The following is a 57,671-nucleotide window of genomic DNA, read 5'->3' as shown; positions in this document are numbered from 1 at the left end:
TCATCCAAGACGTACATCACGCCGACAAGCCCCGCGCCAATTTGGCTGGCAAGACGAATTCGTTGTGCTTCACCGCCAGATAAAGTATCTGCACTACGAGATAGGCTCAGGTAGTTTAAGCCAACATTGATTAAGAAACTTAAACGTTCATTGATCTCTTTTAAGATCTTTTCTGCAATTTGTGCGCGTTGCCCCGTTAAAGCTAACTCATCAAAGAATTGGTGCGCGCCACTAATGCTCATTTCACAGATTTGTGGCAAGTTGGTCTCACCAATAAACACATGACGTGCTTCTTGGCGTAAGCGTGAACCATGACAGCTTGAACATGGTTTAGTCGAAACAAACTTTGATAACTCTTCACGTACCGAGTTTGATTCGGTTTCACGGTAACGACGTTCCATATTGTTGAGGATCCCCTCAAATGGATGGCGTCTTACGGTAATGTCACCACGATCGTTAATATATTTAAACTCGATCTCAGTATTGCCAGAACCGTTTAAAATGACTTCTTTGACTTTTTTCGATAGCGCATCAAAGGGCGCTTCAACATCAAATTTATAATGCTCAGAAAGTGATTTAAGCATTTGGAAATAGTAAAAATTACGTTTATCCCAACCGCGGATAGCACCACCAGATAAACTTAACTCGCCATTTTGAATCACCCGTTCGGGATCGAAGTATTGCTGAACACCAAGCCCATCACAAGTGCCACACGCACCGGCTGGGTTGTTAAACGAGAACAGGCGTGGTTCAAGCTCTTGCATACTATAACCACAGTGTGGACAGGCAAAATTGGCAGAAAATACCTGCTCTTCACCTTCTTCACCGGACATCGGTGCTATAACTACATTACCGCCTGATAGCTCTAAGGCGGTTTCAAACGATTCGGCTAAGCGGATCTGTAGATCGTCACGCACTTTAAAGCGATCAACGACCACTTCGATAGTGTGCTTTTTGTGAAGTTCTAACGTTGGTGGATCGGAAAGATCGCATACTTCACCATCAATACGGGCACGGATATAACCTTGAGCGGCTAAGTTCGCTAGCGTCTTAACGTGCTCACCTTTCCTCTCTTTAATAATAGGTGCCAGTAGCATTAGTTTACTGCCTTCAGGCATAGCTAAGACTTGATCGACCATCTGACTAACAGTTTGCGCCGCTAGGGTGATGTCGTGGGTTGGACAGCGAGGCTCACCTACACGGGCATAGAGTAAACGTAGATAATCATAAATCTCGGTAATAGTACCAACGGTTGAGCGTGGGTTGTGCGAGGTGGATTTCTGCTCGATGGAAATAGCAGGCGAAAGCCCTTCAATATGATCGACATCAGGCTTTTCCATTAAGGATAAAAACTGACGCGCGTAGGCAGAAAGAGATTCAACATAACGACGTTGGCCTTCCGCATATAAGGTATCAAAAGCCAGAGAGGATTTCCCCGAACCTGATAACCCTGTGATAACGATGAGCTTATCGCGGGGGATCGTTAGATTAATATTTTTAAGGTTATGGGTGCGAGCACCCCTGACTTCGATGTTATCCATATCAGTGATGATTCTTTTATTTTATTTAACGACTAGTATTTCACAGCGGATCATAATGAGCAAAAAATACTGAGTAAAAACACAGTAAAATGGATAAAAAATCCCGCGGTTAAGCGGGATTGTGTGTTTATTTCTTGCCAGTTTGCTGTTTGGCTAGCTCTTTATGTTTACCTTTTTTGTAAACATGTTCAAAACAATAGTTAGTTGCATCGATATAGCCTTCAACGCTACCACAGTCAAAACGTTTACCTTTAAACTTATATGCTAATACGCAGCCTGTTTGTGCTTGTTGCATTAGTGCATCGGTAATTTGGATTTCGCCGCCTTTACCTGGTTCGGTTTGTTCAATAATATCAAAAATATCAGGCGTAAGGATGTAGCGACCAATAATCGCTAAGTTACTTGGCGCAGTACCGGGCTCTGGTTTTTCCACCATGTTATCAACACGGAATAGGTCATCGCGTAACATTTGGCCTGAAATCACGCCGTACTTGTGTGTATCTTCTTCTGGCACTTCTTCAACCGCGACAATGGAGCAGCGGAACTGCTTATAAAGCTCAGCCATTTGCGCAAGCACACCTTGTTGCTCTTCATCGGTTACACAAAGATCATCGGCAAGTACTACAGCAAAAGGTTCGTTACCCACAAGCTCACGGCCTGTTAGGATTGCATGACCCAAGCCTTTCATTTCACGTTGACGGATGTAAGTGAAGTACGCTGAATCAATAATGTCGCGAATATCAACCAAGAGCTCTTCTTTGTTAGTACCACTGATTTGATGCTCTAACTCATAGTTCTTATCGAAGTGATCCATCAAGGTGTTTTTACCACGACCTGTCACAATACAAATACGGTTCATGCCAGCTTGGATTGCTTCATCTACGCCATATTCAATCAATGGTTTATTAACCACGGGCATCATTTCTTTTGGCATTGATTTGGTTGCGGGTAAAAAGCGCGTACCGTAGCCAGCGGCAGGAAAGAGACATTTTTTTATCATGGTACATCCTAGTATTCATATAGAGTTATCACATTTTATACTGCTTTATTATTAAAGACTTAATGCATATATCAGCAAATAGAGTACCTTTCTTTTTTAATGCGAAAGGCTTCATTATTTGCGACTTTAAAGCTTGTTATTTCAGATCGTAGATACGAACATAATCGATTAAAAATTTCTGTGGGAAAATAGAGTCATCAATCCCTTGCTGTCCTTCCCAGCCACCACCGATAGCGAGGTTTAAAATCAGGTACATGGGTTTATCAAACGGCCAATCTTCACCGTTACGCTGCTGGGTATAATAGAGCTTACCGTCGTATTAAAGCGAGCTTCATTACTATCCCATTTTGTTGCGTAAGTGTGGAAACCACTTTCTATCTTATCGTCTTCTTTGATTCGTACAATTATTGTTTATCTCGATATAGCATAGCGAGTTAATGTGTCAGAGTGTCAGAAAGTTGACCGGTTTGCATTGGTACAACATTTGTGATTGTTGAGGTAAAGATATTTAGCTGATATCCGCTGAAATTGTGATTGCTGTTTTTATTGCATTGTACTTGGGCTATGTAAAAATTCTACTGGCGTGATAAACTGCGCGATTAAGTATAAACTTTCAATAAGCGGCTATTATAAACCAATAGTACGCTATCAGATTTGGAGTGAACTATGGCCAGTCGTGGCGTAAATAAGGTTATCTTAGTCGGTAACTTAGGAAATGATCCTGAAGTTCGTTACATGCCAAATGGCGGTGCAGTAGCAAATATCACTATTGCGACATCAGAATCATGGCGTGATAAAAATACTGGCGAGCAGCGTGAAAAAACCGAATGGCACCGCGTTGCTTTATACGGTAAGTTAGCAGAAGTTGCTGGTGAATACTTACGTAAAGGTTCACAGGTATACATTGAAGGTCAATTACAGACGCGTAAATGGCAGAACCAGCAAGGTCAAGATCAGTACACAACAGAAGTGGTTGTTCAAGGCTTTAACGGTACTATGCAAATGCTTGGTGGTCGTCAAAACCAAGGCGGTCAAGCGCAAATGGGTGGCCAACAGCAAAACAATAACTGGGGTCAGCCTCAGCAGCCAGCCTCAGCACCTGCTCCTCAGCAGAACTATGCGCCACAGCAGCAATCATCAGCGCCACAGCAGCAGGCTCCTCAACAGCCTCAGCAGCAGTACAATGAACCACCAATGGATTTTGATGACGATATCCCGTTCTAAATCCTGTATAAAATAATGATTGAATATCAAGAAGCAGCGTTAAACGCTGCTTTTTTTATGTCTTGATTATGATAAGTCAGGTGCTTTGTTTAATAAAATCAATAAAACATTTCGTTTTAGTGTGTTGATAGTTCAACTTTAGGTAGTAGGCAAATGTCGTCTGTTGGGGCAATTGTAAGTGTGTTAAGACTGGGATCAGCAAACCATGGGCTAACTCTCGTTGTACGTTTTGTGGTGATATTAATATTAGCCCCATATGCTCGACGGCACTTGCGATTAAAATTTCTGGATTTGAGGTAGTGAAGTTACCTTGTAAGCGGAGTGTTAAGCCACTATCGAAGACATATTCATGGGCGTGATTTTGCTGATTTAATAGTAAGCAATTATGTTGTGTCAGTTGTTCCGGTGACTCAATAGGATCATATTGTTCTAAATATGTCGGAGAGGCGTAAAATCTCGCATTATCTGAAAATAGGGGGGTGGCGATATAACTGGCAGAGTTAAAATTATCGATTTCACTACAAATAATAATGTCGAGATTTAAATCTGGTAACTGTCCTGACGTGATGGTGTGAAGCGTAATATTGATATTGGGGTAGCGCTGACAAAATGTTGCAATAACATTAATCAAAAAATGGCTTCCCGTGCTTGATGGTGCGCCAACATGTAATGTGCCGCTCATCTCTTCATTTGTTGCCGTCGTTTCGGTGATTAGCTGTTGCCAATGTTTTAATAAAGTTTGACTTCGCTGAAAAAAAACATCTCCCGCATCTGTGAGTGATAAATGGCGTGTTGTGCGTTTTAATAAAGGGACGCCAAGCTGTTGTTCAAGCCAAGACAAGCGTTTTGATAAGGCTGAGTTTGATATATCAAGATGTTTCGCAGCTTGAGAAAGCGATCCTTGATGGATGACAGCGACAAAGCTTTTAGTACAGGTGATCCAGTCCATGGTGATAACCTTTCCTTGTTCCTTTCACGCATAATATGAGATTGATTGTTTCATTACGCGATACATTGTGTTTTGCTCAATGTAACGTATCTCATTAAATCAAAATAGCGGATGCTGGAATGATATAGTTGATATATTAACCTTAAAATGAAAACGCTTCATTATGTTGCTCTACTATATAAGTTGTAGCTGATGATAGTAAGTTGATTTGAATAATAGTGTGTAGAGTTAGGATGTTATGAGAAAAGCCTCAGGGATGAAGTTAACTAATCGGTTAGTTGCTTTTGTTACAATGATTGTTATTTGTGCCATCTTCGTTATTTTTATCGGCGGTGCATTGAGTTTTCGTAAGCTTGGTCAGGATTACTTAACCCATTATTTAAACGGTGTTGTTGAAGTCATTGATCAAGAGCTTGCTGATCCTCAAGGTCGCGCATCATTATCTCGTTGGCTACCTAGGCTATTAAAATCAAGTAATGTCACCGCGTTAACGGTAACGAGTCCACATGGCGTGGTGTATGCCTATAAAAGTATGGAGTCGATTACTGATCCTAATATTCTGTATGACAGTGAATATCAGCTTCAATTAAACCCTCAGTACAAAGTGACAATTGAATCTATTCCACCTTATGCGGAATTTACTTATTCGCTAGGCGCGATGTCATTTATCAGTTTAGCTCTCGGCATTGTTATTTTTGGTTTAGTGCAAGGTGTTCGTTGGTTAAAACTTCAATTACGGGGATCTGAATTATTAGAGACGCGAGGAAGAATGATTTTAGCCGGTAAGGTTGATGATTATGCGGTGGGTGATGATCATGAATGGCCCGGTACGGCAAGTTTAGCGATGGATCAATTAATCAAAGAACTGAAAGATGCTCGGCAAGAGCGTAGCCGCTTTGATACTTTTATTCGTACCCATACCTTCCTTGATCAACTCACAGGTGCTGCTAATCGCATCTTATTTGATAGTCGCTTAAAGTCCATGCTACAAGAGCCTGATAATCAAGGCTCAGTGATCTTGGTACGTTTAGCTGATTGGGATGAAGTGGTCGCTGAAGAAGGGAGAGTAATTGCTGATGAGTTTATCCAAGATGTCAGTATTATCCTTTCTAATTTTATTCAGCGTTTCCCAGACACTATGTTATCGCGTTACTACGATGCTGAATTCGCAATTTTGATCCCACAACAATCAGCAAAAGAAATTAAACTCTTTATTAATCAACTGTTAAATGCGCTCGAACGTTTGTCTCCGCCATTATCGACGGAGCGAGACAATTGGTGTCATATTGGCGTTACGCACTTCCAAGGTGGAGAGCGTCGAGGCCGTATTATGGATGAAGCTGACATCGCACTACGTAGTTCGCAATTACAAGGTTCAAACAGTTGGAATCGTTTTACTAAAGAAAGCCATTATGAAGATGATCGAGGCAGTGTGCGTTGGCGAACGCTGTTTGATCGAATTTTGACGCATGGCGGCCCTTTGCTATATCAGCAGCCTATTCTTGATGCCGCTGATAATATTGTTATCAGTCGTGAAATACTTGCACGAATTAAAGATGAGCATGGGGAGCTGCTCAAAGCGTCACACTTTATGCCTGTCGTTAATCAAGTTGGATTTAATCAGCGCTTTGATCGTGCTGTCATTAATCAGATATTAGCGTTATTAAAAAGAGAATTAACCCCAGATGTTTATTCAATAAATATCAGTGCTTATTCATTATTAGATAAACTTTTTACGAAATGGTTGCTCAATGAGTTATTACAAATGCCACGACCATTAATGAACCATATGATATTTGAAGTATCTGAAAGCCAATTAGTTAAACACCTTGATGCCTTACGTCCGGTATTAAAAAAATTAGTGGGGCTTGGATGCAAGTTAACGGTTGATCAAGCTGGACGTACTATTGTGAGTACGCACTATATCAAAGAGGTGAAAGTTAATTACCTTAAATTACACCGAGGACTTGTGAGAGATATTAATAAGCGACAAGAAAATCAGCTTTTTGTAAGAAGTATGCTAGGCGCTTGTGATGACTCAAATGTTCAAATTATTGCTGTGGGCGTTGAAACCGATAAAGAATGGGAAATATTAAAACAATTGGGTGTTTCTGCGGGGCAAGGTCGTCTATTCGCGAAAGAAGATGTGATTTTATAAAAATGCAACTACCTGTTTTATTTTAACAAATTTAATGTTTTTGTAAACTGCATTAATTAAGTGATGTTTATCAATAATTTTATCGTATATCCTTGGGAAGGTAATTAACTGCTGCTAACCTTATCAATAAAGAGCATCATACAGGATGTATAGCCTTTTTCTGGTCGATTATGAAATACGTATTCTCTAAGCTTTTTCAGCGAGCGAGTTTTCAACCCTCTGCTGCTTTGGTTTTCTATACCGACACGGTTGTCCTTGTCCAAGCGAAAACTGAACATTTTATTGTTGAGCGTATGGGCGTCTCTAATGTTTCAGATTGGAGTAATGCTGCACGCAACTTGATTACACATTACCAATTGTCAGGTACCGATTTAAAGTTAGTGCTAGGACATGGTTTATATCAAAGCTTAGTGATTGATAAACCAGAAGTGAGTATTGATGAACTGTCAACCGCACTGCCTTTTTTAGTCAAAGATTTAGTCAATGAGTCACCGTCTGAATTAGTCGCTGATGGTTTTCCTGCGACAGCGAAAGATCGTTTACAGGTTTTTGTCGCATCAAAACAGCTGATCACTCAGGTTGTCTTAGCGTGCCATGACTGTGGTTGCCGTGTTTCTGACATCACAACCGAAGACATTGCATGGAGCCGCTTTTCTGATCCTAATCGTAGCCAACTTATTCTCCATGCTGATGTTGATGGTAATCTACAATTAACCGCATTTAATGAGCAAATGCTGTGTTTTCAACGTCAATTACGTGGTTTTACTTTACCGTTGTTTGATCGCCAAGCGCTTGATGGCGGTAGTTTTCAGCTGGACAATTTAGCACTTGAATTACAGCGTTCATTAGATTTTATTAGCGCTCAATTACGTAATAATCCAATTAGTCAGTTAATCATCAGTTGTGATAACGAAGATAATCAAGCGCTAGCTGAAGAATTAAATAAACGTTTAAATATTAATGTAGAGGCGATACAAGAGGTTGATCCTTTACTTGATACTAATGCTGCGCGTTTAGGTTGGGCGGCATTACAGCGACCTAAAAACGCGATAATCAATTTATATTCTGACAATTTACTGCCAACTAAGCAGTGGATGATTTAACCAATATCGTTGCAAGTTGGATGGCACTTATTGCCATTTTCGCGATGTGGGCGGGTTGGAATACATGGCAGAACACGGCCGAACAAAAAACATTAGCGACAGAATCATCGCTATTAAGTGCTGAACAACAAAAACTTGATAATACCCGAGTACAAGTTGCCGCATTGCTGTCAGATCCCTTAAAGGAGAATCAAGCCCATAAACTTGAAAAAGAAATCGCGGCAAAGCGTGCCACGCTAAAAGTCATTGAAGAGCATGATGATAGCTTAAAGGTTGGTTATGCTGGATTGTTACAGCAATTAGCTGATGCAGCGAGTGGCGATATCTCTGTTCAACAGATTTATGTCTCAGGTACATCGATGGATTTAAGTGGATTAGCACGTAACCCTGATGCTGTTCCTCGCTGGGTAGGGGCATTTAAAACTTATCCATCATTAGCTGAACGTCGTTTCCAAATGATGACATTGGGTCGTAATGATAAAAATGTCGTGACCTTTCAGTTACAAGCTGAGCGTAAAAGCATTAAGGGGATCGAACAATGATCAAGTGGGATGAGCTAAGCCAGCGGTTTGCTGCTTTGTCGGTTCGTGAACAATGGTTAATTGCGATCACAGGTTGGTTTGGCATCTTGTTTATTGGCTATATGCTAATTATTGAGCCTCAAATGGTGACATCACAAACTGTTAAAACGGCATTGATAGATACCCAAAACGACATGATCACCGCACAGAATCAATTGATTGTCGCTAATAGAAAATTACAGCAAGATCCGGATAAAGTGATTAACCAAAAATTGGCACAATATCGGCAAGAAGATAAAGCCTTACAACAAGTACTAGAAGCAAAAATTGGTAGTTTGATCACGCCAGTTCAAATGGCAGGCTTGCTAGAGCAAGTTCTACGTCATAGCTCGGCATTAAAATTAGAGTCAATGACATCATTACCGTCATCTCAATTAGTGAGTGGTGATCAACAGGGGTACTTTGTTCACCCCATTCGCTTAACGTTCAAAGGGCGTTACTTTGATGTGATTAATTACTTAAATAAATTAGAAGCGTTACCGGTTAAATATTACTGGCGAAGCCTGAGTTATCAGGTTGATGAGTATCCATGGGCAAAGGTGGAACTTGAAGTGTATACCTTAGGTGAAAGTAAGGACTTTATTGGTGGATAACAAAATGACATGGATGGTCGCTTTACTTTTAAGTTTATGCGCTTTCGGTGCTTATGCGGCTCAAGATCCTACTGCACCACTAGGTTGGGTGGCGAGTAAAGCGCAAACGAGCCAAACAAAAGCACGATTGCCACAGTTACAAAGTATTATTTGTGATGGTAAGCAGTGCTCGGTGATTTTAAGTGGTCAAGTGGTCAGTCTTGGCGAACGCGTCAATGGTTACACTTTGACAAATGTTTCTGAAAGTAGTGTTACTTTAAGCCGTAGTGGCAAAAAGTGGCATTTGGCGTTATTTGCTGAAAATATACGAACGAATTAAGGTTAAATATTATGCGTCGAATTCTTCTAGGGATCACCATTGCATCCTTAGCGGGCTGTTCAACTAATATGGGACATCAAAACCCTGTTGAAGTGAAGAAGGCCTTAAATGAAGCAGCCAATGAAGCGAGTAGCCGTCCTTTAATGGAGCTACCTTCTGCGGTCAATGCTGATCTTATGCCGTCACTTGATAGCAATATTAACCCTGCTAATTCTTCGTTAGAAAAGCGTTTTCGTGTTAACGCTAAAAATGTTGAAGCAAATGCATTCTTTACCAGTTTAGTAAAAGGCACACCATTTAATATCGTTATTCATCCCGGTGTTACTGGGCGTATTACGATGAAATTAAATGATGTCACACTCGATGAAGTGCTAAATGTCGTGTCTGATATTTACGGTTATAGTACGACCCGTAAAGGGAATATTATTCAGGTTTTCCCAGCAACGTTACGGACTGAAGTGATCCCCGTTGATTATTTACAATTACAACGTAAAGGTAAGTCATTAACCTCTATTACCTCGGGTTCTATTAGTGATGGCGATAATAATTCGTCATCAGGTGATGATGACAATAGCAGTAGCTCATCATCAAGTGGCGGTAATACCACAACGGGCGGCACGACGATTGAAACGACCTCTGACAGTGATTTTTGGACACAGTTAGAGAAAGTCGTTAGTGGCATGATTGGCTCCGGTGATGGCAGAAATGTAATGGTTTCCCCGCAAGCGGGTCTCATTTCCGTACGCGCCTTCCCTAATGAATTACGTGAAGTTAAAGAGTTCTTGGGCATGTCTCAACGTCGTCTAAAGCGCCAAGTAGTGCTTGAGGCGAAAATCATGGAAGTCACGCTTGATGATAGTTACCAACAAGGGATCAACTGGAGCTACCTAACCAAAAGTGGTAACGGTATCACAACGGGGACGGCTTCGATTGTGGAGGCACTACCGGGTGGAAATGCCATTTCAGAACTCTTAGGCGGTCAAACCAATATAACGCTCTCTGATGGTAACTTTAAAGCGGTGATGAGTTTCTTATCAACTCAAGGTGACTTGAATGTGCTATCTAGCCCACGAGTGACAGCTGCAAATAACCAAAAAGCGGTTATTAAAGTGGGTGGCGATGAATACTTTGTGACAGACGTCTCAAGCAGTAACGTCTCAGGTGACAATAATAATGTTTCGCCAGATGTATCATTAACTCCTTTTTTCTCTGGTATTTCGTTGGATGTGACGCCACAAATTGACGATCAAGGCGGCGTTTTATTACATGTTCACCCAGCGGTTATTGATGTGCAGAATGAACAGAAAACGATTGAAGTTGGTACCGAAAAACCGATGGTATTACCGTTGGCAAAAAGTACTATTCGCGAATCTGATTCAATCATCCATGCCCGAACCGGTGATGTTGTGGTGATTGGCGGTTTAATGAAATCAAGCATTAATGATCAAGTCTCGAAAGTTCCGCTTCTTGGTGATATCCCTTGGGTTGGTAATTTATTCCGTCATATCAATAAGGTGAAAAAGAAAACTGAATTGGTGATCTTACTTAAACCGACCGTTGTGACTGACAATACTTGGAAACAAGAAATTGAACGCTCTCGATCACTAATTAATGAATGGTTCCCTGAAGAAGGGTAATTCATGTATCTCGAACACTTTGGTTTTAGTCAGCAGCCTTTTTCTTTAACACCTAATACTTCTCTTTTCCATGCGCTGCCATCACATATTGAAGCGATTCAAACGGTGTTGGCAGCACTACAAATGGGCGAAGGGATCACACAGGTATCAGGAGAGGTCGGAACGGGTAAAACCTTAGTGTGTCGTATGTTGATGACCCAATTGCCAGCTCATTTTGATCTTGCTTACCTACCCACGCCAGCCTGTAGTGGAATAGAATTAAAGCGTTCATTGGCAAAAGAATTAAGCCTGCTACCCAATAGTGACCATACATTACTGACTGAGCAAATTCAGGATGAACTAATCTCTCGCCGGTTGAATGGTCAATCGGTGGTGGTATTACTCGATGAAGCACAAGCGTTGTCGGATGATGCGCTCGAAGCGATTCGTTTATTAGGCAATTTAGAAACTGAACAAGAAAAACTGTTACATATCGTTTTACTCGGACAGCCAGAGCTTGATCAACGATTAGCCCAGCATCAATTACGTCAATTACGTCAACGGATCACATTTCGTGCTGTTTTACGACCATTAACCTTGGCTGAAACCGTGGCGTATATACAACACCGACTGTATCAAGCCGGCTATAACGATATGGTGTTTAACTTGTCGATATGCCGCGCAATTTGGTATGCCAGTGGTGGCACGCCACGATTGATCAATCAACTATGCCATAAGTCCTTACTTGCCACTTTTTGTGAGCAACAATATATCGTTAGTAAAAAAGAAGTCCTCATGGCTATTCGGGATACCCTTGGCGCTAAACAGCCTAAGTGGTCATTTCCTATATTGTGGGGATGGAGTCATACATGAGTGAATTAAATCGCCGACTTAATGAGTTGAGCCAAGTAAAACTCTCTTCTGCATCGCAGCTGGGCTCTCCATTACGTGCAGCAGAAATAGCACCTATACCAACATCAGTATGGCCTAAATGGTTAACCGTTGGGTGCTGCACCATGGCATTTGTCGGTATGGCGTGGTGGTTAAATCAACCTGATAGTGTTGTTACACCGGCCATGGCACAAACAGAAATAGCCGCAGAGCCAATTGTTGATCAACCTGAAACGACGAAAGAGATTACGTCAGTTAAACCGTTATCAACCATTGCAATGAAAACACCTGTAACATCAGATGAAAATAAAACGGCAGTTGTGATAGAGCAACCACATTCAAAGAGTATTGATAAATCAGCGATAGCTGAGCTTGCGAATATGCCTGTCGCTCAAGAATCACTTGAAAGTGAAGATGAACAAAAAGAGTTACAAAGCTCTTATGATCAAGGCTATGAAAGCGGTTATGAAAAAGCATTGGCTGCGGTTGAGCAAGAACATAAAGCGCAGCCAAAGCCGCCTGCGCCTAAACCCGTTAAAAGTGAATTATCGATTCAAACGGTTTCCTTAACGCCAAAAGAATTGGCGCAAGTTGAATACTTAAATGCAGAAAAAGCCTTAGAGCAGCAAAACAGTAAACAAGCGGTTGTTAATTTAGAGTCGGCTTTAAAATATCGTCCGGATTGGATCATAGCAAGGCAACGTTTGGCGGCATTGTACTATGGACGAGGCAATGTAAGAGAAGCGATTGCGACGCTTGAAAAAGGGCTAGCAAAGCAATCGAATCAACCCCAGTTACGTTTAACACTCGCAAAATTATTGGTCAATGAAAGCCAAAATCAAGCGGCCTTAGCTGTGTTAAATGATAAAAGTGGCAGCATGGATTCGCAGTATTTAGCCATGCGTGGTGCATTAGCACAAAGGTTAAATAACAATGTTGTAGCTCTTCAATGTTATCAACAATTAGTGCGCTTAGCGTCATTTGATGGTCGCTGGTGGATGGGATTGGCGATTGCTCAAGACCGAAGTGGTAAGGCAGAAAAAGCCCGTGAGTCTTATCAAAAAGCGTTGCAGCTAGGTAATATTTCAGCATCATCACAACAATTTATTCAGCAGCGTTTAGTTGCATTAAAATCGCATAGGAGTTAGCCGATGCAAATTCGATTACGTAAACGCTTAGGCGACCTTCTGGTTGATGAAAATATCATTACTCAGCAACAACTAGAACAAGCACTGACAAAACAGCAATCAACGGGACGTAAGCTCGGTGACACCTTAATTAATTTAGGATTTCTTACTGAACAGCAAATGCTTCAGTTTTTGGCGCGTCAGCTTGATGTGCCGCTTGTTGATTTAACACGAGTGCAAGTTGATAGTGAACATGTTGGTTTACTTTCAGAAGTAAATGCGCGTCGCTTGCGTGCGTTAGTTTTAGGTCAGCACGGTGATACGGTTCGTGTTGCGATGAGCGATCCTGCTGACTTAGCAGCGCAAGAGGCGGTGTTTGATCAGCTCAGCCAATACCGTGTTGAACTAGTGATTGCGCCAGAGCGTCAATTGTTGGCTGCTTTTGATCGTTACTATCGCCGTACTCAAGAAATTGCGTCATTTGCTGAGCAATTAAAAGCAGAACACCAAGATCACCACACATTCACATTCGGTATGGAAGAGGCCGACAATGAAGAAGTGACTGTTGTAAAACTGATCAACTCATTGTTTGAAGATGCAGTGCAAGTGGGCGCTTCAGATATTCACATTGAGCCAGATGCCGATGTATTGCGTATCCGCCAACGTATTGATGGTGTACTGCATGAAAATCTGATTGATGAAAGCAGTATTTCTTCTGCGCTAGTATTGCGTTTAAAGCTTATGAGTGGCCTCGATATTTCTGAAAAGCGTCTGCCTCAAGATGGACGCTTTAACATGATGGTACGAAACCGCTCGGTTGATGTGCGTATTTCTACCATGCCAATTCAACATGGTGAATCGGTGGTAATGCGTTTACTTGATCAGTCAGCCGGTATTTTAAGCCTTGATGAAATCGGTATGCCGGATGATATCGTGCAGCGTTTTCGTCGTCAGTTAAAACGTCCGCATGGCATGATTTTGGTAACAGGGCCAACAGGTTCAGGTAAAACTACGACGCTATATGGCGCATTAAGTGAGTTAAATAAGCCGGGTAAAAACTCATTACAGCAGAAGATCCGGTGGAATATCGATTGCCGCGTGTTAACCAAGTTCAGGTAAACAGTAAGATAGGGCTTAATTTCTCATCTATTCTACGTACTTTTTTACGTCAGGATCCCGATGTCATCTTAATTGGTGAGATGCGTGATCAGGAAACAGTCGAAATTGGCTTGCGCTCGGCATTAACGGGTCATCTAGTTTTATCGACACTTCATACTAACGATGCGGTAGACAGTGCACTGCGTATGATAGATATGGAAGCGCCAGGTTACTTGGTGGCAAGTGCCGTTCGTGCAGTATTAGCACAGCGATTGGTACGCCGTATTTGTAGTGATTGTGGTCAAGATGCGGCTTTAGAGCCGGGACAAAAAGCGTGGCTAGAAACCCGTTTCCCATTCTACAACAATCATGTATTCCGTCGTGGACGAGGGTGTCATAGCTGTAACTTTACCGGTTATAAAGGCCGTATTGGTGTATTTGAATTACTTGAGATGCGCCAAGATATAATGGATGCGTTACGTCAAAATAATGCGGTACTATTTACCCAACTTGCGAGAAAGAGTGAAGGCTATAAACCGCTGGTGGAATCTGCAATGGATCTTGCTTTAGCGGGTAAGACCAGTATTGATGAGGTACTGCTTCTTGGTGAAGGTGAAGTACTGGATGTTCTTAACTAGTAGTAGAGACGAAGATGGCAGTATTTAGCTACCGAGGACGCGGTGAGAAAGGCCAATTAAAACAGGGAACGATTGAAGCATCAAACTCTGATGCTGCTGCCGATCTCTTGATACGTCAAGGTGTGATCCCTCTTGAGATCCGAGAAACGCACGGCAAAGCAAAAGGTCAAGCGTTTGATTTAAGTGCTTTTTTTCAAGCGCAATTACCGCTAGAAGTTCTCGTAATCTTTTGTCGACAGCTATACAGTTTAACCAAAGCGGGTGTCCCACTATTACGGGCTTTTAAAGGTTTATCGCAAAGTGCGAGTCACCCTTTATTAAAAACAACCCTAGAAGCGTTAACCCTTGATTTAACAAATGGTCGCGCGTTGTCAGTGGCGATGCAGCAACATCCTCGGGTTTTTTCTCGGTTATTTATCTCGTTGATCCATGTCGGTGAAAATACGGGTCGTCTTGATCAGGTATTGTTACAGCTTGCGAACTACTACGAACAAGAGGTAAATACCCGTCGCCAAATTAAGTCGGCGATGCGTTATCCCACATTTGTATTAACGGCCATCGTGATTGCAATGGGGATATTAAATACCAAAGTTATTCCACAATTTGCGTCGATGTTCTCGCGCTTTGGCGTTGAACTGCCATGGCCAACCCGAGTGTTAATTGGAACATCAAACTTTTTTGTTCATTACTGGCCGATGATGATTGGCGTATCCGTCGCTATTTGGTTAGGTATACGATTTTGGCGTAATACGCCAAAAGGGGCGGAAAAGTGGGATAACTGGCGTTTACGTATGCCTATTACGGGAAGCATTGTCAATCGTGCTCAAATGGCACGTTTTGCTCGTACGTTTTCTTTAATGATCCGCGCTGGTGTACCTTTAAATCAGGCGATTCAAATGGCTGCGGAATCGTTAGGTAACCGCTTTTTAGAAAATCGCTTGATAGAAATGAAGCAAGGGATCGAAGGTGGTAGCAGTATTTCAAGTACGGCAACCAAGTCAGGGGTGTTTACGCCACTCGTTTTACAAATGATTGCCGTGGGCGAAGAAACAGGTCAAGTCGATGAATTACTCTTAGAAGTCGCTGACTTTTATGATCGTGAAGTGGAATACGATTTAAAAACATTAACGGCTCGAATAGAACCCATCATGCTGGTTGTTGTGGCTGGCATGGTGTTGTTATTAGCCTTAGGTATCTTTTTACCTATGTGGGGAATGCTCGATGTCGCTAAGGGATCGTGAGTTACAGCACAAAAAAAGGTTACAAAATATTTCATGGCTAATAATTACATTTATATTAATAAGTGTTTTGTTATATGAATGGCAGCAAGTACAAAAAGATGCCAAGTTTCTTCAGTTTGATTTAACTCGTAATAATTTGTATCAAGGTGCTATAAACCTGCGTCATAACTGGGAATTAAATAATAAACCTCATTACGACAAGGTTGGTGATATTGCATTTAAATATACCCAATTAGGATGGCCTATTGTATTGAAACAGGGGGAATTGGACTGCCCTAAAATATGGTCTTTATTATCAAATGAAATAGGAAAGCCTGAATATAACTCACTTAGTTATAGAAAAGCTGATGATTCAAGTAGTTATAATACATGTTTATATGACATAGGCATTAAGAAAAAATTGGCAATATCTTATATTAATGACAAAATACATATTACCAGCAATTTATCGCTATAGTGTCGGGGCTCTTACTGTAAGGATAGGGAAATGAAAAAAAACGCCGGCTTTTCGCTTATCGAATTAGTCGTTGTGATTATTGTGCTCGGGATCTTAGCGGCAACCGCTTTACCTCGGTTTATGAATATCACCGATCAGGCTAAGCAATCTGCAATAGAAGGAATGACGGGTGGTTTTGCAACCGCTGTGATTTCAGCAAGAGCACAATGGGAAGCGTATGGTCGCCCTGTCGATAGCGGAAATAATAATACTGTTGATTACGACGGTACTGAATTTAAATTAACCCAAGAAGATACCACGTTGAATATACGTCCTGGTTATCCGTTTGCGTTAAATACCAGTGTAACAACTGATGTGGTCGATATTACTGCCGCCGACTGTTTAGATTTGTTGCAAGAATTGATGCAGAACCCACCGTTAGCAACGACATCCCGTGATGCTCTTGCGAGTGGCAAAGATTTATATTTCGTCACGGTTGAAGGCACTAGTGCCGCTAAACAGTGTCGTTATTACCAGCTAGCATCAGCTAGCAAAAATAGCTCTGGCGAAGTGAAACCATTAGCTGGGCATTCTTTTACTTACCAGCCGGCAGTGGGTCGTGTTGAAGTAGATTTGAAATAAAGAGAGAAATGTATATGAAACGTCAAGGTGGCTTTACGCTAATCGAATTAGTCGTTGTTATCGTGATTTTAGGTATTCTTGCGGTAACGGCTGCACCTAAGTTCATGAATCTTCAGAATGATGCACGTAAAGCATCACTAGAAGGTTTAAAAGGTTCTATCCAAGGCGCTGCAGGTATCGTGTACGGTAAAGCTGCTATTAATGGTTTAGAAGCAAGTGATGCGGCTGACGCAGAGGTTTCTGGTATTCCTATTAAGTTTGGCTATCCTCAAGCGACTTCAGCTGCTCTTGGTGCGGCAGTAAATGGTCTAAGCACTGATTGGACATGTGGTACACCAAGTGGTGACTCAATTAAGTGTACATTCAAAGGTAAAGATTCATATTTGACGAGTGCTGATGCTTGTTACGTTGAATACACACAAGCTAAAAGTGTATCTGAAGCAGCAACAACAGTTGTAGTTGCTGACGGTAACTCTTGTAAGTAATACCGCAAATAGCGCTCGGATGAGCGCTATTTAATTAAGCTTCATTTGTGATGGGGCTTAATTAAATAAAACCACAAGGATGTACGTTTATGATTAAGCAAAAAGGCTTTACCTTAATTGAGTTGGTCGTTGTTATTGTTATCTTAGGTATTCTTGCAGTAACGGCTGCACCAAAGTTTTTGAACCTTCAGAATGATGCCCGTAATGCTTCTTTGCAAGGATTGAAAGGTGCAATTCAAGGTGCGGCTAGCATTGTTTATGGTAAAGCTGCGATTGATGGTGTAGAAAGCGCAGATTCTGATGCAGGTAAAAAAGTTGAGGGCATTGATGTTGTTTATGGTTATCCAAAAGCGACATCTGCTGCGCTTGCTCTTGCTGTTAATGGCCTTTCTGAAGACTGGACTTGTCAGAATGGTACTGATTTAGTTAAGTGTACTTTCAAAGGTAAAACGGCATTTTTTGAGTCTGGTGATTCTTGTTATGTTCAGTATGAACAAGCAAAAAGTTCAGCTGCTGCTATCACAAAAGTTATCGCTACTGGCGCTTCATGTAAGTAATTTTCACAAGGAAGTAAAAATGAATAAACAAAAAGGTTTTACCTTAATTGAATTAGTTATTGTTATCGTCATTCTTGGCATTCTAGCAGTAACAGCCGCCCCTAAATTTTTAAACCTACAAGGTGACGCACGTAAAGCATCATTGCAAGGTCTTAAAGGTGCTATTGATGGCGCTGCGGGTATTACTTATGGTCGAGCAGCGGTTGATGGTGTTGAATCAGTATCGAGTTCTACAACGACTGAGGGGACTGTACCAGTAGCATTTGGTTTCCCTAAAGCAACATCGGCTGCACTGGGCAAAGTTGTAACAGGCTTAAATGAAGATTGGAAAGTTGTCTCATCAGTAGATGATACTTCTATTACCTACTCTTACGAAAGTAATAGTAAAACTGATGTGTGTATTGTTACTTACACCCAAGCAACTAGCGTTTCTTCTCCAGCAACAACGGTAGTCACGTTAGGTGATGATTGTGCAGGTGAATAGTTAGGCTGTAATAAACATTTAAAGGCGCAGTCACCCGGCTGCGCCTTTTTTGTTTTAATCTGATAAATTACATAACAATAAAATAGGTCATGTTTAGGTGGTAATGTGAAGCAGCAACAAGGTTTTACTCTCGTTGAACTCATTATGGTGATCGTAATTATTGGGATCATCAGTGCCACTGCTGCTGCACGCTTTTCAGGGCGTAGCGAGTTTGATGCACAACTTACCCGCGATCAGGCAATTTCTGTTATTCGCCAAATTCAAATATCTTCGATGCAAGGGCAACGCACTCCCTTGAATATTTCTTCGCCATGTTTAGGCGTTTGCGATGCCGCTAATTCAGAAAAGGATGGTAGTTTGCGTCAATCACAAACCAATACCGAATTTTCATTAGCTGATGGTGGGAATACACGTGCTAATTTGTACTTTAATTTACTTGGGCAGCCAGTCAATACAACATCGACGTTAGTGTGTGCTAACGGTTGTACTATTACGATTACGGCAAAAAATAAACAAACTGCCAGTATTTGTATTAATAGCCAAGGTTATGTGTATAAAAAGAAAGATGATAAGGTGTGTGGTAAGTGAACACTTACATAAAACAACGCGGTTTTACCCTTATTGAAGGGATCATCACTATTGTATTACTCGCTATTGCGATGATTACTTTAGTGAGTTTTCTTTTTCCTCAAGTTGAGCGCTCTGCGGTTCCTCAATATCAAGCGCGTTCAGCGGCAATGGCTGATGCGATTTTTAATGAGATTTTAGCGCGTCAGTTCGACCAAAACTCTGACCCTAATGGTGACAGTGTTTATCGCTGTGATGAAGATATTACTCAAGTAAAAATTGATCCATGTACCTTGGCAACACGGTTAGGGCCAGATGACCCTTTAGAAGCTACGAATCCTGCAATGGCTAATGACGTCGATGATTTTATTGGCTGTTGGGGAGATACAACGCAGTGCTCTAACCCTTATACATATAATGGCAATAATTATGTTAAACCCAGTTTAACTTCTCGCCGTGGCGAATTAACAGATTTAGTACCAAGTTTATCTACCGCTAATTATGCCCATATTTATGCCACCATTAATGTTGAGGATATGTCCGAGTCTCCAAAGACTCTGAAGAAAATCACAGTGAGTGTGGATGCTGGACGCTATGGCAAATATTATTATATCGCCTATAGAGGAAATTATTGATGGCTAAGCCGCGCGGTTTCACTCTATTTGAAATGGTGATAGCAATTGTCGTGCTATCTATCATTATGATTGGTATTGGTAGTTATATTGCGATTGGTGTGAAGGGGTATACCAATACGGTTGATCGTGAGCGATTACAGTCTCAAGCCCGATTTTTAGTTGCACGTATGACCAAAGAAATCCGTCATGCAGCACCGAACAGTTTAAGTTATACATCTAATTGTCTGAGCTTTTATCCGATTATTGCTCCAGCGGTGTATTACGATAGTTTACAGAATAACACTAATACTATTGCGATAACTCCATTACGTTTTTCTACTAACTGGAGTAGCAGCGGTAATTTTGTTGCAGTGGGCTTTATCTCATCTGAACAGTATGAAAATAAAAAAATAGCAGTGAGCAGTATTACAGAACCAGCTTCAAAAGATGGGACGTATCAATTGGCATTAACGTTGTCAGTAACGACATCTTCAGCCGGTAAACGATTATATTTATACAAAGATAAGATCAGTTATTGCCAAAGTGGTACGACTATTGTGCGAAAGGTCAATGATGAGCTTAAGGGCGTATTAATGGCTGAGAACATCGAAAAATTTATACCTAATGTACAAACCACGGGCTTAAACAGTAATGCGATAGCGTTATTTTCTATTCAGTATCTAGACTTACGTACTCAAGAAAAGTCAGTTTACAACCATAGTGTACAGGTGATGAATGTCTTATAGCAGTTATAACAAGCAACGTGGTAGTGGCTTAATGATAGTGTTGTTTGTCATTGTCGTTATGGGGCTTATGGCTATGGTGATGACGAAAATTGGTGTCTCTAGTCAAACGATGACGACGAAAGAAGTGCTCGGAACACGGGCATGGTTTACAGCACACTCAGCCAATGAAGTGGTGTTAACAAAGATTTTTCCATTAAAAGAGAAAGAGAATGGTTGTAAGAGCTATACGTCGCAAGAAGTTGCAAACATGATGCCGCCATTCCAAAAAGGGTGCCAAGTAATAAAGGTGGTATGCACACCTAAAAGTATTAGGTTATTAAGCGGTAAAAAAGTGAATGAGTATCACCTAGAAAGTACAGCTACCTGCGGTAGTAATAACGTAGCAATGACACGTACCCAAGAAGTGTGGGCGAAAGATTTAAATGAATAATATTTTTTATCTCGTTAATGATGCTGTACCGTAACGAGTCGATATTGGGATGGTAGTGAATTTATTAAAAACAGTGATGATTCAAGCTTGCAGCTGATTACCAGTAAGTCTTATTTATCTAAAAGCCGAGAGTGCGACTCTTGGCTTTTTTGTATGTGATTATTTACTTTGAATGTAGATGTTTTCGTTATTAATAATTAAAATATTAAGTTGAGTTCAGTTAGATACCCTTAATGCATGGACTAGCCTTTATTTTGGGTAATAAGGATGTTTATGCGTTTATGTCTTAAGTTAATCAACGTTTTATTTTTCAGTTTATTCTTTTCATGGCAAGCGCATAGTGCTCAGTATGAATTTGGTACATTCGATACCAGTACATGTTCATCATTTATTTTATCTGAATCAGCGGCTGCTTATGAGGATGGGTCTGGTTGTGTTGTTAGATTAAAAAATACATATGCGACAAAGCCATTGGTATTTTTAATGCCAACAATACCCAGTGATAATCCAGATGATGATGCCCCTCAGACTCTTGCCTTACTAAATGTTACAAAAAAATCTTTTTCCGTAGCACAAATAGTGGCGCCACTTTCTGACTCATATTCGTTATCACGTAATCAAATGCCAGTGATTTCTTATTTAGTTATTGAAGAGGGGGTGACAACATTTGAGGATGGGCACCAAGTATTAGCAGGCAGTACGAATACTAAAAGATATTCTGCTGATGGTAGAAGGTCTTCACCTGCATATGAAAGAATAAACCTATCTGCTTACTCTTGGTTAATAAGTGAATCGCCGATTATTCTTTCTGAAGTTCAAACGAGAAATAATAAACGCTGGTTAACGACCGCGACTAAAAATATATCTTCAACGAAGTTTGACTTAGGTCTTGAACTTACGCGTGTGAATATAAAAGATAAAGATAAAATTATCTTAAAAGAAAAGGAGAAAATTGGTTATTTAGTCAGTATTCCTAATATTGGTGAAACGAATGGTTATGACTATGAATTTTCATCAGGTGATATAGTTTCAAATTCTGGTAAGTTTAAGCCATTAAAGTACACGTGTGACACTCTTATAAACCTACGACAAACTTACACCGCACCTCCGAATTTTATTGCGGGGAAGTTGCAGCGCCAAGGTGGACAAGGTGGTTGGGTTCGTCAATGTAAGAAGTCATTAACACAGGTGAGTTTTGTTGTTGATGAAGATATCCCACCATGGACGTATATAGGTCAACGCGCGCATATAAAAGAAAAGGTGGGCTTTTTTGCTTTCGCTAAAAAGCCACTGGCCAATAATAATATTTGTAAATATTTCTTAAGCCCAGCTCAAACATGGCAAGGTAATAGTTCTCCGAGTTTGCAAATCGGGAAAGATAGTCGACTAATAAATACTGTTGAAATAAAAAATAAAAGGTATGTCGGTTTTCGCCAAGAAAGTATTAATAATTACCTTGATAAAGGTTGTGATGATTCTCCATGTAATGAGAGTCAAAATTTAATTGTAAAGAAAGAAGATAAGCCTCAACTTCCTAGTTTTAAAGAGAATAAAAGTAATAATGAATTTGATGCTGGAAAACAAATTGAACCAGAGATCCCATACAGTGAATATAAAAATTTGTATGTTAGAGGAGGAGCTATAACCTTAAACAAAGATATGAAAATTGAAACATTATCTTTAGATTCAAATAGTCAGCTAACATTAAATACGGGCACCTACTGGATCGATAGCTTTATCGTTAATGGTTCTCGAATTATTGTCCCTAAGGATAATAAAGTAATTATCTATACTAGAGGGTATTCTTTTAATCATAGCTCGGGAACTAATGGCTCTTTAATTAATGTAGATGGCAGTCCTGACAATTTGGTGATCTACGCATATAATGAGCCACCAACTTCGACTTTGTTATTTAAAGATTTTAACGCAGTGTCTAACAGCTCTGTTGTAAAGGCGCTTATCTATTCAGAGAAGAAAACGAACTTAAGCAACAGTGCTATGGTTTATGGTTCAATAACTATTAATCAAGTTGCTTTAACGAATAAGTCTAAAATCATTGGGCAAAGTGAGTGTTTTGACTCTAAACCTGATAATTATATTTTAGATATTAAGCCATCAACTGCGTTTTCATTAACCTGTGATTACTTACCCGTTACGTTTAGTGTAAACAATGAAGACGGAACGCTAGCTGACACCTACTCTGGTTCAGTATCGGTGAGCACTAATATTACAACAGCTGGAAAAGCATCGTGGTTTCCAATTAATAGTGAAACGCCTTATAAAGATGTTTCAGAAGTCGCTGACGTCAATATAAAAAATGGTGTTGGTCAGTTGCGGCTGAAAAGCCATGATTATATCGGCAATATAGCGGTTAAAGGACAATTAAATAATTCACCATCAACCAATACCGTTAATGGTAGTTATACTTTTGTACCATTTAAATTTGCTATTTCGCCAAGCCCAATAAAAGTAATTGCGGGCAAACCTAGGGAAAATATTAAAGTAAAAGCACTTGCTTGCGAAAATGATCAAGTAACGATTGCAACTGGTTATCAAGGTGATAAACCGTTAGTTATGACGAGTACTTTCTTACAGCCAACAAGCCGCGGGAATGGCGACTTACAAATAAAGGCTATAAATAGTGACTGGCAAACGTCTCAAGAAACATTCTCTTTTGATAAGGGAGTGTCGACCTTTGCACTGAAATATTCCGATGCAGGTATTGTAGGGTTAACTCTTGCTGATCCTAACTGCTCGTTATCAACTGGCTGCGATATTTTTTCTACAGATGATGAATTACCAACAGAGTTTGGGAGTTGGAAACAATTAGAAGGCTCTGTTGAAGTGTATGCCCGCCCATGGACATTTGCTGTGTGTCCCAAAAATCAAGATGGTGAATATGTTAAAGCAGACGGCACATCATCATCAGGTGAAGGCTTTTTGGCGGCGGGTGAGAAATTTAATATTGATATAAAACCTATAGTCTGGCGCAGTTCGGGATCCGAAACTGCAGATATTAATAGTCGGTATTCTAATAGCATTAATTTGTGTGAAAGCACAATTACACCTAACTTCTCTAAATCAGGTGCTCCAGCAGCAAGTGTTGAATTATCTATCCCATCAGATCATTCAATAACACCTGAGAATGGTGAGCCAGGTGAATTGCAAGGTGTTAAATTAAAACAACACACTGAAGTTTTAACCTATACCCGTTTATCTTGGAATGAAGTCGGCAGTGTGCGTTTACAAGCGAATACGACAGCACAATATTTGGGTATGAATATTAATCAAGGTTATCGCAACACTGGACGTTTTTATCCAAAGTATTTTGCGTTATCGAATAATCAAGTGACACCTGCTATTAGTCACTTTACTTATTTAGAACAACCGTTTGGTGCTGCATTTACAATTAATTCTTATAACAGTAAAGGGCAGAAAGTTAAAAACTACCATCGTTTTTCGAGCCCACTAAAAAGTGAATTTGAATTGGCATCAGGTAATAACCTCGATGGTAAAAACTATGAATCACTTGATGAGCGTTTAAAGCAATACAACGGTAAAAATGATTTAGTCGATGTAACATTACCACTGTGGGGTGAAAATACTATATCTAATGAGTCTGAAATAGTTTTCCAACCAAATAATTTAGTTGTACAGCGTTTATATTTAGATGTGATTCAACCAAATAAATCCCAGCCTGATGGTCCCTTTTCTAACTGGCAATTGAGAGTAAAACAAACCTCAACACCTGATAATGTAAAATGGGATGATAACGAACAGGTATCAGAACATGGTGCATTGGTGGGTGATAACGATTTACGGTATGGACGCATGACACTTAGTGATGCGATCAGCCAATTTGATCAACCCGTTAGCCTCCCGTTAAAGATTGAATATTGGGATGGTAGTGAATTCCAAACAAATACTGATGATAGTGGCTCAACATACAACAGTAATTATTATTGTAAGCTGGCATTATATCCGGTTGATGGATCTAATACATCGATATTAACAACCAATATAACGGGAAATGTCAGCGATGGTAAAAGTGATGAAATTGAAGCTCATCCACAACTATCAACGCCTGCTAATTATAAAAAACAACAAACCCGTTTTTGGTTACGTATTGCAAATGAAACACCTGCCAATATTGGTTGTAGCCAAACCAACAAAGAATACCAACCTTGGCTAACCTATAACTGGCGAGCATTAGGCGATGAAGATCCATCCGCGATTGTGACATTTGGTGTTTATCGCGGGAGTGATCGCATCGTTTATCGAGGTGAAAAAGGGTTAAATTAGACCTTAACGCAAATAAATTGCAAATCTGTGGTAGGTTTGACAATCCTTACCTTGTTTCAGTGCCTAGCGCTTGGTACATTTAGTGCAATTTAACGAATTTTGAGCTTTCAGGATTAGCCGAAGACTATGTTTAAAAAACTTCGTGGCATGTTTTCTAATGACCTGTCTATTGACTTGGGTACTGCCAACACCCTTATTTATGTCAAAGGACAGGGCATCGTTCTAGATGAACCCTCTGTGGTTGCAATCCGTCAAGACCGTGCAGGCGCAACAAAAAGTGTTGCAGCGGTAGGTCATGACGCAAAATTAATGCTTGGTCGAACACCAGGTAATATCGCTGCTATCCGCCCTATGAAAGACGGTGTAATTGCTGATTTCTATGTGACTGAAAAAATGTTGCAGCATTTTATTAAGCAAGTACATGACAACAGTATTCTTCGCCCAAGTCCTCGTGTGTTAGTCGCGGTGCCTTGTGGCTCTACTCAAGTTGAACGTCGTGCAATCCGTGAATCAGCACAAGGTGCTGGTGCTCGTGAAGTTTACTTAATCGATGAGCCAATGGCGGCTGCTATCGGTGCTGGTATGCCAGTATCTGAAGCTACGGGTTCTATGGTGATCGATATCGGTGGTGGTACAACAGAAGTTGCAGTGATCTCACTTAACGGTGTGGTTTACTCATCATCGGTTCGTATCGGTGGTGACCGTTTTGACGAAGCCGTTATCAACTACGTACGTCGTAACTACGGTAGCCTTATTGGTGAAGCAACCGCTGAGCGCATTAAGCATGAAATCGGTTCAGCATACCCAGGTGATGAAGTACGTGAAATTGAAGTGCGTGGTCGCAATCTTGCAGAAGGTGTACCTCGTAGCTTTACGTTAAATTCAAATGAAATCCTAGAAGCATTACAAGAACCACTAACAGGAATTGTTTCTGCTGTAATGGTTGCACTTGAACAATGTCCGCCAGAACTTGCATCGGATATTTCAGAGCGTGGTATGGTACTGACGGGTGGTGGTGCACTACTTCGCGATTTAGACCGTCTACTAACAGAAGAAACAGGTATTCCTGTGGTTGTAGCTGAAGATCCACTAACATGTGTGGCTCGTGGCGGCGGTAAAGCGTTAGAAATGATTGATATGCACTGTGGCGATCTCTTCAGCGAAGAGTAAGAATGCCTGCGTTAGTTTTCTATAAAACAGGTTATAGTGTTAGATGAAACCTATCTTTGGCAGAGGTCCTTCTCTGCAATTACGCCTGTTTCTTGCCATATTACTATCGGCTAGCCTTATGCTAGCCGATAGTCGTCTTGATGCTTTTGCCAATGTTCGTTATTTTTTGAACTCAGCAATCGCTCCGCTTCAGTATGCGGCTAATTTACCGCGTGAATTACTTGATGGCCTGAATGGTCAAATGAGTTCTCATCAGCAATTATTAGTTGAGAATAAAGCGTTGAAGCGTGATTTGTTGGTGATGAAAAGTAATGTTTTATTGCTTGATCAATTACAGCAAGAAAATCAGCGTTTAAGAAATTTATTAGGTTCACCGTTTGTTCGTGGTGAGCGTAAGATGATCGCCGAGGTGATGGCTGTCGACTCTGATCCTTACAGTCATCAAGTAATGATTGATAAAGGGCGTGTTGACGGAGTGTATGAAGGCCAGCCAGTTATTAACGATAAAGGTATTGTTGGACAGATCTCCTATGTTGGCGCGCATAATAGTCGTGTTTTATTACTGATTGATCCGACGAACGCTATTCCAGTACAAGTTGTGCGTAACGACATTCGAGTTATTGCAACAGGGACCGGAAAAAGTAATGAAATTCAACTTGAGCATGTCCCAAGCAGTACGGATATTCGTGTTGGTGATTTATTGGTGAGCTCTGGGCTGGGTGGACGTTATCCTGAAGGATATCCGGTTGCACGTGTGACTGAATTCTCTTTTGATAATAAACGCCCATTTGCACAGATTATCGCTAAACCAACAGTGCAATTTGATCGATTACGTTACTTATTATTAGTCTGGCCAACCGATAGAATAAAAGCGGCAGAAACGCCAACAATAGAATCGATTGCGCCTTCAAGTGCGGTTTCAACCATTTCTCCTGCAGTTGCTGTACCAGCAAATGGTGTAAAACCAACAGCACCTATTGAGAACAAGAAGCCTAACAATGAGGTGAATAATGCCAACTAGCCAAGCACATGGCCGAATTTGGATTTGGTTGTCATTCGTTTTTGCTCTGGTGCTGCAAGCTGCTCCTTGGCCTGGAATGTTGGAACCGTTTCGACCTTCATGGGTTTTACTGGTTACTTGTTATTGGGTATTAGCCTTACCACATCGTGTTAATGTGGGAAGTGCTTTGATTATCGGTTTATTGTGGGATTTAATTTTAGGTTCTACATTAGGTGTCCGTGGCTTAATGATGTCGGTGATTGCTTACATTGTTGCTTTAAATTTTAGAGTGCTTCGTAATCTTTCATTAGGGCAACAAGCGATTGTATTCGCGCTGTTATCATTAGCTGGTAAGCTTATTGAATACTGGGCTGAGTACTTAGTCTCAAATGTGACTTTTGAGCCACAACAATTATGGGCTGTCGTATTAAACTTTATATTATGGCCATGGTTGTTTTTATTATTACGGCGTATACGTCGTAAGTTTTCGATTCGTTAATCGCAATAACATAAAGGGGAAGCCAATCGGTCTTCCCCTTCTTTATAATTAAATGTTTTTAAAGTATAAATGTGAGTTTGAGGTGTATCATGGCTGCAATTCAATTATATCTTGCTTCAGGTTCGCCTCGTCGAATGGAGTTATTAAATCAGTTAGGCTATCAGTTTAAACGTGTTGTGGTGGATGTCGAAGAGTGCCACCAAGCAGGCGAAAGCCCTGAAAATTATGTGCAGCGTTTATCACGAGATAAAGCCTTAGCCGGAGTAAAAGCAGCGCCGACTGATTTACCTGTTTTAGGATCGGACACAATTGTTGTGGCTGATCAGCAAATATTAGAAAAACCTGTCGATTTTAATGATGCAGCGCGTATGCTGAAAATGCTATCTGGTCGTCAACATCAAGTGATGACCGCCGTGACTGTTGCAACGAAAGGAAGGATTGAAACTAAGTTAGTGATCACGCAAGTGTGGTTTAAGCCTTTGTCAGATAAAGAAATCAAAAAATATTGGCAAAGTGGAGAGCCACAAGATAAAGCGGGCAGTTATGGTATTCAAGGCTTAGGTGGCAAATTCGTTGAACGTATCGATGGCAGTTTTTATGCAGTGATGGGGTTACCGTTAGTGGAAACCGACATCCTGTTACAAGATTTTTTAAAGTTATAAGTAGAGGCAACCATGAGCACTGAGCTGCTGATCAATGTGACGCCGAGTGAAACCCGTGTCGCAATGATTGAACATGGCGTATTGCAAGAGATCCACATTGAACGTGAATCGAAACGCGGTATCGTCGGAAATATTTACAAAGGGCGAGTAAGTCGCGTACTTCCAGGTATGCAAGCGGCCTTTGTCGATATTGGGTTAGATAAAGCTGCATTTTTACATGCTTCAGATATTGTTCCTCACACTGAATGTGTGGCTGAAAATGAGAAAAAACAATTTCAGGTGCGCGATATTTCAGAGCTCGTTCGTCAAGGGCAAGACATTGTTGTACAGGTGGTAAAAGATCCTCTGGGAACTAAAGGTGCGCGTTTAACGACAGATATTACCTTACCGTCTCGATACCTTGTCTTCATGCCGGGAGCAAGCCATGTTGGTGTGTCTCAACGGATTGAAAGTGAGAAAGAGCGTGACCGTTTGAAAAAAGCGGTTTTACAGCATTGTGATGATTTAGGTGGCTTTATTATTCGAACGGCAGCAGAAGGGGCGAATACCGATGAAGTTGCTCAAGATGCCGCATTTTTAAAGCACTTATGGCGAAAAGTATTAGAGCGTCGTGCCAAGTATAAGCCACGTTCGATGCTATACGGTGAGCTAGGGCTTGCACAGCGTATCTTACGTGATTTTGTTGGTACTGAAATTGATAACATTAAGGTCGATTCACGCCAAGCATTTGATAAGCTGAAAGAATTTACAGATGAATTTGTACCTGAAGTGACAGATAATATTGAATATTATTCAGGCCAGCAGCCTATCTTTGATCTCTATGATACCGAGTCTGAAATTCAACGTTCCTTAGATCGTAAAGTTGAAATGAAGTCTGGTGGCTATTTGATCATTGATCAAACAGAAGCGATGACCACGGTTGATATTAATACCGGTGCGTTTGTTGGGCGAAGAAATCTCGACGAGACTATTTTTAATACCAATATTGAAGCAACGAAAGCTATCGCACGCCAATTACGTTTACGTAATTTAGGTGGCATTATCATTATTGATTTCATTGATATGATTTCAGATGAACACCAACAACGCGTTTTACAAACTCTTGAGCAAGCACTTTCCTATGATCGAGTGAAAACCAATATTAATGGTTTTACGCAATTAGGCTTGGTTGAAATGACGCGTAAGCGTACTCGTGAAAGTATTGAGCATGTGTTGTGTGGTACGTGTCCATCTTGTGATGGTCGTGGTACGGTGAAAACGGTTGAAAGTGTTTGCTATGAGGTGTTGCGAGAAATAACCCGAGTCAATCGCGCTTACGACGCTGACCGATTCATAGTGTATGTTTCATCGGCTGTGGGTGAAGCTCTTATGGGGGATGAATCGCATGCATTAGCTGAGCTTGAGGTCTTTATTGGTAAACAAGTAAAAATAAAGCCAGAGCCGCTATATAATCAAGAGCAATTTGATGTGGTAATGATGTAATGATACAAATGAGGAAGAGTCAGTGAACCGTATGGTGGTAAAAACCTTACGTGGTGTATTGTGGTTAGTGGTTATTGTTGCTGTAACATTGGCTATTTTGATCAGCACTATCCGCTTTTCTCTTCCTCACCTTGACCATTATCGTCAGCCAATAGCGCAGTGGCTTTCTCAGCAAACACATACGAAAATATCGGTAGAAGAAGTTGATGGACGCTGGCTACTATCGGGCCCAGAAATAAAACTTAATCAACTATCGGTGACCGAAAATAACCATTCAGCACCATTAGTTAAGGTTGGACAAGCCGAGATCTATTTGGATTTTTGGCAGTCAGTAATGAGATTTAGACCTGTTTTTAAACATGTCCAAATTGAGCAATTCGATTTAGATATTACACAACTCCCACCTAGAGCTTCAAAACCCTCTTCTGATACTTCTTTTGCTAAAAGGCTAGAGCAGTTTTTTTTCACGCGTATGGATAATGTCACATTAAAAAACGCGACGGTTACCGTTCCTTCTCCTTCTGGTAAAGCATTACATTTAGCGGTTACACGACTTAACTGGCGAAATGAGGGAGGGCATCATTTTGCTCAAGGCTCAGTAGGATTGATTAATAGTCCATTAGGTCAAGTTGACATAAAAGCAGATATTACCGAACAAGGTGGTTTGTCTAGTGTTAATGGGGCGCTATATCTCAAAGGAAAAAACATTTCGGTCACACCATGGCTAAATAAAAAATTTACTGGTGTCGCTGATATTTCAGATAGTAAATTGAGTATGCAAGCGTGGTTATCGTTAAATCAAGGCTCGATAAGTTCAGCGATGATCCAACTTGCCAAAAGTCATATTGATTGGACGGCCCAACAGAAATCTCACCAAATTATTATTAATGGTGGTGTTGTTGCGCTAAAGCCAACTTTTAATAAGCAGCAACGATTATGGCGGATTGATACTGAGAAATTTGATATTACTACCGATAAAATAGCGTGGCCTAAATTTGATATTGCAGCGCAATTTTCACTTAATAAGCAATGGCAGCCTGTAAATTGGAAAGCCGCACTGACCAATATCAAATTAGATCGATTATTACCATTGAGATCTTTTTTACCCAAGTCGAACAGTATTACGGAAGCTATCACCGAGTTACAACCGACGGGGCTGGTGACAAAAATTCGAGTTGCAGGTGAGCAAGATAAGCCAATTCACTTTTCATTAAATCTTGATGATTTAGCATTTAAGCAGTGGCAGTTATTACCTGGTATTAATAAGTTAAATGCGCGTATTGCTGGTGATACAACACAAGGTGCAGTGAAAATTCGAGTTGATGATGATGCTCTGCCTTATGGTAAGGTTTTTCCGAAACCATTAAACATCAATGATGCGACGATTGATGCGTATTGGAAACATGATAATCAAGGCACCAGTTTATGGAGCGATAAATTGAGTGTTACCACTCCTGATCTCAATGCAAAAGGGCAATTTAGGCTCGATTTTTATCAAAAAGCGCCAGCATGGTTGGCTTTCTATGGTGAAGCGTCTGTTAAAGATGCAGGGCAAGCATGGCGTTATTTACCTCGCCCAGCGCTTGGTAATAAATTAACCCATTATCTAGCTACCGCGATAAAAGGCGGAACGGTGAAAGACGCAGAGCTACTCTGGTTTGGTCCTTTAAACACATTCCCTTATCCTAATCATGATGGTGTCTTTGAAGTTAAGGTCCCACTAAAAAAAGCAAAGTTTCAGTTTGATCCTGATTGGCCATTATTAACGGATCTTAATCTTAACTTAGGCTTTAAAAATGATCGTATGACGATCGATGCCAGTCATGTAAAAACCTTATCAGCAGTCGGTTCTAATGTGGTTGGTGGTGCAAGATTAGCCCCTGATGGTCATTTGAAACTAGCACTTGATCTTGCTGCTAACGGCAAAGATGTTACAGAATACATGCTTAAAACACCATTAGCCGATTCTGTGGGTAGCGCATTACAAACGGTGAGGGTTAGCGGGCCTGTTACTGCTAAATTAACGCTTGATATTCCTTTTGACGGCAGTGATGTGGATGCGAATGGTCAGGTGTTTTTGAAAAATAATCGTATCGACTTACAAACACCATCTCTGATTGTTGATAATACTTACGGTAGTTTAACCTTTGATAATGCAAAAATTAGGGCTGAAGGACTAAGCGGTAAGCTATTTGAGCAACCGGTAAGGCTTGGGTTTACAGGTAATAGTGTTGAAAGCAATCACTACCGAGTGAATGTTAATGTTGCTGGTGATTGGCAAGTAGGCCGTTTACAACCTTATGCTCCAGCTCAATTATTAAATCACCTATCCGGTAGCAGTGATTGGAAAACAGATGTTCAGGTAGATTTAAACAATGACAATTTTACTTACAAAGTAAAAAGTATACTACCTCTTACCCATATCAAGAGTGATTTACCCTATCCGTTATCTTATCAACCCAAGCCCAATCAATCGCAGTTTATAACCGTGAATGTTGATGGCAATGCACAAACGTTTAATGGGCAACTTCAGTTACCAGATGCTGCTTACCAAGTACGCGTGAACCTTATCAATGGAAAACCACAGTTAGCAGCGAGTGATTTGATGATTGGTAAAAAAGATATAGAGCCAACATTAGGTATTGGACATGTGGTGAATATTGATACTAAAGTATTCAATGTTGATCCGTGGATCGCTCTTGCGAATAAGTGGCAACAATCAAACACCAATAAAAGGCATGGTAATGATGGTGGGGTTATATGGCCGATCCCAAATAAGATAGTGGCAAAAGTTAAGCAGTTAACGTTGGGCGGATTAGTGTGGGATGATGTTAATTTGCATGTTAAGCATGGTCATCAGTGGTCCGCGAAAGTAGAGAGCCGACAAGCTGAAGGCTATATTACTTGGGATCAGAAAAAGACGGTGAATGCGATTTTTAAATCCCTTCATCTTAACTTTCCACAATTAGATAAAAAGTCAGTTACTCAGCAGCAAGCTGATGTTACTAAAAAAGCACCTCCTTTGTTATCTCCGGTAGTGACAGCGCTAGATCGTAAGGTAATGGCTGCGATCCCTGCTATTAAACTTACGGTATCGGATGCCTGGCTTCAGGGCTACCGATTAGGGCAAGTCAATGCTGTGCTTGAAAAGTCCTCAAATCAATTAACATTAAAAACATTCAATATTAATTCAGGTAATATCAAATTAGATGCAAATGGACGTTGGTATTTTAAAGATAACCGTAATCATTCCGCGTTAAGTTTCATAGTGAAAGGTGACAATAGCTCCGATTTATTAAGTCGCTTTGGTATTGAAGGTGGCGTGCAAAATGCATCGTTTGATACGAGCATCTCGGCATCATGGCAAGGTTCACCTTGGGCGATGGATCGCCGAACATTAAATGGCAACGTGAAAACAGATGTTGGCAAAGGGCTGGTAAGTGGTGCATTTGGCGCAGGGCGATTGCTTGGCCTGTTTAGTTTAGATTCTATTATTCGAAAAATGCAGCTTGATTTCTCGGGGGTATTTGATAATGGCTTAGCGTTTAACTATATCAAAGGAACTGGAACAATTAAGCAGGGAACTTTTTATAGTAACGATATTAAGATGCAAGCATTAGCGGGTGATATGTACATTAAAGGTAAGGTTGATCTGAACAATGAAAAGGTCGATGCAAATGTGAAGTTTATTCCTGACTTTACCTCGGGCATACCTGTTTTAACTGCTTTTGCTGTTGCGCCACAAACAGCGTTATATGTGTTAGCTATTTCAACGGTGTTATCGCCAGTGTTAGATGTGATCACCCAAGTTAATTATCAAGTAACTGGACCGATTGAGTCGCCAAATGTTACTGAACGTTCACGTTTATCGGGCGAATATACTGTACCTGATAAGTAAGCAATAAATGAATATATTGCGTTAATTTTTATCAGTGATACAACAAAGAAAGAGTAATTTAGACTTTAGAATGATTGCGAGCAACGAGTTTATAGGCTCAGGGAGAATATCATGGCGAAGATTGGCTTAGTACAAATGAATTCGGGAGCCGATCCTGAACATAATCTCACTAAATTAAAAAAGAAAGTGAAAGGGCTTCAGCTACAAGGAGCTAAATTGGTTGTTACTCCTGAAAATACTATAGTTTTTGGCAGTAAAGCGGATTACCAGAAATGGGCTGAACCACTCAATGATGGCCCATTTCAAAATGAATTATCAGCATTAACTGAAAAGTTAGGTATTTGGCTTTTACTGGGTTCCATGCCTATTTTGCAACCCGATGGTTCAATTACATCAACCAGCTTGTTATATAACGATAAAGGCCAACTCCAAGAGCATTATAATAAACTACATATGTTCGATGTCGATGTTGCTGATAAACACCATAGTTATCGAGAGTCTGATACTTTTAAAGCGGGTGATGAGCTTAAAGTCGTAGAAACACCGTATGGCAATATCGGCATGTCGATTTGTTATGATGTAAGGTTTCCATTGCAATATAGTGCATTACGCGCACAAGGTGCTGATATTATTGTTGTACCCGCTGCTTTTACTAAATTAACAGGTAAAGCGCATTGGGAGGTATTATTACGAGCTCGTGCTATTGAAACTCAGTGTTGGGTGATTGCCGCAGCACAATGGGGCGAGCATAATGAAGGGCGAGAAACATGGGGCCACTCAATGATTATTGATCCTTGGGGGCAAATTGTTGCGTGTCAGCAGCAAGGCACCGGTGTTCTGACTGCCAATATTGATTTACAATTATCTGAGAAGATCCGCGCCAACATGCCTGTTGCTGAACATACTAAATTTTGTGTTCAACCGCGCTAAATAATTTAAGAGCGAATTAATGACCCTTAACACCGTAGAAAATACCATGCTAGACCAATCAGGTCTTGGCCGTGATGAACTGCATAATATTCTTGGGCTAATTGCAGCAAGAGATGTGGATTATGCCGATATTTATTTCCAATCTTGCTGGCATGAGTCATTAGTACTGGAAGACAGTATTATTAAAGATGGTTCGTTTAATATCGATCGCGGTGTAGGTGTACGTGCGGTTGCTGGCGAAAAAACAGGTTTCGCATATTCTGATCAAATAAACCCATTGGCATTAACGCAAAGTGCAAAAGCAGCACGTGGTATTGTGCGCCAAGGGGGGAATGGCAAAGTACAAACCTTCAGTCCAATAACACCGTCGGGTATTTATGCGCCTATTAATCCATTAAGCAGTCTTGATAAATTCCAAAAAATCGCATTATTGGAAGAAATTGATCGTTATATTCGTACCAAAGAGCCGTTAGTCACTGAAGTGTCTGTTAGCATCAATGGTGTCTATGAAGAGGTATTAGTTGCCGCGCTTGATGGCACTTATGCGGCAGATATTCGCCCGCTTGTTCGTTTATCTATCAGTGTCCTGGTTGAAAAAGGCGACAAACGTGAGCGTGGTAGTGCGGGGGGCGGTGGTCGTTACGGCTATGAAATGTTCTTAACTGAAACCGATGGTAAAAGCCAAGCATTGTATTTTGCTGATGAAGCTATCCGCCAAGCATTGATTAACCTAGAAGCAGACGCAGCCCCTGCAGGTACCATGCCTGTGGTTTTAGGTGCAGGTTGGCCGGGCGTGTTGTTACACGAAGCTGTGGGTCATGGTCTTGAAGGTGACTTTAACCGTAAAGGTTCATCGATGTTCTCTGGTCAGTTAGGTGAACAAGTAACATCACCGCTATGTACCATTGTTGATGACGGTACACTGGTTGATCGTCGTGGCTCTATTAACATTGATGATGAGGGGACACCGTCGCAATACAATGTGCTGGTGGAAGGCGGTAAGCTGAAAGGTTACATGCAAGATAAGCTTAATGCACGTCTAATGGGCGTAGCACCTACCGGTAATGGTCGTCGTGAATCATATGCGCATTTACCTATGCCTCGCATGACAAACACTTACATGCTGCCTGGTGAGCATACACCGGAAGAAATTATTTCCAGCGTGAAGAAAGGTATCTACGCCCCTAACTTCGGTGGTGGTCAGGTCGATATTACATCGGGTAAATTTGTATTCTCTGCATCAGAAGCTTATTTAATTGAAAATGGTAAGATCACTCGCCCAATTAAAGGCGCAACCTTAATTGGTAGCGGTATTGAAGCGATGCAGCAAGTTTCTATGGTTGGTAATGACTTAGATATCGACCGTGGTGTGGGTGTATGTGGTAAAGCGGGACAAAGTGTGCCTGTGGGTGTTGGTCAGCCAACCCTGAAAATTGATTCAATGACGGTCGGTGGTACAGAGTAAATCTTCTCGCACGTCTATTTGATAAAGAAAAAGCCAGAAGGGATAAACCTTGCTGGCTTTTTTACTTTATCAAAGCTAGAAAATGTGAGTGATCACTTAGTCTGCTAGGTATAAAGATTTTAAATATTCGAAAATTTCACGGTAAGCCTTACCTGGCTTCTCTTGCGATTTTTCTTTTGTTGCTTGGCGAACAAGCTGGCGTAAATGTTGGCGATCAGCATCTGGGTGATCGACTAAGATAGCATTGATCATGCTATCGCCATTTTCGATTAACTTATCACGCTTTAACTCAAGCTTTTTCAGCGCAACGGTATGCTGAGAGTGCTTATTGCGTAATTTATCAAGTGCCGCTTGTATTGGTTCTAGATCCATATGACGCATCTGCTTGCCAATATATTGAAGCTGACGGCGACGTGCTTCTTTATTAAAACGCTGAGCGTCTTTAATTGCATCCATCATGTCGTCATCAAGAGGCATTTTGGCAAGTGCATTAGGCGTTAATCCAACTAACTCTTCGCCAATTTTTTGTAGCGCATCCATGTCGCGTTTCATCTCGGATTTACTTACCCAGATGATTTCTTCTTCTTCATCCCAAGGGGCTTTCTTGTTTTTACGGCTCATAATGGGCTCACTAACACTATCAATAGCTCTATTTTATCAGTTTAATAACGATTTTGGGCGTAAATTACATTATTCTATAACCAATAAGCAAAACTCTAACCTTAAGTGATTGTATGGACGTAAGAGAACAGGTAGCCCAGCAGCGTGTTGAACTGGAAGCTGCGGTTGCGAAAGCACTGGAAGTCGCCGGTAAACAAGCGGATGCCGCCGAAGTAGCCATCAACAAAACAACAGGGATAAGTGTCTCTACACGTATGTGTGATGTTGAGAATGTTGAATTTAATAGTGATGGGGCATTAGGGATCACTGTTTATCGCGGAAATCGCAAAGGCAGCGCATCAACTTCTGATTTAAGTGAATCAGCAATTGCTCAGACAGTAGCAGCAGCACTTGATATTGCTAATTACACTTCGGAAGATCCTTTTGCAGGACCTGGACCGAAAGAGTTAATGGCACGTGATATTCCTGATTTGGATTTATTCCACCCAGATGAGCCAGAACCAGATCGCGCAGCCGCGATAGCTATTGCAGCAGAAGAAGCCGCATTAGCTTATGATCCTCGAATTAAACAAAGTGATGGCGCAAGTTATGATAGCCATTACGGTGTCCGTGTTTATGGTAACAGCCACGGTATGTTGGCAAGTTATGCCTCAAGTCGTCACAGCATTAGTTGTTGTGTGATAGCCGAAGGCAAAAACGGTGAAATGGAGCGAGATTACAGTTACACCACTTCACGTTTAGCCTCTGATATGTGGACACCTGAGCATGTTGGTCGCCATGCCGCAGAGCGTACTGTAGGTCGTGTTGATGCGCAGAAACTAACAACCCGCGAAGCACCAGTGATGTTTGCTGCCGATGTCGCAACAGGATTGTTTGGTCACTTAGTAATGGGGATCAGTGGTGCTAACCTGTACCGTAAATCTTCTTTCTTAGTTGATAAGTTAGGTGAGCAAATTTTTCCCGAGTGGTTAGGTATTAGCGAGCGCCCACATATTTTACGTGGTATGGCGAGTACCCCGTTTGATAGTGAAGGTTTAGCAACTTATGATCGTGAGATCATTACTGACGGTGTGCTACAAACTTACTTACTGACTAGCTACGCTGCCCGTAAAATGAATATGCAGCCAACAGGTCATGCTGGTGGTATTCATAACTGGATGGTGAAATCAACCGGTGAGTCTTTTGAGCAAATGCTGAAGAAGATGGATCGAGGCTTATTAGTCACAGAGCTAATGGGTCAAGGTGTGAACATCGTAACGGGTGATTACTCGCGTGGCGCAGCGGGTTTCTGGGTTGAGAACGGCCAGATTCAATATCCTGTTTCTGAAATTACGATTGCCGGTAATTTAAAAGATATGATGCAGAATATTGTCGCTATTGGTAATGATACTGAAACCCGCAGTCAGATCTTAACAGGCTCGATGTTATTAGATTCAATGAAGATTGCTGGTGAGTAGTTTTTTCCATATTAAGTGAAATAAAAAGCCCGAATCATGCAGGTTCGGGCTTTTTTATTTATTCCATTACAGCAAAGGGCAGTTTTACGGTGTAATAAAGATAGTCGCAAGGCCAAGGAATACCATTAAACCGACAATATCAGTACAAGTCGTTAATGCCATACCGCCAGCTAATGCTGGATCAATCTTGAGCTTTTTCAATCCAATAGGGATCAATACACCAGCAACACCGGCGATAAATAAGTTTGCGAGCATTGCGCCGGCCATTATCGCTCCCAGCATAAAGCTGCCTTTCCAAACAACGACAACCGCACCGATAATTAACGCCCATATAAAGCCATTAATTAAACCAACACGGGCCTCTTTACTTAGTAGCCAGCGGGTGTTGGTATCACCGATGTGGCCAACGGCTAAACCACGAATAACCAGAGCTACAGTTTGGTTACCTGCGACACCACCCATTGATGGAACGATAGTCATTAATACAGCAACGGTAGCCATCTGTTGTAAAGTGTTTTCAAACATGTTGGAAACAGATGCAGCTGCTAATGCCGTTAAAACGTTAACACCGAGCCAAATACTTCGACTTTTAGCTGATTTTAAAACCGGTGCAAAGGTATCTTCATCATCATCCATACCCGCCATACTCATCATTGAGTGTTCGGCTTCTTCACGAATGAGATCGACCACATCATCGATAGTAATACGACCAAGCAATAGATTATTTTGATCAACAACTGGTGCTGAAACCCAATTACGACGTTCAAACAGATTAGCGATTTCACTGTCAGGCATATCGACTGGAATAGCTTCATCAGCATCTTCCATCACATCTTTGATTTCGATGTCAGGCTGCGTCGTAATTAGCGCTGCAAGAGACAAGTGACCAATTAAGGTTTCGTTGCTATCAACCACATATAAAGCATCTGTCGCTTCAGGTAATTCACCTCGCATTCGCAAATAACGTAAGACAACATCTGCCGTAACATCACCACGAATTGTGATGAAGTCAGTACTCATCATACCGCCAGCAGTATCCTCAGGGTACGCTAGCGCTTTCTCGATACGATGACGGTCAGTGGTATCCATTTGCGCCAGTACTTCTTGATAACGTTCATCAGGAAGACTACGCAGTACATATGCGACATCATCGCTTTCCATCCCCTCGGTCACAGCGGCCAGCTTCTCTGGCTCCATTTGCGAGACGATACCATCTTTTACATCTTCAGAAAGTTCATCAAGGATTTCACCTTGCTCTTCAGGATCGGTCAGTTGCCATAGTACTTGACGTTCTTTCGGAGGAGAGGCTTCCAATAGATGTGCAATATCTTCCGGCTCCATTTCTTGAAGGAGTCGGCGAACATGGACAAACATGCCATTTTCTAATGCAGTGTTAACTTCTTGAAGTCGTTGATGGGTTTGATCTTGTTCTAATACATCCGCCATAGGTATTAGGTCCACTTATATTTTGATGGCGCAATAAGCTGAATTTTAACGTAATCACCTAGCTTTTGTCTCACATGTTTTACGTATAATGAGCAGATTTACTCTTCTCACATCTATCACATACACAATCACTAGGTTATTTAACGGAAAGTTATCACCAGTTGCCTACAGAGTTATTAATAATAGCGATAATTGAAGCAGAATTTCAGATTTAGTTGTCAATTACAGATGAGAAAATTATTTAAAGTGTAATTGAAAAGTGAGTGGTATTGAGTCTTAAACGTAATGTTTAATTTTCTTCATCAAAGCCGGCTTCAATTAAAGCGGAGATAGCGTTAAGTGCTGATACTTCGTCTGAACCTTCAGCACTTACCATGATTTTTTGTCCTTGTGCGGAATCAAGCATTAAAAGCCCCATGACACTATCCGCAGTAGCTGATACATCAGTATTACTCAAGGTGATCACTGCGGTAAAGCTTTGTGCAAGCTCAACCAGTTTAATTGCCGCGCGTGCGTGTAAGCCGAGTCGGTTTTTAATAAATAATTCGCGTTGGACTGTCATTATTTTTCTTCTAATGTGCGGTGACGGACTTGGACTTGTTGACCTTGATGCTCAAAGTAGTCGGCAAGAGATTGTGCAATATAGACAGAACGATGTTGGCCGCCAGTACAACCAATGGCTACCGTAACATAGCTGCGGTTGTTTTTTTCAAGCATTGGTAGCCAAGTTTCGATGAAATTACGAATTTGGTAGTTGAGTTGATTTACTTCACTTTGGCTAGAAAGAAAATCTTTTACCCCTTGATCTAGCCCTGTTTGGGGTTTGAGTTCTGGTACCCAGTGAGGGTTGGGTAAAAAGCGAACATCAAATACATAATCGGCATCTGAAGGTAAACCATGCTTAAAGCCAAATGATTCAAAAACAAGAATTAGCTCTTTTGCTTCTCGGCCTAACACGCGAGCACGAACGGTTTCACTTAAATCATGAATTGATTTATTCGTTGTATCGATAACTAAATCAGCATGTTCTTTTAAATCACCTAATATGGCACTTTCAGAGGTAATCGCTTGCTCTAGTGTCATATTTTGCCGAGATAAAGGATGTAAGCGACGAGTTTCGCTATAACGTTTAACTAACTCTTTATCATCAGCATCGAGAAAAACAACGTTCACATCAACATCGTTCTCTAGTGATTTGAGAATACGCTGTATTTCATCTGGTTGCTGAGGCATGTTACGTACATCAATGCTGACTGCTATATCTTGCTCAGTATGGGCAATGTCTTTGACAAATTGCGGCAGTAGAGTAACAGGAAGATTATCGACACAGTAATAGCCGAGATCTTCAAGCACACGTAAGGCGACAGATTTTCCTGAACCAGAACGGCCACTTACAACCATTAACATCATGGTTTATTTACCTCGGTAATTGGGATATGGAGTAAAAGCTCACGATTCATCGGTAAGGATATGATACAGCTCTTGATCGCTAGTTGCATGACGAAGTTGTTTACATACTTGCTTGTTACCTAGCTTCTCAGCCATGCTTGCAAGAGTTTTTAAATGCTCTTTACATTGTTCTTCTGGTACAAACAGCGCAAACAGAAGATCAACAGGCTGATTATCAATCGCATCAAAATCAATTGGTTCTTGGCATTGAATCAGTACGGCAATGGCTTGATCGCTATTACTGATTCGCCCATGAGGGATCGCAATACCATTACCAATACCTGTAGTCCCCATCTTTTCACGATTGAGCATACATTCGAATAGTGTCTGTGGGTTTTGATCAAGATGAGCGGCTGCTATCTCACTAATGAGTTCTAGCGCGCGCTTTTTGCTGGAGCAAGGGACTGCACTTTTAGTGCAGTCCAGGCTCAATACATGACTAAGTTGCATAGTTAGTGGCTGTTGAGCTTATCTTTGTGTTTGTTTAATTGACGGACGAGTTTATCAGTCAATTCATCAATCGCAGCATACATATTTTCAGAATCCGCTTTTGCGTGGATTTCCCCTGAGTTAATGTGTAGCGTAGCTTCAGCTATCTGTTGAAGCTTTTCAACATTAAGAATAACTTGGACATTGTTTATTTTATCGAAGAAGCGCTCAAGTTTTTCAAACTTGGTCGTGACATATTCACGAAGAGAATCGGTTACATCAACATGGTGCCCTGTAATATTGATTTGCATAGACATCTTCCTTTTGTTGGATCTGACCTGTTAATCTAGATCAGACGTTTTCGCTGATTCGACGGCGGAATACCTAAGGATTCACGGTATTTAGCGATAGTTCGCCTTGCTACCATAATGCCTTGCTCGGCTAATAGTGTCGCAATTTTGCTGTCACTTAATGGCTTCGCTTGGTTTTCTGCTGCAACAAGTTTCTTCACCAGTGCGCGGATTGCAGTAGACGAGCATTCGCCACCGTTATCCGTACTGACATGACTTGAGAAGAAGTATTTCAATTCAAAAATACCTCGAGGTGTATGCATGTATTTTTGCGTTGTGACTCGAGATATGGTGGATTCATGCATTTCTACGGCAAGGGCGATATCATTTAATACCATAGGTTTCATCGCCTCTTCGCCATATTCAAAGAAGTCTTGCTGATGTTCGACAATGCAGCGAGCGACTTTGAGTAATGTTTCATTTCGACTTTCTAAGCTTTTTATTAGCCATTTAGCATCTTGCAGATGTGTACGAATAAATTGGCTATCAGCACTATTACGGGTATTTTTACTCAATGCAGCGTATTGTTCATTCACTTTAATACGTGGCACGCTGTCAGGGTTGATAGTGACGACCCATTTTCCGTGATCTTTAAACACTGATACATCTGGCACCACATATTCGGTGTCTGAATGAATAACGCGATTGCCTGGACGAGGATCGAGCGAATGGATCAACGCCATTACGGCTTTTAAATCGGCTTCTTTTAGTTTTGTTTCACGCATGAGCTGTCGATAATCACGATTGCCTAAAAGAGCAATATGATCAGACAGTAGCATTTGGGCTTCAGTGAGCCACTGGGTATCTTTTGGGTAGGTAGCCAGTTGAAGTAATAAACATTCTTGTAAATTGCGAGAAGCTACACCGAGAGGATCAAATTGTTGTACGCGTTTTAATACCGCTTCAACTTCATCTAGCTCAAGTTCATCATCATCAAAACTTTCTAGAATATCTTCTGCAGAGCAGGATAAATATCCTTTTTCATCAACGGCATCAATGATAGCCGTCGCTATGGCAAGATCAGTTTCACTAAACGGGGTTAGCTGGACTTGCCACATTAGATAATCTTGTAACGATTCCGTGGTTTCCCCTTGATAGACCGGAAAATCGTCGTCAAGTGCAATGCCTGTACTGCCTGTTCCTGCGCTATAAACATCATCCCAAGTCGTATCGACGGGAAGTTCTTCTGGCATTTCATTGTTATCGATGACATCGGCGGTATCAAAGCTTTCAATATCATCAATATTGTCAGAGCTATCGTCTGTTGAAGATTCTGTCGCAGCTTTATCATCGTTTGTCGAAAGATCTTCATTTTCTTCCAGCTCTAGCAGTGGATTTCCATCTAGGGCTTCTTGAATTTCCTGTTGGAGATCCAAAGTAGATAACTGCAGCAGGCGAATAGCTTGCTGTAGCTGCGGCGTCATGGCCAGTTGTTGGCCTAGCTTAAGCTGGAGCGAAGTTTTCATTAACGTAGATATACCTTGTCGTTATTATTTTTATACTGTGGCTTTTTCTTCAATAGCAGACCTATTTAATGTGTTATAAACGGAATTGGTCACCTAGGTAAACGCGCTTAACATGTTCATCGTTTAGAACATGTTCAGGTGTGCCGTTAGCGATTAACTGTCCCTGACTTACGATATACGCATGTTCACAGACATCAAGTGTTTCCCTTACATTATGGTCTGTTATTAAGACGCCAAGCCCACGATCACGTAAATGTTCAATGATCTTTTTGATGTCGATCACAGAGATGGGGTCAACACCAGCAAATGGCTCATCAAGTAAAATAAATTTAGGGTTTGCGGCTAATGCTCGTGCAATTTCAACACGTCGTCGCTCCCCACCTGATAATGATTGACCAAGATTGTTACGGATATGTTGGATGTTAAACTCATCCAATAAATCTTCTGCTTTATCTTGGCGCTCTTCTTTCGTTAACTCTTTGCGCGTCTGGAGTACCGCCATCAAGTTATCATAAACGCTTAAGCGGCGGAAAATCGATGCTTCTTGAGGTAAATAACCGATACCCATACGTGAACGGTTATGCATGGGTTGTAGGCTGATATCGTTACCATCAATGGTGATCACACCTTCATCTCGTGCAACTAAACCTACAATCATGTAAAACGATGTCGTTTTACCTGCACCGTTAGGCCCTAATAGGCCGACGATTTTTCCAGATTCAACCTCAAGGCTAACATCAGAAACAACTTTACGTCCGTTATAGCTTTTTGCGAGGTGTTCTGCTTTTAGAATAGCCATAGATACTGTTTATTTCTTGTTATTGTTCAATTGATTTGGTTGGATGACAGTAGTTACGCGTTGCTTATCGCCACTTTGAGCTACCAAACGCTGCTTATTAATATCATAAGTGATGACATTACCTTTCATTTCAGTACCATCCTGATTTAATACAGCTTTGTCTGTCATTTTCAAAAATTCTGTTTTTGTTTCATAGCGCATTTTTAATGCTTCGCCATCAATAGGCTTACCATCATCCATAATTTGATGGAAGGTGGCAGGCTTACCATAAGCAATAATAGTTTGCTCTTTTGCATTGCTATTTGGGCGCGTTACAACAACTTTATCAGCATGAATATCAATTGTGCCCTGACGTAATCTTACATCACCAGTAAAAGTTGCAATGTTATTTTGTACATCAAGTTCTTGGCTATTGGAGCTGATGTTAATAGGTTGTTTAGTATCACTTTTTAATGCCCAAGACGATGTGCTAACACATAGTAAGCATAGTAGAGCACTAGTTTTCAGTCGGTTCATATCTACTTTTCACATTTTTTAAGAGTTTAGCGACTTTACGTTTCATATTACCCATCATACCATCACCTTGGTTTTGGAAGGCGGGTCCTGTAATCATCACATGGTCTTGAGTATTAAAATCTTGAGTTTCAATATTCAATTGCAAGTTATCTGTTTTGATCACTTGGATGTCTGAATCAGGTAATAAGTTAAACATGCGAACATTGCCATGAAGGTTCAGTACATTATTTTTATCTAAAATAGCGGTATCGGAACTGATCCGCCATTCTGCATTTTTACCTTCTTTAAACACCCATAATACAGGTTTTATAAAATCGGTCTCACCACTTTTCTCAAAGTATTCAAGATGATCTGAATCGATTTGATAACTACGAATACCAGAGAGATCAAAGGTTGTATTACTGATGTCGTTACCAATGAACATAGGCTTTTCGTCATCAGGCTTTACTTGATGATCTTTTTGCCACAGTTGTTCAAGTTGGTTGTAGCCTAACCATGCACAAAATATTACCAGAAGTACATAGAGTAGCCTTTTTAAAGTCATAGACTTAAGCCTTTATCATGTTTCATTGTTCTAATTCGTTACGCGTTATACTGAGTATGCTACTACATCACGCCTGCTTTTAATAAATCATGCATGTTTAATGCACCAACCAGTTGAGAGTTTTCAGTCACAAGCAACCCGTTGATTTTACGATCTTCCATTATCTTTAACCCTTCAGCTGCGAGCAGTTGAGGGGAAATCGTCTGCGGGTTACAAGACATCACATTACCGATATTCGTATTATGAATATCAACATGGTTATCGAGTAAACGACGTAAATCACCATCGGTAAATATTCCGCTAAGCTGTTGCTTATTATTAACGATAGCCGTCATCCCTAAGCCTTTTTGGGATATTTCTAGCAAGGCATCTTTAATGCTGGCTGTTTCTTCAATAATAGGCAGCATTTTACCGGTATGCATGACATCTGCGATACGCATTAATAATTTTCGTCCAAGAGCTCCTCCGGGATGAGACAAAGCAAAATCATCAGCAGTAAATCCACGCGCTTCCATAACTGAAATCGCTAATGCATCACCCATCACAAGTGTTGCTGTCGTACTCGAGGTTGGCGCTAGGTTTAAGGGGCAAGCTTCTTTTTCTACAGTGATTTGTAAGTTTATAATTGCCATTTTTGCCATACTGGACGTAGGTTTGCCTGTCATGCTGATCATGGGAATACCTAATCGTTTAATGACAGGTAATAACGCCAAAATTTCAGATGCTTCACCAGAGTTAGAAATTGCGATCACAACATCTTCATGTTTGATCATGCCTAAATCACCATGGCTTGCCTCACCAGGATGAACGAAAAAGGCAGGTGTACCAGTACTCGCAAGGGTTGCTGCTAGTTTTCTACCAATATGGCCCGATTTACCCATTCCCATCACAATGACTTTTCCTTCGCAATCGAGTACCAGCTGACAGGCTTTATTAAAGCTATCATCAATATATCGACTGATGTTTTGTAGTGCTTGAATTTCAATATTCAGCACTTTTTTGCCATGGCTACAAAAGTCAAAGGAGCGAGACATCTGATTATTCTCCATTATGCGGAAATATTTAAGAATAGGTAAGCTTGGTAAGCTATAAAGCACAGTACCAAAATACCACCTTCAACACGATTGATTCGACGACGTTTACCTAGTGCCATTAATAATAACAATACCGACAGTCCGAGCATGACATAAAAATCACGCCCCATCGCGAGAGGGCTTAATACTGATGGATTCAGCAGTCCTGGTATACCCATTACCGCTAAAATATTAAAGACATTAGAGCCGATGATATTACCTACTGCCATATCATCTTCACCCTTGTAAATACTCGCGATAGAAGCGGCAAGCTCAGGCAAACTGGTACCAATAGCAATGATCGTTAAACCAATCACTAAGTCACTCATACCGTAGTGTTTAGCAATAACAACGGCTGACTCTACAACCATATCTGATGAATAAAGCAGTAAACCTAAACCAATAAAGACCCAGATAATGGCTGATGAGTTTTTAACGCCCGTTGGGATCTCTGCTTCTTGCTCTTCAACGAGAGGATCGTTTTTGCTCGACTTGCTGATTTTTAACATCGCAAGTAAAAACAGGACAAAAAGCACGGCAAGAAAAACGCCTTCCATTCGGCCTAAATAATTATCCCATAGCAAGAGGCCGGCAATAACGGTCACGCCTAACATTAGCGGTAATTCACGGCGAATAATGGTTGAACCGATCGACAGTGGCTTCAACATTGCCGTTATACCTAAAATAAGTGCAATATTGGCGATATTAGAACCAAGTACATTACCTACCGCTGTATCGGTTTTACCTGCAAGTGCTGCGGTCGCTGAAACCATCATTTCTGGTGCCGAAGAGCCCATTGCCAGTATTGTCATACCGATAACAAGCGGCGCAACACCAAAATTTTTAGCCAGTGCAGCAGCGCCATATACCAATCGATCGGCACTCCATACTAATAACACTAACCCTACACAGAGCAATACAATGGCTTCGAGCATTCTAATCCCTTTTAAAAATGGCATGTTAAAAACGAGTACAGTAAATCCAGCGTTGAATCGCTTTTGATATTAGGGAGTGATTTTGACGGTTAGCAAAGCAAAAGGGAAGTATAACAAATGACTAATTCTCTCTATTATGAACATTTATGAGGAAAAATAACAATCACGGTGAATTTGTCATGGTGGATTGTAAAACCTCACTATTTTTGATGGCTGATATGATATTTGAATAGTGTTCAATTGTTAGGTTAAAATAACATATAGAGAAAGTTAATAAGAATCGTTATACAAGTATTTGGTGTGTGAAATAGCAGCAATATGCCTTAACACTGTAGCAAGAGATGAGATATGAACCGACTAACTTGAGTTGATGTTTTATTCTCCTTATTATCCTCAGCTATAATAGTTTTCACGCGATAAATATGATTTTTTCTTGTGGTTAAGTCATAATTTACTGATTTTAAATAATAATTAGTGTTTTTTATGAGAAGTTACCAGTAATTAGAGGCAAATACGAAGCAATGGCTAAAAGCGATATACTGATTTCGATTAAAAACCTAACATTTTCTCGTGGTGAACGATTCATTTTTGATGATATTTCCCTTGATGTGCCACGAGGAAAAGTAACAGCAATCATGGGGCCTTCAGGAATAGGTAAAACAACATTATTGCGTTTGATTGGCGGTCAAATTGCGCCAGATAAAGGCGAAGTATGGTTTGATGAGTGGAATATCCCAACCTTAAAACGCAGTGATTTATATCAAGCACGTAAACGAATGAGTATGTTGTTTCAATCGGGCGCACTTTTTACTGATATGAACGTTTTCGACAATATTGCATTTCCGTTGCGAGAACATACTAATTTACCTGAAGATTTATTACGTAGTTTAGTGTTATTGAAATTAGAAGCCGTAGGGTTACGTGGCGCGGCACAGTTGATGCCGAATGAGTTATCTGGTGGCATGGCACGTCGAGCTGCCTTAGCTCGTGCAATTGCTTTGGATCCTGAGTTAATGATGTATGACGAACCTTTTGTGGGACAAGATCCCATTACGATGGGGGTGTTAGTGCAATTAATCAGTAGCCTCAATAAAGCATTAGGCATGACATCTGTGGTTGTTTCTCATGATGTACCCGAAGTGATGAGTATCGCTGATCATGTTTATTTACTATCAGGTGGTAAAATTATTGGCAGTGGTAGCCCTCAAGAATTACGAGAAAACCCTGATCCTCGCGTACGTCAGTTCTTAGATGGCGATGCTGATGGTCCCGTTCCTTTTAAGTTTCCAGCGCAGCCATTAGAGCAAGATTTATTTGGTTAAGCGTTATTCATGATGCGCGTCATGCGCATCTGTTATTTGATGGATTACGAGCAAAAAATGATTGTTGATGCGATAGCCCATTTAGGGCGAAGTGGTATTGAAAAATGCCAAACAATGGGACGAGCAACGTTAATGTTGTTTGGCGCATTGGTGAGTAAGCCTCAGCCAAGAAAAATGTTTCCGTTATTAATAAAGCAACTGTATTCAGTTGGTGTTTTATCAATCGCGATTATTATTGTTTCTGGTTTGTTTATCGGCATGGTATTGAGTTTACAAGGTTACCTTGTACTGGCAGGCTTTGGTGCCGAAACGAGCTTAGGACAAATGGTTGCATTGTCTTTACTTCGCGAATTAGGTCCAGTTGTGACAGCGTTATTATTTGCTGGGCGAGCAGGCTCTGCACTTACCGCTGAAATAGGTTTAATGAAAGCGACAGAACAGCTTTCAAGTATGGAAATGATGGCGGTTGATCCGCTTCGTCGAGTGATTGCGCCACGCTTTTGGGCTGGAGTTATCTCAATGCCATTATTAGCGCTGATGTTTAGTGTTGTTGGTTTATGGGGGGCGCAAGTTGTTGGCGTTGACTGGAAAGGGATTGATTACGGTAGTTTCTGGTCGGTCATGCAATCTTCAGTGAACTTTAGTTATGACATAGGGAACAGCATTATTAAGGCTGTTGCTTTTGCGATAACAGTAACCTGGATTGCGGTATTTAATGGTTATGATGCCGTTCCTACTTCTGAAGGGATCAGCCGAGCAACGACACGAACGGTGGTGAATTCATCATTGGCCGTATTGGGCTTAGATTTTATTTTGACTGCACTTATGTTTGGTAGCTAATTCATAAAGAAACCAACATGACCTTAGTGTGACAAAACAAATTAAATGGATAAAAGCATGCAACAAAATAAACGTTTAGAACTGTGGGTTGGCATTTTTATGTTAGCCGGAATTGCAGCATTATTAGTGTTAGCTTTCAAAGTTGCTAATTTACAAAACTTTGGTAGTAATGAAAGTTACACATTAAAAGCCCATTTCGATAATATCGGTGGTTTAAAAGTACGCTCTCCTGTGAAGGTAGGTGGTGTAACCGTTGGTGAAGTAACTGCTATTAACCTTGATAAAGAAACCTACATTCCGATGGTTACGTTATCGATTAACAAAAAATTTGGTTATTTCCCTGAAACTAGCTCGGCTTCAATTTTAACATCTGGCCTTTTAGGTGAGCAATATTTAGGTATTTCCCCTGGATTTGTTGATGACGATGTCGAGATGCTACATAACGGCGATCTTATTGAAGACACGAAATCTGCGTTAGTATTAGAAGATATGATAGGCCAAGTGCTATATAGCATTGGCGGTGACAAAAAAGACTAGGAGCACCTATGAAATTTTTACGATGCCTAATGCTGGCTTTTCTTGCCCTACCGATGTTGGTGCAGGCTGCAACGGTCGATCAGACAAATCCATATACTATGATGGATAAAGTTTCTGTTCAGTTATTTAAAACTTTAAAAGCAGATCAACCTAAGATCCAAGCAAACCCAGAAGAGTTACGAATTATTGTTAAAAAAGAGCTATTGCCTTATATCAATACACGTTACGCCGCTTATAAAGTACTGGGTTCAAATTTAAAGAAAACCACCGCAGATCAACGCGATGCGTTCACGGAAGCGTTCACTGAATATTTGGTAGCATCTTATGCTCAGGTATTAACACAGTATACCGATCAGAAAATTCAGATAGAGCCAGCTAAAGCGGTTCCTGCTGATCGCAGTATCGTGTCAGTACGTGTTGATATTGTTGATAATCAACGCCCACCTATTCGTCTTGATTTTAAGCTTCGTTTGAATAAAAAGACAAAAGAATGGCAAGGATTTGACATGGTTGCTGAAGGAGTCAGTATGATTTCGACTAAGCAAAGCGAGTGGAGTGGTGAGCTTCGCACTAAGGGAATTGATGCAGTAACGCAAAACCTACGCGATCTTGCTGCCAAGCCAATTAAGATCGAGAAAAAATGATCATGTCTGAGGATAGGATCAAATGGCAGGCTCTCGGTAATGACCAATATAGCTTGTCAGGTTGTTTAGAACGTGACACAGTGCCAGCTTTTTGGCGACGTAGAAATGAGTGGGTACCTGATTCAAATAAGGTATTGCTCGATCTAGGTGGCTTGAGTCGAGTAGACTCAGCTGGCATGGTGATGTTATTGCATCTTCACCAGCAATTAAGCAGCGCAGGATGTGACTTCACCCTGCTTAATGTGCCCGAGCAACTAAAAACATTGTTACGCTTGAGCCATGTTGAACCCATTTTAGCAGCTTGCATGAAGTGAGTTGTAGAGAGGATAGCTTGTGGAAATCTCCGAGATTAAACAAATTCTAGAAAATGCCTTAGATCTTGATGAAGTGATTGTTAAAGGTGAAGGTAGTCACTACGAAGTTATTGCAGTGAGTACTATTTTTGACGGCATGAGCCGAGTGAAAAAACAACAAACTATTTATGGTCCGTTGATGGATCGAATTGCAGCAAACGACATTCACGCATTAAGTATCAAAACGTATACACCTGAAGAATGGATGCGTGATAAAAAGCTAATGTCGTTATAACGAGGTAAATGATGCAGAAGTTTCGTATTCAGGGCGGTGGTCCACTAAGCGGTGAAGTGTCAATTTCTGGCGCTAAGAATGCAGCATTGCCGATTTTATTCGCCGCTTTGCTTGCTGAAGAGCCTGTAGAAATTGCAAATGTTCCAAAATTACGTGATATCGATACGACAATGGAACTACTTTCTCGTTTAGGCGTAAAAGTATCACGTAATGGCTCAGTTCATATCGATGCTAGTGATGTGAATGAGTTTTGTGCACCTTATGATTTAGTGAAAACGATGCGTGCTTCAATCTGGGCACTCGGCCCATTGGTTGCTCGTTTTGGTCAAGGTCAAGTTTCACTGCCTGGTGGTTGTGCGATTGGCGCTCGTCCTGTTGATCTTCATATTGTAGGTTTAGAGCAATTAGGCGCAACAATCACGCTTGATGAAGGCTACGTGAAAGCGAGTGTTGATGGTCGTCTGAAAGGCGCACATATCGTGATGGATAAAGTCAGTGTTGGTGCGACAGTAACGATTATGTCAGCAGCAACATTGGCTGAAGGTACAACTGTTATTGAAAATGCAGCCCGTGAGCCTGAAATTGAAGATACAGCCGCATTTCTAAATGCACTTGGCGCGAAAATTTCAGGTGCTGGTACTGCAACCATTACCATTGAAGGCGTTGAGCGTCTTGGTGGTGGTTACCACGAAGTAGTTGCTGACCGTATTGAAACGGGAACTTTCCTTGTTGCTGCTGCTGTTTCTGGTGGCAAGATTATGTGTCGTAATACCAAACCTGAATTAATGGAAGCAGTATTAGCAAAGCTTGAAGAAGCAGGCGCATTGGTTGAGACTGGTGAAGACTGGATTAGCCTTGATATGACGGAGCGTGAGCTGAAAGCCGTTAATATTCGTACTGCACCGCATCCGGGTTTTCCAACCGACATGCAAGCACAATTCTCACTATTGAATCTGATGGCAAAAGGCACGGGTATTATCACTGAAACGATTTTTGAAAACCGTTTTATGCATATTCCAGAACTTATCCGTATGGGTGCTCACGCGGAGGTTGAAGGTAATACTGTAATTTGCGGTGATACTGAAGGCTTAAGTGGTGCACAAGTAATGGCAACAGATTTACGAGCATCAGCCAGCCTTGTTATTGCTGGTAGCATCGCAAAGGGTGAGACGATTGTTGATCGTATTTACCATATTGATCGTGGTTACGAATTTATCGAAGAAAAATTCAGCGCGTTAGGTATGAATATCGAACGTATCTCTGAATAACTTTTTTAGTAGATAGTAAAAAAACGCCTCACAAAATGTGAGGCGTTTTTTTATACAGGTATTCAGCTAAATTTATCGCATCGGTTTGTTTAAATAATCAGGCCTGTTGGCAACGACTATCGGTATTAAAATTGGTTTACCATTTCGAATAATCTTTATTTTGATCTTAGTTCCTGGGCGTATATCAGTGATTATATCGTTAACGCTTTGTACGTTTGGAACTTGCTTACCTGCAATTTCAATTACAATATCATTTTTTTGAATACCGACTTTGGAAGCAGGACTATTTGGATCTACCTCTTGTACAATAATACCGTTGACTTGCGTTATATCATAAAGTCTTGCCATTACTGGGCTTATTGATTTCCCTTGAATACCAATCCAGCCTCGAATAACTCGACCATCTGCAATCAGCTTTTTCATGATTTTTATTGTTAAGTGATAAGGTATGGCAAAGGAAATACCTGTGGTCTCAATATTCGTTGATTGTTGAAAAACGGCGGTGTTAATGCCCACTAACTCTCCGCGAGTATTAACTAATGCACCACCAGAATTGCCTTCGTTAATTGCTGCATCAGTTTGTAAAAAGTCTTGTGGGCCATAGATACTCAAGCCTGAGCGTCCTTTAGCGGAAATAATCCCTGATGTAGTTGATTGTCCGAGATTGTAAGGATTACCGATAGCGAGAACAACATCTCCAATTGTTGCCCTATAATCAGAGTTAACTGGGATTACCGGTAAATTATCAGCATTAATTTTTAACACTGCGAGATCGGTAAGCTGATCTAAACCAATTCGCTGTGCACTAAAAATACGGCCATCTTGGAGTGCGACAATGACTTGATCTGCATTGGCGACAACGTGATAGTTCGTCACTATATAGCCTTTATCACTCATGATCACTCCCGACCCTAACCCTTGAGTGATTAACTCTGGTTCTGGCCGTGATTCATTATTTTCATAGCGGCGGTTATAAATATTCACAACCGCAGGCGAAGCGCGTTTAACTGCGTAGTTATATGATAAAGGGGCGGGCGCATCGTCTAATTGGGGTAAAGACACCGTTGATGATGGACGTAAACTTGGTACAGCAACTAGTACAACGCATGCTGTGATAAGGCCGAGCAGAATTGAACGACCAAGAAAAGCCAACATCAAGAGTCCTTAAAATAATAAAGAGAGTGGATGGCAAGAAGAATACCACTCCTTCTTATAGAGACCAATAATAAAGTCAGAGCACCGCTTCACCCTGACTATATTTGAAGGTTAATAATAAACGTATTGTTATCTAATAATCAGATACAGGACGTTGTTATCACGTTTAACTTCCATCGCAAGCACATTAGGTTTTGCTTCAAGTGCTTTACGAAGTTCACCAAGGTTCTTTATCTTATTACGGTTAAGACCAATAATAATGTCACCTTTTTGTAGGCCATAACGTGCAGCGATAGATCGCTCGTCAAGCTTTAATACCTTAACCCCTTTGACTTTATCGCCAGCAACAGTATTGGTAAATTCAGCACCGGCTAGGCTAGGGTGAAGATTATCAGCCTTTACTTTATTTTCACTTGCTGCTTTTAAGGTCACATTAACGGTTTGCTTTTTGCCATCGCGAATAATACCTAAAGTTAGCGCCTTACCTGCGCCCATAGTCGCAATTTTCGCTCTTAACTCACTGAAGGTACGGATAGGGTTTCCGTTCACTTCGGTAATGATATCTCCTGCTTTCAGTCCTGCTTTTTCAGCAGAAGATTTAGGCATGACTTGGTTGACAAATGCACCGTGGTTAGTTGAATAACCGAAGGTTTTAGCAAGCTCTGCAGTTAATTCACCACCTTGAACACCCAAAATTCCGCGTTTGACTTGACCAAATTCTAAGATTTGATCAGTTAAGCTTTTCACCATATTAGAGGGAATAGCAAAGCCAATACCGACATTACCGCCATTAGGGCCCAAAATCGCGGTGTTTATACCAATGAGTTCACCATTAAGATTAACTAATGCACCGCCTGAGTTACCGCTATTGATTGCAGCATCGGTTTGAATAAAGTTTTCAAAGTTCTCGATATTTAAGCCACTACGACCCAGTGCCGAGACAATCCCTGATGTTACCGTTTGACCTAAACCAAATGGGTTACCAATTGCGACAGCAAAATCACCGACACGTAATTTATCTGAGTTCGCCAGTTTTACTTCAGTTAAGTTTTCTGGTTTGTCTATCTGTAGTAATGCAATATCTGACATGCTATCGCTACCAATAAGTTTGGCATCGATTTCGCGTCCATAAAAAAGTTGAACACTGATTTTATCTGCGCCATCAATTACATGATGGTTAGTGACGATATAGCCTTTCTTTGCATCAACAATAACCCCAGAGCCTAAACCTCTAAATGGCCGCTCTTGGACTTGCTCTGAAGGAAAGTCTGGACCAAAAAAATAACGGAAAGATTCAGGTAAACGCTGCTTAGAAACATGCTTACCTTCAACGGCAATACTAACAACCGCGGGTGTGACTTGCTCCAACATTGGCGCAAGGCTTGGCATGGGTTGGCTATCAACAGAGGTGGGTAATGCAGCCGTTGCCGTTACTGGGGTAATAGCAGAACTGATACCTAATGCTAACGCAGTAATAACAAGAAAAGGCTTTTTAATCATTATTAGACTCCAGTTTACAAGTAAAATTAAGACCTATAAAAAGAAGTCAAAGTTCACTTTCACTCACTATTTTACGAATAAACAGCAAGTGGAAGTGAATAAATGTGACAGTTAACTCGCTTTTGGCTCTGCATGTAGCTGAGCTTTTTCTTCTTCTGTTACTGCGGTGTTTTCACCTTTAAATAGCCCTGTTGCGCCATTGGCATAATCGCGCGGTGCTTGCTCAACACTTTCATCATCTTTGGGAGCGTCTTTCACCGCTTCTAAACTAGTGATGCGTTTTGCAAAAGGATTATCTTGTGCTGGAAGGTTTGGCATTAACTCTGTCGAGGTCTTCGCCATATGCTCATAAAGTTTACTGTAATCTTTAGCAACATTGTCGAGTAAATCAGCACTGCGAGCGAAGTGATCAACGAGTTCTTGGCGAAATTGTTCAAGCTCGTACTTTGATTTATCAAGCTCTTTTTTAAGTGTTTTTTGCTGTTTTACACTTTTGTTTGTTAGACGAACAGCAAGTGCACCAATTAAGATCCCTGCTAAAAATATAATAATGGCCCAAGTCATGGTCATGAATAAACTCCTTGTGACTTATACGTATATACGAATATTCGTGTATCAATGTTTATCAACGATGGCTGTCACGTTACTATACCGTGAGGTTAAGCGACATGATACTCAATAAATATGATGTAAGAGTTATGTAATGGCTCTGCCTCTCATAATTAGAGATAACTCACGGATGTAATAGGTAAGGTTAGTATGACGCCACTAGAAAAGTATCAACTTGATTTACAGAAAACGGATTTTTTTGCAGATCCTGCACAAGCGAGTGCTGTTTCCCATCTTGATAATTTATACCATCGCATATTGGCGCCTAAACCTGAGCCTAAACTGTCTTTCATCCAACGTTATTTTAAACCCAATTCAACCCAAGCAGATATTGTGCCAGTGAAAGGATTATATTTTTGGGGTGGGGTAGGGCGAGGTAAAACTTACCTTGTTGATACTTTTTATGACTGTTTACCACTAGAACGTAAAACACGTATGCACTTTCACCGATTTATGCATCGTGTACATCATGAATTAAAAAAATTAGGTGGGGTTGAAAATCCACTTGAACATGTTGCTGATACATTTAAACAAGAAACAGACATTATCTGTTTTGATGAGTTCTTTGTTTCTGATATTACCGATGCAATGATTTTAGGTACCTTGCTTGAAGCGTTATTTAAGCGGGGGATTAGTTTAGTCGCGACATCGAATATTCCACCACCAGAGTTATATCGAAATGGTTTGCAACGTGCACGATTTTTACCAGCGATCGCATTGATAGAACAGCATTGTGAGATAGTGAATGTTGATGCTGGCATTGATTATCGCTTGCGTACATTAGAACAAGCTGAGATTTATCATTACCCATTAGATGAATGTGCAACAGAGAATTTAAAACATTATTTCGAACAGTTAACCTCAGAGCCTCGTAATCAGCAAATAATGATTACGATTAATGCCCGGCAATTGATGGTTCAGCGAGAAGCGGATGGTGTCGTGCAGTTCAGCTTTAACCAGCTATGTCAAACGTCCCGAAGCCAAAATGATTACATGGAAATAGCGCATGTCTATCATACGGTTATTCTGTCTGATGTACCGCAAATAACGGGACAGGAAGACGATGCGGCACGGCGCTTTATTGCTATGGTTGATGAGTTCTATGAGCGAAATGTTACTTTGATTATCTCAGCGGCGGTACCTCTTGAGCAACTTTATCAACAAGGGCGATTAACCTTTGAATTTAAAAGATGTTGTTCTCGCTTAATCGAAATGCAAAGCCATGATTACTTGGCAAAGCCACATTTAGCTTAGAAATCGTTTGTTAACGGATATCGTATTTAACGATAATCAGGATTTATCGACTGCTTTTGCCCTAAATTGCAGCTAATAAGAAAAAAAGACATTTTTTTTTAGGAAAAGAGGTGATTTTTTCCTCACCCTTCCCTATAATCTTGCGACCCACCGTACCTGTGAAGGCGAAAGCCTGGAGTGCCAACCACTCGAAGGGGTGATGACTGGGCTCTTATACAGAGGGATCATCTTTTGATGGTTCTAGTAAGTGAAACTATTTAAATTATTGGGTATTAATTAGCATGAAAACTTTCGTTGCTAAACCAGAAACTGTAAAACGTGACTGGTATGTTGTTGACGCTGAAGGTAAAACTCTAGGTCGTCTTGCAACTGAAATCGCTTCTCGTCTACGTGGTAAGCATAAGCCGGAGTACACTCCACA

Annotated in this window: 56 protein-coding genes and 1 pseudogene (1 of these 57 cut by a window edge); 39 read left to right on the top strand and 18 right to left on the bottom strand. The window is 40.9% G+C overall.

Annotation, left to right across the window (positions count from 1 at the left end; all coding sequences use genetic code 11):
- A protein-coding gene (gene uvrA / locus SKA34_RS20550; protein WP_006647405.1) for an excinuclease ABC subunit UvrA crosses the window boundary here: on the bottom strand, nt 1-1,541 show its 5' portion. It extends 1,285 nt beyond the left edge of the window; only the first 1,541 of its 2,826 coding nucleotides appear in the window; it begins with the start codon at nt 1,539-1,541; its stop codon lies beyond the left edge, outside the window.
- 127 nt (nt 1,542-1,668) lie between these two features.
- Nucleotides 1,669-2,541: a UTP--glucose-1-phosphate uridylyltransferase GalU gene (gene galU / locus SKA34_RS20545; protein WP_006647404.1), complete on the bottom strand. Its 873-nt coding sequence runs from the start codon at nt 2,539-2,541 to the stop codon at nt 1,669-1,671.
- A gap of 666 nt (nt 2,542-3,207) precedes the next feature.
- On the opposite strand from galU, the gene SKA34_RS20540 reads away from it, so the two are divergent.
- On the top strand, nt 3,208-3,765 hold the full coding sequence (locus SKA34_RS20540) for a single-stranded DNA-binding protein (RefSeq protein WP_006647402.1): 558 nt from the start codon (nt 3,208-3,210) through the stop codon (nt 3,763-3,765).
- A gap of 76 nt (nt 3,766-3,841) precedes the next feature.
- On the opposite strand, the gene SKA34_RS20535 is transcribed toward SKA34_RS20540, so the two are convergent.
- A complete protein-coding gene (locus SKA34_RS20535) occupies nt 3,842-4,714 on the bottom strand; it encodes a LysR family transcriptional regulator (RefSeq protein ID WP_006647401.1) in 873 nt (290 codons plus the stop codon).
- A 238-nt stretch (nt 4,715-4,952) separates the two neighbouring features.
- Here SKA34_RS20535 and csrD point away from each other — a divergent pair, with 238 nt between their 5' ends.
- From csrD to tldD, 28 genes and pseudogenes are all read left to right on the top strand, one after another.
- Nucleotides 4,953-6,872, top strand: coding sequence for an RNase E specificity factor CsrD (gene csrD, locus SKA34_RS20530; protein WP_006647400.1), 1,920 nt, complete (start codon nt 4,953-4,955; stop codon nt 6,870-6,872).
- Between the two features lie 170 nt (nt 6,873-7,042).
- Nucleotides 7,043-7,975 (top strand): hypothetical protein, encoded by a 933-nt coding sequence (locus SKA34_RS23750; RefSeq protein WP_006647399.1) that lies wholly within the window; start codon nt 7,043-7,045, stop codon nt 7,973-7,975.
- Nucleotides 7,963-8,517: a PilN domain-containing protein gene (locus SKA34_RS23745; protein WP_006647397.1), complete on the top strand. Its 555-nt coding sequence runs from the start codon at nt 7,963-7,965 to the stop codon at nt 8,515-8,517. The genes SKA34_RS23750 and SKA34_RS23745 overlap by 13 nt, the downstream gene beginning before the upstream one ends.
- Nucleotides 8,514-9,149 (top strand): type 4a pilus biogenesis protein PilO, encoded by a 636-nt coding sequence (gene pilO / locus SKA34_RS20520; RefSeq protein ID WP_006647396.1) that lies wholly within the window; start codon nt 8,514-8,516, stop codon nt 9,147-9,149. Before SKA34_RS23745 ends, pilO begins: the two co-directional genes overlap by 4 nt.
- Complete coding sequence (locus tag SKA34_RS20515; RefSeq protein ID WP_006647395.1) at nt 9,142-9,468, top strand: hypothetical protein; 327 nt, start codon at nt 9,142-9,144, stop codon at nt 9,466-9,468. Before pilO ends, SKA34_RS20515 begins: the two co-directional genes overlap by 8 nt.
- Nucleotides 9,469-9,479: 11 nt before the next feature.
- A complete protein-coding gene (gene mshL / locus SKA34_RS20510) occupies nt 9,480-11,105 on the top strand; it encodes a pilus (MSHA type) biogenesis protein MshL (protein WP_006647394.1) in 1,626 nt (541 codons plus the stop codon).
- Nucleotides 11,106-11,108: 3 nt separating this feature from the next.
- Nucleotides 11,109-11,957: an ExeA family protein gene (locus SKA34_RS20505; RefSeq protein WP_006647393.1), complete on the top strand. Its 849-nt coding sequence runs from the start codon at nt 11,109-11,111 to the stop codon at nt 11,955-11,957.
- Nucleotides 11,954-13,123 (top strand): lipopolysaccharide assembly protein LapB, encoded by a 1,170-nt coding sequence (locus tag SKA34_RS20500; protein WP_006647392.1) that lies wholly within the window; start codon nt 11,954-11,956, stop codon nt 13,121-13,123. Before SKA34_RS20505 ends, SKA34_RS20500 begins: the two co-directional genes overlap by 4 nt.
- A gap of 3 nt (nt 13,124-13,126) precedes the next feature.
- A pseudogene (locus SKA34_RS20495) lies at nt 13,127-14,838 on the top strand (GspE/PulE family protein).
- Nucleotides 14,839-14,852: 14 nt separating this feature from the next.
- Nucleotides 14,853-16,079 (top strand): type II secretion system F family protein, encoded by a 1,227-nt coding sequence (locus tag SKA34_RS20490; RefSeq protein WP_006647389.1) that lies wholly within the window; start codon nt 14,853-14,855, stop codon nt 16,077-16,079.
- Nucleotides 16,060-16,536, top strand: a complete 477-nt coding sequence (locus tag SKA34_RS20485; RefSeq protein ID WP_006647388.1) for a hypothetical protein — start codon at nt 16,060-16,062, stop codon at nt 16,534-16,536. Before SKA34_RS20490 ends, SKA34_RS20485 begins: the two co-directional genes overlap by 20 nt.
- 30 nt (nt 16,537-16,566) lie before the next feature.
- Nucleotides 16,567-17,157 (top strand): type II secretion system protein, encoded by a 591-nt coding sequence (locus SKA34_RS20480; protein WP_006647387.1) that lies wholly within the window; start codon nt 16,567-16,569, stop codon nt 17,155-17,157.
- 14 nt (nt 17,158-17,171) lie between these two features.
- Nucleotides 17,172-17,642: a type II secretion system protein gene (locus SKA34_RS20475; RefSeq protein ID WP_006647386.1), complete on the top strand. Its 471-nt coding sequence runs from the start codon at nt 17,172-17,174 to the stop codon at nt 17,640-17,642.
- An 89-nt stretch (nt 17,643-17,731) separates the two neighbouring features.
- A complete protein-coding gene (locus SKA34_RS20470; RefSeq protein ID WP_006647385.1) occupies nt 17,732-18,199 on the top strand; it encodes a type II secretion system protein in 468 nt (155 codons plus the stop codon).
- A 19-nt stretch (nt 18,200-18,218) separates the two neighbouring features.
- Nucleotides 18,219-18,683: a type II secretion system protein gene (locus tag SKA34_RS20465; protein ID WP_006647384.1), complete on the top strand. Its 465-nt coding sequence runs from the start codon at nt 18,219-18,221 to the stop codon at nt 18,681-18,683.
- A gap of 105 nt (nt 18,684-18,788) precedes the next feature.
- A complete protein-coding gene (locus SKA34_RS20460; protein ID WP_006647383.1) occupies nt 18,789-19,271 on the top strand; it encodes a prepilin-type N-terminal cleavage/methylation domain-containing protein in 483 nt (160 codons plus the stop codon).
- Complete coding sequence (locus SKA34_RS20455; RefSeq protein WP_006647382.1) at nt 19,268-19,885, top strand: prepilin-type N-terminal cleavage/methylation domain-containing protein; 618 nt, start codon at nt 19,268-19,270, stop codon at nt 19,883-19,885. Before SKA34_RS20460 ends, SKA34_RS20455 begins: the two co-directional genes overlap by 4 nt.
- Nucleotides 19,885-20,610, top strand: coding sequence for a PilW family protein (locus SKA34_RS20450; protein ID WP_006647381.1), 726 nt, complete (start codon nt 19,885-19,887; stop codon nt 20,608-20,610). Before SKA34_RS20455 ends, SKA34_RS20450 begins: the two co-directional genes overlap by 1 nt.
- A complete protein-coding gene (locus SKA34_RS20445) occupies nt 20,600-21,040 on the top strand; it encodes a hypothetical protein (protein WP_006647380.1) in 441 nt (146 codons plus the stop codon). The genes SKA34_RS20450 and SKA34_RS20445 overlap by 11 nt, the downstream gene beginning before the upstream one ends.
- Before the next feature lie 273 nt (nt 21,041-21,313).
- Nucleotides 21,314-25,342 carry a DUF6701 domain-containing protein gene (locus SKA34_RS23375; RefSeq protein WP_006647379.1) on the top strand — a complete coding sequence of 1,343 codons (4,029 nt, stop codon included), beginning with the start codon at nt 21,314-21,316 and terminating at the stop codon, nt 25,340-25,342.
- Between the two features lie 126 nt (nt 25,343-25,468).
- The gene (locus tag SKA34_RS20435; protein ID WP_006647378.1) at nt 25,469-26,512 is read left to right on the top strand and encodes a rod shape-determining protein; all 1,044 of its coding nucleotides are present in this window, start codon (nt 25,469-25,471) and stop codon (nt 26,510-26,512) included.
- Nucleotides 26,513-26,555: 43 nt separating this feature from the next.
- On the top strand, nt 26,556-27,533 hold the full coding sequence (mreC, locus tag SKA34_RS20430) for a rod shape-determining protein MreC (protein ID WP_006647377.1): 978 nt from the start codon (nt 26,556-26,558) through the stop codon (nt 27,531-27,533).
- Nucleotides 27,523-28,011: a rod shape-determining protein MreD gene (gene mreD / locus SKA34_RS20425; protein ID WP_005371109.1), complete on the top strand. Its 489-nt coding sequence runs from the start codon at nt 27,523-27,525 to the stop codon at nt 28,009-28,011. The genes mreC and mreD overlap by 11 nt, the downstream gene beginning before the upstream one ends.
- 89 nt (nt 28,012-28,100) lie before the next feature.
- A complete protein-coding gene (locus tag SKA34_RS20420; protein WP_006647376.1) occupies nt 28,101-28,673 on the top strand; it encodes a nucleoside triphosphate pyrophosphatase in 573 nt (190 codons plus the stop codon).
- 12 nt (nt 28,674-28,685) lie between these two features.
- Complete coding sequence (rng, locus tag SKA34_RS20415) at nt 28,686-30,155, top strand: ribonuclease G (RefSeq protein WP_006647375.1); 1,470 nt, start codon at nt 28,686-28,688, stop codon at nt 30,153-30,155.
- 31 nt (nt 30,156-30,186) lie between these two features.
- A complete protein-coding gene (locus tag SKA34_RS20410) occupies nt 30,187-34,053 on the top strand; it encodes a YhdP family protein (protein ID WP_069358474.1) in 3,867 nt (1,288 codons plus the stop codon).
- Between the two features lie 111 nt (nt 34,054-34,164).
- Nucleotides 34,165-34,983 carry a carbon-nitrogen hydrolase family protein gene (locus SKA34_RS20405; RefSeq protein ID WP_006647373.1) on the top strand — a complete coding sequence of 273 codons (819 nt, stop codon included), beginning with the start codon at nt 34,165-34,167 and terminating at the stop codon, nt 34,981-34,983.
- A 19-nt stretch (nt 34,984-35,002) separates the two neighbouring features.
- Complete coding sequence (gene tldD / locus SKA34_RS20400) at nt 35,003-36,448, top strand: metalloprotease TldD (protein WP_006647372.1); 1,446 nt, start codon at nt 35,003-35,005, stop codon at nt 36,446-36,448.
- A gap of 96 nt (nt 36,449-36,544) precedes the next feature.
- Here the strand turns inward: tldD and yjgA are convergent, their stop codons facing one another.
- Nucleotides 36,545-37,069 carry a ribosome biogenesis factor YjgA gene (yjgA, locus tag SKA34_RS20395; protein WP_006647371.1) on the bottom strand — a complete coding sequence of 175 codons (525 nt, stop codon included), beginning with the start codon at nt 37,067-37,069 and terminating at the stop codon, nt 36,545-36,547.
- A 113-nt stretch (nt 37,070-37,182) separates the two neighbouring features.
- On the opposite strand from yjgA, the gene pmbA reads away from it, so the two are divergent.
- Entirely contained in the window at nt 37,183-38,526 is a 1,344-nt protein-coding gene (gene pmbA / locus SKA34_RS20390; RefSeq protein WP_006647370.1) for a metalloprotease PmbA, read from the top strand.
- A gap of 84 nt (nt 38,527-38,610) precedes the next feature.
- Here the strand turns inward: pmbA and mgtE are convergent, their stop codons facing one another.
- The 11 genes from mgtE to SKA34_RS20335 form a co-directional block, all read right to left on the bottom strand.
- Entirely contained in the window at nt 38,611-39,972 is a 1,362-nt protein-coding gene (gene mgtE, locus SKA34_RS20385; RefSeq protein WP_006647369.1) for a magnesium transporter, read from the bottom strand.
- A gap of 289 nt (nt 39,973-40,261) precedes the next feature.
- The gene (locus SKA34_RS20380; RefSeq protein ID WP_006647368.1) at nt 40,262-40,534 is read right to left on the bottom strand and encodes an HPr family phosphocarrier protein; all 273 of its coding nucleotides are present in this window, start codon (nt 40,532-40,534) and stop codon (nt 40,262-40,264) included.
- Nucleotides 40,534-41,382, bottom strand: a complete 849-nt coding sequence (rapZ, locus tag SKA34_RS20375; RefSeq protein WP_006647367.1) for an RNase adapter RapZ — start codon at nt 41,380-41,382, stop codon at nt 40,534-40,536. The genes SKA34_RS20380 and rapZ overlap by 1 nt, the downstream gene beginning before the upstream one ends.
- Before the next feature lie 39 nt (nt 41,383-41,421).
- A complete protein-coding gene (ptsN, locus tag SKA34_RS20370) occupies nt 41,422-41,871 on the bottom strand; it encodes a PTS IIA-like nitrogen regulatory protein PtsN (RefSeq protein WP_006647366.1) in 450 nt (149 codons plus the stop codon).
- A gap of 2 nt (nt 41,872-41,873) precedes the next feature.
- Entirely contained in the window at nt 41,874-42,161 is a 288-nt protein-coding gene (gene hpf, locus SKA34_RS20365) for a ribosome hibernation promoting factor (protein WP_006647365.1), read from the bottom strand.
- A 35-nt stretch (nt 42,162-42,196) separates the two neighbouring features.
- Nucleotides 42,197-43,624 carry an RNA polymerase factor sigma-54 gene (locus tag SKA34_RS20360; protein WP_369750694.1) on the bottom strand — a complete coding sequence of 476 codons (1,428 nt, stop codon included), beginning with the start codon at nt 43,622-43,624 and terminating at the stop codon, nt 42,197-42,199.
- Nucleotides 43,625-43,739: 115 nt separating this feature from the next.
- Complete coding sequence (lptB, locus tag SKA34_RS20355; RefSeq protein WP_006647363.1) at nt 43,740-44,465, bottom strand: LPS export ABC transporter ATP-binding protein; 726 nt, start codon at nt 44,463-44,465, stop codon at nt 43,740-43,742.
- A 9-nt stretch (nt 44,466-44,474) separates the two neighbouring features.
- Nucleotides 44,475-44,981, bottom strand: a complete 507-nt coding sequence (lptA, locus tag SKA34_RS20350; protein WP_006647362.1) for a lipopolysaccharide transport periplasmic protein LptA — start codon at nt 44,979-44,981, stop codon at nt 44,475-44,477.
- Complete coding sequence (lptC, locus tag SKA34_RS20345) at nt 44,962-45,525, bottom strand: LPS export ABC transporter periplasmic protein LptC (protein ID WP_006647361.1); 564 nt, start codon at nt 45,523-45,525, stop codon at nt 44,962-44,964. Before lptC ends, lptA begins: the two co-directional genes overlap by 20 nt.
- A 62-nt stretch (nt 45,526-45,587) precedes the next feature.
- Nucleotides 45,588-46,559 carry a KpsF/GutQ family sugar-phosphate isomerase gene (locus SKA34_RS20340; RefSeq protein ID WP_006647360.1) on the bottom strand — a complete coding sequence of 324 codons (972 nt, stop codon included), beginning with the start codon at nt 46,557-46,559 and terminating at the stop codon, nt 45,588-45,590.
- Between the two features lie 14 nt (nt 46,560-46,573).
- Nucleotides 46,574-47,533: a calcium/sodium antiporter gene (locus SKA34_RS20335; RefSeq protein ID WP_006647359.1), complete on the bottom strand. Its 960-nt coding sequence runs from the start codon at nt 47,531-47,533 to the stop codon at nt 46,574-46,576.
- Between the two features lie 521 nt (nt 47,534-48,054).
- On the opposite strand from SKA34_RS20335, the gene mlaF reads away from it, so the two are divergent.
- The 7 genes from mlaF to murA are packed head-to-tail and all read left to right on the top strand — an operon-like array spanning nt 48,055 to nt 52,732.
- Nucleotides 48,055-48,855 (top strand): phospholipid ABC transporter ATP-binding protein MlaF, encoded by an 801-nt coding sequence (mlaF, locus tag SKA34_RS20330; RefSeq protein ID WP_006647358.1) that lies wholly within the window; start codon nt 48,055-48,057, stop codon nt 48,853-48,855.
- Nucleotides 48,856-48,912: 57 nt separating this feature from the next.
- Nucleotides 48,913-49,695, top strand: a complete 783-nt coding sequence (mlaE, locus tag SKA34_RS20325) for a lipid asymmetry maintenance ABC transporter permease subunit MlaE (protein WP_006647357.1) — start codon at nt 48,913-48,915, stop codon at nt 49,693-49,695.
- A 57-nt stretch (nt 49,696-49,752) separates the two neighbouring features.
- The gene (gene mlaD / locus SKA34_RS20320) at nt 49,753-50,232 is read left to right on the top strand and encodes an outer membrane lipid asymmetry maintenance protein MlaD (protein WP_006647356.1); all 480 of its coding nucleotides are present in this window, start codon (nt 49,753-49,755) and stop codon (nt 50,230-50,232) included.
- An 8-nt stretch (nt 50,233-50,240) separates the two neighbouring features.
- On the top strand, nt 50,241-50,876 hold the full coding sequence (mlaC, locus tag SKA34_RS20315; RefSeq protein WP_006647355.1) for a phospholipid-binding protein MlaC: 636 nt from the start codon (nt 50,241-50,243) through the stop codon (nt 50,874-50,876).
- Nucleotides 50,873-51,190, top strand: a complete 318-nt coding sequence (locus SKA34_RS20310; protein ID WP_006647354.1) for a lipid asymmetry maintenance protein MlaB — start codon at nt 50,873-50,875, stop codon at nt 51,188-51,190. The genes mlaC and SKA34_RS20310 overlap by 4 nt, the downstream gene beginning before the upstream one ends.
- A gap of 19 nt (nt 51,191-51,209) precedes the next feature.
- Nucleotides 51,210-51,464: a BolA family iron metabolism protein IbaG gene (gene ibaG / locus SKA34_RS20305; RefSeq protein ID WP_005371165.1), complete on the top strand. Its 255-nt coding sequence runs from the start codon at nt 51,210-51,212 to the stop codon at nt 51,462-51,464.
- 11 nt (nt 51,465-51,475) lie between these two features.
- Nucleotides 51,476-52,732: a UDP-N-acetylglucosamine 1-carboxyvinyltransferase gene (murA, locus tag SKA34_RS20300; protein WP_006647353.1), complete on the top strand. Its 1,257-nt coding sequence runs from the start codon at nt 51,476-51,478 to the stop codon at nt 52,730-52,732.
- A gap of 72 nt (nt 52,733-52,804) precedes the next feature.
- Here the strand turns inward: murA and degS are convergent, their stop codons facing one another.
- The 3 genes from degS to zapG all read right to left on the bottom strand — a co-directional run bounded on the left by degS (nt 52,805) and on the right by zapG (nt 55,957).
- Nucleotides 52,805-53,887, bottom strand: a complete 1,083-nt coding sequence (gene degS / locus SKA34_RS20295) for an outer membrane-stress sensor serine endopeptidase DegS (RefSeq protein WP_006647352.1) — start codon at nt 53,885-53,887, stop codon at nt 52,805-52,807.
- Between the two features lie 129 nt (nt 53,888-54,016).
- Entirely contained in the window at nt 54,017-55,387 is a 1,371-nt protein-coding gene (locus tag SKA34_RS20290) for a Do family serine endopeptidase (protein WP_006647351.1), read from the bottom strand.
- A 111-nt stretch (nt 55,388-55,498) separates the two neighbouring features.
- Complete coding sequence (zapG, locus tag SKA34_RS20285) at nt 55,499-55,957, bottom strand: Z-ring associated protein ZapG (RefSeq protein ID WP_006647350.1); 459 nt, start codon at nt 55,955-55,957, stop codon at nt 55,499-55,501.
- Between the two features lie 189 nt (nt 55,958-56,146).
- On the opposite strand from zapG, the gene zapE reads away from it, so the two are divergent.
- Together zapE and SKA34_RS20275 are read left to right on the top strand one after the other, a co-directional pair.
- Nucleotides 56,147-57,250 (top strand): cell division protein ZapE, encoded by a 1,104-nt coding sequence (gene zapE, locus SKA34_RS20280; protein ID WP_006647349.1) that lies wholly within the window; start codon nt 56,147-56,149, stop codon nt 57,248-57,250.
- A gap of 281 nt (nt 57,251-57,531) precedes the next feature.
- On the top strand, nt 57,532-57,671 hold a 140-nt coding region (locus tag SKA34_RS20275), incomplete at its 3' end, for an uL13 family ribosomal protein (protein ID WP_006647348.1).

Origin of the sequence: Photobacterium sp. SKA34, assembly GCF_000153325.1 — a bacterium.
GTDB lineage: Bacteria > Pseudomonadota > Gammaproteobacteria > Enterobacterales > Vibrionaceae > Photobacterium.
Note: the sequence above shows the minus strand (reverse complement) of the source record. Positions and strands in the feature narration are given on the sequence as shown.

Bases quoted from the DNA above. Each gene is read 5' to 3' on its own strand.
- SKA34_RS20405 (WP_006647373.1), top strand. From the start codon at position 34,165: ATGGCGAAGATTGGCTTAGTACAAATGAATTCGGGAGCCGATCCTGAA.
- pmbA (WP_006647370.1), top strand. From the start codon at position 37,183: ATGGACGTAAGAGAACAGGTAGCCCAGCAGCGTGTTGAACTGGAAGCT.
- SKA34_RS20465 (WP_006647384.1), top strand. From the start codon at position 18,219: ATGAATAAACAAAAAGGTTTTACCTTAATTGAATTAGTTATTGTTATC.
- lptC (WP_006647361.1), bottom strand. From the start codon at position 45,525: ATGACTTTAAAAAGGCTACTCTATGTACTTCTGGTAATATTTTGTGCA.
- rapZ (WP_006647367.1), bottom strand. From the start codon at position 41,382: ATGATGTTAATGGTTGTAAGTGGCCGTTCTGGTTCAGGAAAATCTGTC.
- yjgA (WP_006647371.1), bottom strand. From the start codon at position 37,069: ATGAGCCGTAAAAACAAGAAAGCCCCTTGGGATGAAGAAGAAGAAATC.
- SKA34_RS20290 (WP_006647351.1), bottom strand. From the start codon at position 55,387: ATGATTAAAAAGCCTTTTCTTGTTATTACTGCGTTAGCATTAGGTATC.
- SKA34_RS20340 (WP_006647360.1), bottom strand. From the start codon at position 46,559: ATGTCTCGCTCCTTTGACTTTTGTAGCCATGGCAAAAAAGTGCTGAAT.
- zapE (WP_006647349.1), top strand. From the start codon at position 56,147: ATGACGCCACTAGAAAAGTATCAACTTGATTTACAGAAAACGGATTTT.
- lptA (WP_006647362.1), bottom strand. From the start codon at position 44,981: ATGAACCGACTGAAAACTAGTGCTCTACTATGCTTACTATGTGTTAGC.
- SKA34_RS20500 (WP_006647392.1), top strand. From the start codon at position 11,954: ATGAGTGAATTAAATCGCCGACTTAATGAGTTGAGCCAAGTAAAACTC.
- SKA34_RS20450 (WP_006647381.1), top strand. From the start codon at position 19,885: ATGGCTAAGCCGCGCGGTTTCACTCTATTTGAAATGGTGATAGCAATT.
- SKA34_RS23375 (WP_006647379.1), top strand. From the start codon at position 21,314: ATGCGTTTATGTCTTAAGTTAATCAACGTTTTATTTTTCAGTTTATTC.
- SKA34_RS20335 (WP_006647359.1), bottom strand. From the start codon at position 47,533: ATGCTCGAAGCCATTGTATTGCTCTGTGTAGGGTTAGTGTTATTAGTA.
- mreC (WP_006647377.1), top strand. From the start codon at position 26,556: ATGAAACCTATCTTTGGCAGAGGTCCTTCTCTGCAATTACGCCTGTTT.
- degS (WP_006647352.1), bottom strand. From the start codon at position 53,887: ATGTTGGCTTTTCTTGGTCGTTCAATTCTGCTCGGCCTTATCACAGCA.
- hpf (WP_006647365.1), bottom strand. From the start codon at position 42,161: ATGCAAATCAATATTACAGGGCACCATGTTGATGTAACCGATTCTCTT.
- SKA34_RS20485 (WP_006647388.1), top strand. From the start codon at position 16,060: ATGTCGCTAAGGGATCGTGAGTTACAGCACAAAAAAAGGTTACAAAAT.
- SKA34_RS20360 (WP_369750694.1), bottom strand. From the start codon at position 43,624: ATGACGCCGCAGCTACAGCAAGCTATTCGCCTGCTGCAGTTATCTACT.
- csrD (WP_006647400.1), top strand. From the start codon at position 4,953: ATGAGAAAAGCCTCAGGGATGAAGTTAACTAATCGGTTAGTTGCTTTT.
- SKA34_RS20490 (WP_006647389.1), top strand. From the start codon at position 14,853: ATGGCAGTATTTAGCTACCGAGGACGCGGTGAGAAAGGCCAATTAAAA.
- mreD (WP_005371109.1), top strand. From the start codon at position 27,523: ATGCCAACTAGCCAAGCACATGGCCGAATTTGGATTTGGTTGTCATTC.
- rng (WP_006647375.1), top strand. From the start codon at position 28,686: ATGAGCACTGAGCTGCTGATCAATGTGACGCCGAGTGAAACCCGTGTC.
- SKA34_RS20380 (WP_006647368.1), bottom strand. From the start codon at position 40,534: ATGACAGTCCAACGCGAATTATTTATTAAAAACCGACTCGGCTTACAC.
- SKA34_RS20475 (WP_006647386.1), top strand. From the start codon at position 17,172: ATGAAACGTCAAGGTGGCTTTACGCTAATCGAATTAGTCGTTGTTATC.
- ptsN (WP_006647366.1), bottom strand. From the start codon at position 41,871: ATGCAACTTAGTCATGTATTGAGCCTGGACTGCACTAAAAGTGCAGTC.
- SKA34_RS20310 (WP_006647354.1), top strand. From the start codon at position 50,873: ATGATCATGTCTGAGGATAGGATCAAATGGCAGGCTCTCGGTAATGAC.
- SKA34_RS20410 (WP_069358474.1), top strand. From the start codon at position 30,187: ATGGTGGTAAAAACCTTACGTGGTGTATTGTGGTTAGTGGTTATTGTT.
- SKA34_RS20435 (WP_006647378.1), top strand. From the start codon at position 25,469: ATGTTTAAAAAACTTCGTGGCATGTTTTCTAATGACCTGTCTATTGAC.
- mshL (WP_006647394.1), top strand. From the start codon at position 9,480: ATGCGTCGAATTCTTCTAGGGATCACCATTGCATCCTTAGCGGGCTGT.
- SKA34_RS20535 (WP_006647401.1), bottom strand. From the start codon at position 4,714: ATGGACTGGATCACCTGTACTAAAAGCTTTGTCGCTGTCATCCATCAA.
- galU (WP_006647404.1), bottom strand. From the start codon at position 2,541: ATGATAAAAAAATGTCTCTTTCCTGCCGCTGGCTACGGTACGCGCTTT.
- SKA34_RS23750 (WP_006647399.1), top strand. From the start codon at position 7,043: ATGAAATACGTATTCTCTAAGCTTTTTCAGCGAGCGAGTTTTCAACCC.
- mlaE (WP_006647357.1), top strand. From the start codon at position 48,913: ATGATTGTTGATGCGATAGCCCATTTAGGGCGAAGTGGTATTGAAAAA.
- SKA34_RS20445 (WP_006647380.1), top strand. From the start codon at position 20,600: ATGTCTTATAGCAGTTATAACAAGCAACGTGGTAGTGGCTTAATGATA.
- mgtE (WP_006647369.1), bottom strand. From the start codon at position 39,972: ATGGCGGATGTATTAGAACAAGATCAAACCCATCAACGACTTCAAGAA.
- lptB (WP_006647363.1), bottom strand. From the start codon at position 44,465: ATGGCTATTCTAAAAGCAGAACACCTCGCAAAAAGCTATAACGGACGT.
- mlaC (WP_006647355.1), top strand. From the start codon at position 50,241: ATGAAATTTTTACGATGCCTAATGCTGGCTTTTCTTGCCCTACCGATG.
- tldD (WP_006647372.1), top strand. From the start codon at position 35,003: ATGACCCTTAACACCGTAGAAAATACCATGCTAGACCAATCAGGTCTT.
- mlaF (WP_006647358.1), top strand. From the start codon at position 48,055: ATGGCTAAAAGCGATATACTGATTTCGATTAAAAACCTAACATTTTCT.
- SKA34_RS20420 (WP_006647376.1), top strand. From the start codon at position 28,101: ATGGCTGCAATTCAATTATATCTTGCTTCAGGTTCGCCTCGTCGAATG.
- SKA34_RS20540 (WP_006647402.1), top strand. From the start codon at position 3,208: ATGGCCAGTCGTGGCGTAAATAAGGTTATCTTAGTCGGTAACTTAGGA.
- SKA34_RS20480 (WP_006647387.1), top strand. From the start codon at position 16,567: ATGAAAAAAAACGCCGGCTTTTCGCTTATCGAATTAGTCGTTGTGATT.
- murA (WP_006647353.1), top strand. From the start codon at position 51,476: ATGCAGAAGTTTCGTATTCAGGGCGGTGGTCCACTAAGCGGTGAAGTG.
- pilO (WP_006647396.1), top strand. From the start codon at position 8,514: ATGATCAAGTGGGATGAGCTAAGCCAGCGGTTTGCTGCTTTGTCGGTT.
- SKA34_RS20470 (WP_006647385.1), top strand. From the start codon at position 17,732: ATGATTAAGCAAAAAGGCTTTACCTTAATTGAGTTGGTCGTTGTTATT.
- mlaD (WP_006647356.1), top strand. From the start codon at position 49,753: ATGCAACAAAATAAACGTTTAGAACTGTGGGTTGGCATTTTTATGTTA.
- zapG (WP_006647350.1), bottom strand. From the start codon at position 55,957: ATGACCATGACTTGGGCCATTATTATATTTTTAGCAGGGATCTTAATT.
- SKA34_RS20505 (WP_006647393.1), top strand. From the start codon at position 11,109: ATGTATCTCGAACACTTTGGTTTTAGTCAGCAGCCTTTTTCTTTAACA.